The following is a 57,671-nucleotide window of genomic DNA, read 5'->3' as shown; positions in this document are numbered from 1 at the left end:
GGTGTGGATAACCACGTCGGCGCCCTGCGTGCGCAAAAACTGCGCAACGAGATACAAGCCACCGGCACGCCTGAAGTTTTCGAAGCTATCCACAGGCTTGCGAACAGCTGTTCCACATCGCGTGTGGATAAGCTCGCGCGTGCCATGCGGCGTTGGTCAAAAAGTGCGCAATACGATGCAAGACACCGGTACCACGGGTGTTTTCCCGACTATCCACAGGCTTGCGAACAGGTGTTCCACATCGCGTGTGGATAAAGCGGATCAGAACCCGTAGTTGAGGAAGCCACCATCCACCGCCAGCACCTGGCCCGTGATGTAGCTGGCTGCGGGCAGGCACAGAAACGCAATCGCGGCCGCCACTTCTTCTGGCTCACCAATGCGCCGCAGAGGCGTGCGATCGAGCACTTCGTCGAGATAGTCATCGTTGGCCAGCGCCGGATCCGTGCGCTGCGTGCGGATGTACCAGGGGGCCACGGCGTTGACGCGAATGCCGTCGGTGGCCCACTCCGCCGCGAGGTTACGCGTGAGCTGATGCAGGGCGGCCTTGGTCATTCCGTAAGGAGATCCAGTGCGCACGTGCGTGATGCCGGAGACGGAGCCGACGTTGACGATGGCGGCGTTGGCGTGTTGCACGAGATGCGGATGCGCGAGGCGACTCATTTCGAACGCCGAGAACAGGTTCAGCTCGAAGATGTTCCGGTACGCGTCCTCGCTGTAGTCCAGCGTCGGTGCCGGCTGGTTGCCGCCGGCGTTGTTGACCAGCAGCGAGAGCGGTGCACCAAGGTCGGCTACCCAGTCGAACACGGCCAGGCGGTCTTCCTGATCAGCAAGGTCGGCGCCGAAGGCAAGCACTTCGATGCCTTCGAAGTCGTCGCTCAGCTCGACGCGGATCTGCTCCAGGTAATCCTCGTCCCGCGCTACCAGCAGCAGATCGGCGCCAAGTCCGGCCAGTTCACGTGCCGCCGCGTAGCCAATGCCCTTGCTGGCGCCCGTCACCAGAGCGGTATGGCCTTGCAGCTGCCAGGCATCGATGCGGTTGTTCATGGTTCATCTCTGACGAGTGAGGCACGCGGAGGTTACCAAGCTCTTGCCCCCACCGCCTCCAGGCAGGACACTCGGACCCAACCTCCGTGGAAGGAACCCGCCCATGAAATGGCTGACGCTTCCGCTGTGCACGCTGGCTCTCGTCGCCTGCTCCGGCAAACCACCCGCCCCCCAGGCCGCCCAGGCAACCCCACGCGTCGCCACGCCGCTGGACCAGCTCAAGAAGGACGAGCAGAAGGCCAGGGACGTACAGAAGACCATTGACGACCAGGCTGCCGAACAGCGCAAGCAGGTCGACGCGGCGGAGCAGTAAGCCATGCAGGCCACCGAACCTTATGCGGTCCCTGCCCCGGTGCTGGAGCTCGACCAGGCCTGCGTCGCCGGCGAAGGCCGGCTGATCCTGGATCACGTCAGCCTGCGCATCGAGGAAGGCCAGCACACGGCCATCCTCGGTGCCAATGGCTCCGGCAAGTCGACGCTGGTGAAACTGGTCGCCCGTCAGCTTTATCCGCTGGCTCGCGACGATGGCGCCAACAGCGTGCGTGTCTTCGGCCGGGCGCGCTGGCACGTGTCGCAACTACGTTCCCTGCTCGGCATGGTGTCACCGGCGACGCAACTCGACTACACGACGGATACGCCGCTGGAAGTCTTCGATGCCGTGGTGTCGGGGTTCTTTGCCGCGCGGGGCCTTGGCCTCGACCACCAGGTCACCCATGCCATGCGCGAGCGAGCGCATGAAGCCCTGGAACTCATGGGCGCCGGCCGCCTGATCGGACGCAGCATGGCGAGCCTGTCGACCGGCGAGGCACGACGCGTGCTGATCGCGCGTGCGCTGGTGCATCGTCCCCGCGCCTTGCTGCTGGACGAACCGACGGCGGGCCTGGATATCGCCACGCGACGTCGCTTCCTCGAAACGCTTCGTCATCTCGCTCAACATGGCACGACGTTGTTACTCGTCACCCACCACATCGACGAGATCATTCCCGAAATCGATCACGTGGTGTTGCTGCGCGATGGCAAGGTCATGCGGCGCGGCACGAAAGCCGACGTGCTCAGCAGCGGCGTGATGAGCGAAGCATTCGACATGCCGCTTGAAGTGCGCCAGCGCGGCGAGTTCTTCGACGCCGCGCCGCTGTAAGCGCTCCCTCTCCCGACAGGGAGAGGGAGGTACCGCCGATTACGGCTGGCAGAAGCAGTAGGCGTAGATATTGGGCGTACTCGACTTCGCCGTACGCAACAACTTCAGTTCCGGCGCCATCGACGGCAACTGGGCCACCCAGCTGGGCAAGCGCACGCCGTGCGCCTGCAGCGACATCATGGCCGAGCTGTCGTTGAGCCCGACCAGGAACTGCTCGAATCCGCCCATCGGGGCTTCGACGTAACGCACCGGTGCATTCTTGCCGAGCTTGGCACGACGCGCCGCATCGGCGATTGCGTCGCCCAGACCACCCAATTCATCGACCAGGCCACGCTCGAGCGCCTGCTGGCCGGTCCACACGCGGCCCTGGGCCACGGTGTCGATCTGGTCGTAGTTCTTGTTGCGCGCCTTGGCCACGCTGCCGACGAAATCGCGATAACCCTTGTCGATGATCGACTGGATCAGCGTGCCCACCTTCGGATCCAGCGGACGGGTGATGTTGAAGGCGCCGGCCAGCGGGCTGGTGCCCACGCCGTCGGCCTTCACGCCCAGCTTGTCCAGCGCACCCGGCACGGTGAAATACATGCCGAAGATGCCGATGGAACCGGTGATGGTGTTCGGTTCGGCGTAGATGTGATCGGCATTCATCGAGATCCAGTAACCACCGCTCGCCGCGACGTTACCCATCGACACGACGACCGGGATGCCCGCATTGCGCGTGAGCTCGACTTCGCGGCGGATCTGCTCGGCGGCGTACACCTCGCCACCCGGGGAGTTCACGCGCAGCACGAGTGCCTTGGTGTGGTCGTCCTCGCGGGCCGCCCGAATCAGCGCGGCGGTGGACTCACCACCCACCGAGCCCTGTGGCTGCTTGCCACCGACGATTTCACCTTCGGCGACCACCACCGCGACACCGTTGGCGCTGGAGATTTCTTCGCCAACGCCTGCGCTGTAACGCTGGAATGCGACCTGGCGGAAGCCTTCGCCTTCCTTGCCAGCGGGCACGCCTTCCTTGCGCATCATCGTTTCCATCTCATCGCGCGTGGCCAGGCCATCGACGAGATGCTGTTCGAGCGCCAGCTGCGCGAGGTCACCCTTGGCGGTCACGACCGCTTCCGGCAAGCCGTCGATGTCGGCGCGGAACTTCGCCGGATCGAGCTTGCGCAGCTTGGCCACTTCATTGATGTAGTTGTCCCACAGCCCGCCCATCCAGAAACCGTCCGCTTCCTTGGATTCCGGCGAAGCGTGATCGAGGATGTAAGGCTCGGCGGCGCTCTTGAACTGGCCGACGCGGAACAGATGCACGTCGACGCCGAGCTTGTCGAGCAAGTCCTTGTAGAACAGTCGATAGCTCGCCAGGCCGGTGAGCATCACGCCGCCCTTGGGATCGATCAGCACGCGATCGGCATGTGCGGCCAGGTAGTACTGGCCCTGGTCCATGCTTGGCGCCCACACGATGACCGGCTTGCCCGCCGCACGGAAACGATCGAGCGCGCCACCCACTTCGCGCAACGCGGCAAAGCCACCGCCCTGCATGTTGCTCGGGTCGAGCAGGATGCGCGTGATGCGTGTGTCCTTGGCGGCCATGTCGATGGCGCCCACCAGGTCGCGCAACTGCACCTGACGCGGTTGCTCACCGGACAAGCCAGCCAGCGCGCGCTGCAGCGGCTCGATGCTGAACTGCTCGACGAGCTCGCCCTGCGGGCGGATCACCAGCACGCTGTCGCTCTGCACGATGCGCGCGGCGTGGCTGCCCATCGAGAAACCTGCCCAGATCAGCAGGATGAACAAGAGCAAGGTGAAGAAAACCAGGTTGATGATGATCAACCGAACGACATTGATGCCTCGGCCAAAAGCACAAAGAAAGGCCCAGAAACCGTTTTGGCGCTGCTGCGTCATGCAATCTTTTCCTCAGAGCCTGTGATCACCGTCCCCTGTATGCGGCGCACACCCGGGAATCCAGGACTATCCGGGCAGCATGCCCGGAAGAGCGCCTAGCGTAGCCGTTTGCCGTTGCACGGTCACGGAGATGGATCAGGCTGGGCGCAGGGCCCGGCCGATATCAATGGAGGGCCGTCACCCGGGTGTCGCCCTTGGCCTCGCGCCAGCGCTCGCTGCGGGAGCTGCGCCAGAAGCGGGCGAACAGCAACACGGCCGACACGCTGAGGCCGGCGACCAGTCCCATCCACATGCCCCGGGCGCCATAGCCCTGGTGGAAGGCCAGCCACGAGCCCACCGGCATGCCGACGATCCAGTAGGCGAACAGCGTGAGTGCCATCGGCACCCGCGTGTCCTTGAGCCCGCGCAAAGCACCGTTCGACGCCACCTGTATGCCGTCGGGGAACTGGAACACGCCCGCGAGGATGATCAGCTGCGAGGCCAGCGCGATCACCGCCGCATCGCGGGTGTAAAGGGTAGCGATGAAGTGCGGAAAGCTCAGCATGATGCCTGCCGACACCGCCTGGGTGATGAGAGTCAGCACGATGCCGCAGAAGCCGGCGTAGCGGACGCCTTGGGCGTCCCCGCGACCCACGGCGTTGCCCACGCGCACGGTGATCGCCATGGCCAGGCCCAGCGGGATCATGAAGAAGAACGAGGCGATGTTGAGCGCCACCTGGTGGCTGGCCACCACGTCTTCGCCCAGCGTACCCAGCGCCAGCGCGACGGCCACGAACAAGCCGCCTTCGGCCAGGAGGGTCACGGCCATCGGCAGGCCGATCCACAGCAGCTCGCCGATGCGGCGCCACTGCGGCCAGTCGAAGCGTTCGCCCAGATTGAGCCCGCGGTAGTAGTGATGTTTTGCGATGAACAGGGCGAAACCCAGCATTTCCAGCCACAGCACGATCGCGGTAGCCGTGCCCACGCCGCGTGCACCCTGGGGCGCGAGCCCCAGCTTGCCGAACATGAAGATGTAGCCCAGCGGCGCCAGCACCACGAGGCCGCCGAAGCTGAAACACATCGACGGCCAGGTCCGGGACAGGCCCTCGGACAGGCCACGCAGCGCGAAGTAGCAGGTCAGTGCCGGCGCGCCCCAGCTGATCGAGAAGAGGAATTCATCCACGTCATGACGCAGGCCCGGCGACACGCCGATCAAATCGATCAGCGACCCGGCGTGACGTACGCCAAACCACAGCAGGATGCCCATGCCGATGGCCAGCCACATGGCCTGGCGGAATACCGCGCCCACTTCGGCACGACGGCCCGCGCCATCGAGCTGCGACACCGACGGCGGCACGGCCATCATCATGCCGATGCCCGACACAATGGCCAGCGCCCAGATGCTCGCGCCCACGGCGACGGCTCCCAGGACATGGGCGCTGTAATGGCCGGCAAGCATGGCGTCGACCATGTTGGTGCCCACGGCGGCGAGCTGGGCAGCGATGAGGGGAAGCGCGAGACGGACGGTCGCGCCGATCTCGTGCGCCACGCGGGCGCGATCGGGACGGAAGGGGGACATAGAGGGACTCCTGGTCGCCATTGTAGCGCTTGCCTCGGTGCGGCGCTTGTGACGACAGGGGTCGTGCCCGGCGCGGTGGTAAGCGCCGGAGGATATTTCCCCGGTGAATCGCACTACTCACCCGTCACCCTGGCCGCTTAGAATCCCCCCCTTCACGGGGAGGGGTAGCGATGAAGGAAGTGGTCGCATTCGAGGGCGTGCACTGCGCCAATTGCAGCGCGCCGATGCAGGGTGAGTTCTGCCATCACTGCGGGCAGTCGATCCATACCGTGCTGCGCCCCATGCATCACATGATGGAAGACACCATGGACATGTTCCTGCATGTCGATGGTCGCGTGGTGCACACCCTGCCCCCGCTGATGACCAAGCCGGGCTTCCTTACCCTGGAATACTTTTCGGGCCGCCGTCAGCGCTATGTCGCGCCGTTCCGCCTGATGTTCGTGATCTGCCTGCTGGCGTTCTTCACGCTGCATATCGCGGTCAACCGCATCACGGACCGCATGGAGACCGCGGCCGAGGTGACCACCGGCGAATTCGCCAAGGACACCACGCCCGACGCCGTGCGAGCGCGCATGAGCCAGCTCGAAACCGGCCTGACCGACGCGTCGGCGGACAGTGACATCGGCAGCAAGGCCGCGCGCAAGCTGATCAAGTCGCAGCGCGCGCAGGCCAACAAGCGCCTCACGGAGCTGGGCGCGCCGTCGCTGGAAGGCAAAAAGAGCGACGAGGAGTCCTTCTACGTCGAACCGGTCCACATCTCGTGGCTGCCCGATGCGATCAACAACAGCCTGACCCGCACGGCCCGCCATGCCGCCGCCAACATGTCGGCCGCCATGTCCGATGGCGAAGCGGCACAGCAGGCGCGCGAGCGCATGGTCGCGGGCGCCTTCAGCGCGCTGCCCCAGACCATGTTCGTGATGATCCCGCTGTTCGCCCTGCTGCTGAAGATCGTTTACATCTTCAAGCGCCGGCTCTACATGGAACACCTGATCGTGGCACTGCACAGCCACGCCTTCCTGTTCGCCACCCTCCTGCTGGTGGCGCTCACCGGCATGCTCAGCACCTGGCTCAAGCCCCACGCGGCCTGGACCGGCTGGATCTTCGGCATCATCCAGTTCGCCCTGTGCACCTGGGCGCCGGCCTACCTGCTGATCATGCAGAAGCGGGTCTACCGCCAGGGCTGGTTCATGACCACGATGAAGTACCTTTTCGTGGGCTGGATGTACATCTGGCTGCTCACGTTCGCCCTGACCGCCGCCTCTCTCATGGCGATCGCGCATTGACGCCATTTTGTGATGGTCGTCACACCGAAATCGCGTAACCAGCCTGTTTCAAAGCGGTTTCAACGGCACCGTACGGTGGGTTTTGCACAGCATCAAAAAGCTGTCAAGCACTGGTATCCGAATGTGGCACTAAGATGAACACTCGCCGCATGAGCTATCTAAGTGATTGATTTATCGCTGCAATATTTGCTGGCTAAAACTTGAACAGCGCGTCAGGAAAGCCGTTATGGCGGGCCTGAAGGGCCTCCCTCCCCGGTACATCCACAGACTTATCCACAGGTTCTGTGGATAACCACAATTTTCCCCTCCCGATAACCACTTACCCCTCACTTCTCGCCGCCGGTTCACCAACCGCCGGCAAGCGGCCCGGGCGACGGGGTATCGGGTCTGTCATGCGGCCTGCGGGTCACCACTTCACGTCCGCCTGAAGACCGGACCGCAGCTACACTCCTTGACCCATGAGGTCCGCATGACAGTCGCCTACCGCGTCGCCCTACCCGTCCCCTTGCCCACGCTGTTCGACTACCTGCCGCCCGCCGAGGGCTCGGCGGCACCGGGCAGTCGCGTGCTGGTGCCGTTCGGCCGGGGCAAGGCGGTGGGCATCGTGGTGGAAACGGGTGTCGAGTCCTCCGTGGGAGCCAACAAGCTCAAGCGCGTGGCGCGCGTGATGGACGATGGCCCGTTGCTCGATGCCGAGCTGATGGCCACCCTTGCCTGGGCAGCCGACTACTGGCTCGGCGCGCCGGGCGAGGCCTACGCCAACGCCCTGCCGCTTGCGCTGCGCGAAGACAAACCGCTGCCCGATACGCGCGACGAAGCCTGGGGCCTCACGCCTGCCGGCCAGAGCGCGCTCGATGCGCGCAGCCGCAAAGGTGGCAGCCTTCGCCTGCTTGAAGCGCTGGCTGCCGGGCCGTTGGGCGCCAACGAACTGCACGACCGGCTGCCCGAGTGGCGCGATGCCGGGCGTCGCCTGGCAAGCGCCGGCCTGATCGAACGCGTGGCGCTCGAAGCCATGCGCGCACCCGCCGGGCAACCGCCCGCACTGAGCGAAGAACAGGTGCATGCGGTTGAGGAAATCAGCAAGTCGCTGGGCGCCTACCAGCCGTTCCTGCTCGACGGCGTCACGGGCAGCGGCAAGACCGAGGTCTATTTGGCGCTGATCGAGCGCGTCCTCGCCCAGGGCAAACAGGCTCTGTTGCTGGTGCCGGAAATCGGCCTCGCGCCCCAGACCGTGCGCCGCCTGCGTGATCGCCTGGGCGTTGCCGTGGAAGTACTGCATTCGAACCTTGCCGAAGGCGAGCGCGCACGCGCATGGCTGCGCGCGCGCAACGGCGAAGCCCGCGTGGTGCTGGGCACCCGCTCGGCAGTGTTCACCCCGCTGCCGCACGCGGGCATCGTCATCGTCGACGAAGAACACGACAGCGCCTACAAGCAACAGGAAGGCTTTCGCTATCACGCGCGCGACCTGGCCCTGTTGCGCGCGCGCCGACTTGGCGTGCCGGTCTTGCTGGGGTCGGCCACGCCGTCACTCGAATCGCTGGCGAATGTCGACGCGGGCCGCTATCGCTCGCTGCATCTGCGCGCGCGTCCTGGCTCGATTCGTGCGCCGATGGTGCAGATCGTCGACATGCGCATGCAACGCCTTGATCACGGCCTTTCGCCTGCGTTGCTCGGTGCTGTCGCCGACACCATCGCACGCGGCGAACAGGTGCTGGTGTTCCGCAATCGCCGCGGCTATGCGCCGGTGCTGTTGTGCCATCAGTGCGGCTGGCATGCGGAGTGCCCGCGCTGCGAGCATCCGATGACGCTCCATGCGGGTCGCCGCCAGCTGATCTGCCATCACTGCGACTTGCACGCGCGTGTACCGGAAGCCTGTCCGGCCTGCGGCGCGACGGATCTCAAACCCCAGGGCCAGGGCACGGAACGTCTCGAAGAAGCACTCACTGCGCGTTTCCCCGACGTCCCTGTCTTGCGCATCGATCGGGAAACGACACGACGACGCGATGCCTTCGAAGAGCTGCTTGGCCAGTTGCACGAAGGCGCGCCGGCGATCCTCGTTGGCACGCAGATGCTGGCAAAGGGACACGACCTGCCGAACCTCACGCTGGTCGCCATCGTCGGCGTCGACGAAGGACTGCACAGCGTGGATTTTCGCGCCAGCGAGCGCCTGGCGCAGTTGGTGGTCCAAGTCGCCGGTCGCGCCGGACGCGCGAGCAAACCAGGCCGCGTGCTGCTGCAGACACACCATCCCGAACACCCGCTCCTGCGACAACTCCTCGCGCAAGGCTACGGCGCGGCCGCCAGGGAATTGCTGATCGAACGCCGCAGCGTGCAGTTGCCGCCGTATCACCACCAGGTGCTGTTGCGCGCCGACTCGCACCAGCGCGAATTCGTGGACGCCTTCCTGCAGGAAGCCCAGGCCGCGCTCGCCCACACCGGCCTCACCCTGCTCGGCCCGATGCCCGCACCGATGCCGCTGCGCGCCGGACGCCATCGCGGCCAGTTGCTGATCGAATCGGACAGCCGCGCCGCCCTGCACGCGTCCTTGTTGCCCTGGCAGCGATCGCTGGCGTCGATGCCTTCGGCGAGGCGCGTACGCTGGTCGCTCGACGTGGATCCGGTCGACCTGTACTGAGCAGCGCCTTCGGCTACTCTTCACCCCTCATCGATGCACGCCATGTCCCAATGGTCGCGAGGTGCCCACGGATGAACTCCTTGACCGTTGCCGAGCTGCACGCACTCCTGCTGCACCACGACGTTTCCGATCAGAACGTGCCGCCTGGCTTCGACCCCGGCGACGAACGCGCGCGCGTCATCGCTTTCGCGGCAAAGCTGGGCGAAGCCACGCAAGACCAGACCCTGATCGAGGACCAGGGCTCACGCAGCCTGGGCCCTCTCTTCACGCGCATCGCCCTGCTCAGCCGCGACAGCCTGGACAAGATCGCCACCGTGCACGTTTCCGCGTTTGGACGGCTGGTAACCGTGGACAGCCAGTCGCCCGAACACCTCGTGCACATCATGCATGCCATCTGGGCTTCGCCCTTCACCTTCGTGCCACCGGTGATCCTGCGCCAGCCGTACGACGGCGCGCACAAGGCGTTCCAGCGGATGACCTGGCGGCAACGCTATTTCGAGACACGCTGAACTTCGATACGAGGCAGGCATGAGCGACACGGACAACCGACCGCATATCGTGATTCTCGGCGGCGGCTTTGGCGGACTGGCCGCCGCACGCGAACTGGACGATCCGTCGATGCGCGTCACGCTGATCGATCGTCGCAATCATCACCTGTTCCAGCCGTTGCTTTACCAGGTGGCCACGGCGGGTTTGTCCGCACCGTCCATCGCCGCGCCGCTACGCCAGATCCTGCGCAAGCAGGCCAATGCCACGGTGCTGATGGACGAGGCCATGGATATCGACCTGGCGCATCGACGCGTGCAATTGCGGCAAGGGCCCATCGATTACGACTACCTGGTCGTCGCCACCGGCGCCACGCACGCCTATTTCGGCCACGATGACTGGGCCGCCGATGCGCCCGGCCTCAAGACCCTCGATGACGCCTTCACGATTCGCCGCCGCGTGCTGACCGCCTTCGAGCGCGCCGAACGCGAAGACGATCCTGCCAAACGGCAAGCCTGGCTCAACTTCGTCGTGGTCGGCGGCGGCGCCACCGGCGTGGAACTGGCCGGCACGCTGGCCGAAATTGCGCGTCACACGCTGCCCCGCGAGTTCCGTCGCGCCGATCCGCGACGAGCCAATGTCGTGCTGGTCGAAGCTGGCCCGCGCCTGCTCCCCGCCTTCGCCGACGCTCTTTCGGCGAAGGCACGAAGGCAACTGGAAAAACTCGGCGTGCAGGTACGTACCGGCACGGCGGTGACGGCCATTGATGGCGGCGGTGTCCTGCTCGGCGAGGAACCCATGCAGGCGCGCACGGTGTTGTGGGCCGCAGGCGTCTCCGCCTCGTCGCTGGGCCGCACCCTCGATGCCGGACTGGATCGCGCCGGTCGCGTCCGCGTGGAACCGGACCTCAGTTTGCCGGCTCATCCGGAAGTCTTCGTGGTCGGCGACCTCGCCAGCCTGGTGCAGGCCGACGGCAAGCCGGTGCCGGGCGTCGCGCCGGCCGCCAAGCAGATGGGACGCCACGCCGCCACCCGCATTCGCGCCCTGCTCCGCGGCGAGACCGGCAAGGCCCCTTTCCGCTATCGCGACGACGGCTCGCTCGCCACCATCGGCCGCATGGCCGCCGTGGCCCAGTTCGGCAAGCTCAAGCTGTCCGGCGTACTGGCCTGGTGGGTCTGGCTGATCGCCCACGTCTATTTCCTGATCGGCTTCCGAAACCGTCTCGTGGTGTTGCTGGACTGGGCCTGGGCCTACTGGACGTACCAGCGTCATGCACGAATCGTTACAGGCGAGGATGTGAAGATAGGAAACCCCACCTTGCCCGAAGACGCTTCAGGATGAAGAATTGAAGGGTTCACCTCGCTGGAAATGACTGTGTCCACTCAACTCGAACAACTGCGCCAGTACACCACCGTCGTCGCCGATACCGGTGACATCGAAGCCATCGCCCGCTATCGCCCGGTGGATGCCACCACCAACCCGTCGCTGCTGCTGAAGGCCGTCGAGCACCCGGCCTACGCGCCGCTGATCGAAGAGTCGGTCGAGTGGGCAATGCAGGCGTCGAATTCGCGCGACCAGCAGATCATCGACGCTGGCGATCACCTCGCCGTGGCTGTCGGTCGCAAGATCATCGAGCTCGTGCCCGGCCGCGTGTCGACGGAAGTGGACGCTCGCCTGTCCTTCGACACGGACGCGACCATCGCCAAGGCCGAGCGCCTTGTCAGCCTGTACGAAGACGCCGGCATCCCGCGCAACCGCATCCTGATCAAGGTCGCCTCGACCTGGGAAGGCATCCGCGCCGCCGAACAGCTCGAGCGCCGGGGCATCCAGTGCAACCTCACGCTGCTGTTCTCGTTCGAACAGGCCGTGGCCTGCGCCGAAGCCGGCGTATTCCTGATCTCGCCCTTCGTCGGCCGCATCATGGACTGGTACGTCGCCAACACTTCGACCAAGAGCTTTGCGCCGGAAGACGATCCGGGCGTGCAGTCGGTGCGCCGCATCTACGACTGGTACAAGCTGCACGGCTTCGAAACCGTCGTCATGGGCGCCAGCTTCCGCAACACCGGACAGATCCTCGCCCTCGCCGGCTGTGATCGCCTCACCATCAGCCCGGACCTGCTCGAAAAGCTCGAAGCGAGCACCGACGCGGTACCGCGCGCGCTGGAAGACAAGGGCACGCGCCAGGCCAAGGTCGCACGTCTGACCGAAGCGGCCTTCCGCTGGGGCCACAACGAAGACGCGATGGCCACCGACAAGCTCGCCGATGGCATCCGCAAGTTCGCCGTTGATCAGCGCAAGCTGGAGACGATGCTGGGTGCGAAGCTCGGTTGAGCCTGCGGTCCCGCTTTTTTTGCGGGACCGTTCCAGCCCCAAAAGGCCCTGCCACAAGTCAGGGCCTTTTTTGTGCCCATGGCACTGCCTCCCGGGGATGGGATGTGTGTAGCGTAAGCGCGCCGCTGAAGGCCTCCATCTTCTCCACAGGGAGTGCAACGACGATGGATTGCGCGACATCCACGATCCGCCATCACGCGCACCGTCGCAGTCGGCGGCGCACGGTGAATATGTTTGCGATGGCACTGCTCAGCGTCGCTATCGTCACGACCGCCCATGGGGACGCTCCAACGGATGCGAACTGGGCCGTGACGCTTGGGCGGGGCGACTACGTCCTGCACGCCCACGGCAGCGCGCTGGATCGTGAGGGTGCCCGCGTCGAACTCACGGCGACGCCCGGTCACACCGCGCCCACCGGAGGCTCGATGGCCTCTGTCGAGGCCACGCCCTATCGCGGGCACACCATCAAACTCAGCGGTGCCATCAACGCAGCAAACGCCCCGGGCGGCGCCGGCCTCTGGCTGCGCGCCGACGGTCCGCAAGGCAGGCTGACCTTCGCCAATACCCAGGAATCACCGGTGACCGGCGTGACGCCGGAACGACGCGAGATCGTCATCATCGTGCCGCCTTCGGCCACCCGGATATTCTTCGGAACGCTGCTGTTCGGCGATGGCAGTGCCGTCGTCGATCATCTTTCGCTGGTTCGCGGCGAAGCGCTCAAGCCCGCGGATATCGTTTCAGGCAAGACCGAACTCGATGCCGCGATCAGCATCGTGCGCGAACATGCCTTGCATGCCTCATCCATCGACTGGGACACGATGGTCCCGCAACTACGCTCGCAAGTCGGCGCGGACGCCTGGTCCCAGGATGCCTATCCGATCATCATCCGATTGCTCGCGACGCTGGGCGACCATCACAGCCACATGGTATCAGCCGAGATGACGCGCGCCAGACGTTCGCCCGAGGGCAACGTGATAGTGCCCACGGTCGAGCAACGCCCCGAAGGCGTCGGCTATATCACCGTGCCCGGGTTCAGCAGCCAGGATCCGGGTCACATCGGGGCTTTCGTCAACGGTGGCACTGACGGCATCACACGCATCGCCGGCGACGCCAAGCACGGCTGGATCCTCGATCTCCGAAAGGATGGCGGTGGAAATATGTGGCCCATGCTGGCGGCCCTTCGACCTTTTCTCGGCAACAGCCCGCTCGGTTATTTCCGCAACGGCAGGGAACTGTCCCCTTCCTGGAAGTCACAACTCGACAAGATGCACCCGGCAGCGCAGGACATCGATCTGAGTGATGCGCCGCTTGCCGTGATCACCGGTCCTCACACTGCCAGCGCAGGCGAAGCGGTGGTGATTGCACTGAAGGGGCGTCCGCACACACGCTTTTTCGGTGCCCCGACCGCTGGCCTGCCAACCGGCAACGGCACCTTCGTCCTCCCCGACGGTGCAAGCATTGCACTGACCACGACTGTCGAACTCGATCGCGCCAAGGTGCAATACGACGGCCCTCTTGCGCCAGACGTCACGGTCACGCCATCGGAATCGCCGGAGCACGATGCCGCAATCGACGCGGCAGCCGCGTGGTTGCGCCAAGCCGTAGCGCCTTGATGGACGGTCTGGCAGGTCGGCGCTGTGCTGGAACGCGGCACGGGCATCTCCCCATCGGCTGAGTGAAAACTCCAGGGGTTTCGCAGCGGCCAGCTCCAGCAGCACCCCGGACCCCATTCTTGCCTGTGCTAGAGTCCCCGCCGCAAGATCCACAGGGGGCTGTGAACGTGCATCAATGGACGATTTCGGCAAGGCGCATCGCCCTGGCCGGCATGTTGTGTGTCGCTTCTTCGGCGTCAGCCCAATACGCGGGCAAGTCAGCCTACCCATTGGGTCAGGGGTCTGCTGGCCCGACCGCTGTCGACGATCAGTCGTTCCGGCTGGTCCTGGGTTTCCTCTCTCGCTTCCAGTACGTCAAGCAGCCTGCCGACGAGGCCTACGCGGCAAAGGTGCTACAGGTCTATCTTCGACAACTGGACCCGCAGCGACTGTTCTTCAGCCGTGAGGACGTTGCCGACTTAGAAGCGCAAAGCAGCCAGTTGCTGGCCTCCAATGAGCTGGCCATGCCGAAGAACATAGCGGCACGTCACGCGGAACTGGCGATGCAGCGCCTGGAACGGGCGATCGGCCTGCTCGAGCATGGTGTTGACGACGCGGCGGCGGAAACCCTGGACGTGCGCGAGTCGTATGACGCCCCGTTCCTTTCGTCGCAAGAACTGGACGAACGCTGGCGCAAGATCGTCAAGAGCGATTGGTTGCAGCTGCGCTCCGCCGGGAAACAGGACGATGACATTCGCAGGCTGCTCACCCAGCGCTATCGCCAGTTCGGTGTCCATGTTTCTACCACCGACAGCGAAGATGCTGTGCAGCGATTCATCAGCGCCTACGCCATGGCTGGCGGCCTGGGAAGCCGCTATATGTCTCCCCGCAACCTGGTCACCGGACTGCTGCCGAAACTCGGCCTGACTGTCGTCGCCGATGCTGGCGGGCCGGTGGTCAGGCATGTCATGGCGGTCGGATCCGACACCCGCCATGCGATTCGACAAGGCGACCGCATCGTGGCCCTGTCCGTCGACCAGGGAGACATGATTTATCTGGACGGATGGCAAAGCCATGACCTCGCGACGTTGCCGGAAGGAACATCCGTGCATGTCCAGCTGCGGCGCTACGGCGTCGGCGCAGGTGGCCCGCTGCGGGAGGCGACGCTGGCACCGGTCAAGGAGGTCCCCCAGGACGTGGCGTCGTTCCGCATGGTGCGGGCCGGGAAGCCGGCGTCCAGCGTGGCTGTGATTGGCCTGAGTACGTTCTATCAGGACTTCCGGGCCAGGCAGGGCGGCGATGCCAATTACCAAAGTGCGGCGCGGGACGTCGAACAATTGCTGATTCGTGCCCGGAAGGAAGGAGCGGCTGGCGTCATTGTCGACCTGCGCGGCAACGCAGGTGGGTCGGCCACGGAAGTCGCCGACGTCGCTGGGCTGTTTCTGGGGGATCAGCCGCTCTGGCGCAACAATACGGAAAAGGACGGCACGCAGATCGTCACGACCGAACGCAAGGCCGTCTGGACTGGCCCGCTGGCGGTGATCGTCAACGGAGCGAGCGCCGAGGCTCCCGAATTCTTCGCAGCGGCCATCCAGGATCATCGACAAGGATTGATCGTGGGCAAGCCTTCGGCTGGCGCGGGCAATACGGCAAACCTCATTTCCCTGCGGCGGCTTGGGTCCGCGCAGGGCGATCTGGCGCTGACCCTCGGTACCGTATACCGCGCAAATGGCGAGAACATTACCGGCCATGGCGTTGTCCCGGATATCGATCTGGCGATGCCCATCCAGCACGCGCTCAGACAGGGACCACCGCTGGTGTCATTCGATTCCATCGAGGCGATGAAAGTGACGCAGGCCAATGATCTGTCGAAGGCTCTACCGGCGCTTCAGCGCAAAGAGATTGAGCGCACGGCCAGCAGGACAGCGCGCACGGTTCCGATCGACAGCGATGCCTTGCTGGCCGCGTGGCCGATCGACCTCAATGCATCGACAACCTACGCCGAGGCGGACGATGAAGCCGCACAGCCGGACGATAGTGAACTGCTCAATCACGTCGCCGCCATCGTCATCGACGCGAAGCGCGAGCTGCATTGGTGAGCAGCCCGTCCAGGAACACCCATTGCCGGAGAAATGCATGCGATCGATAGCCGTGGCCGTGATGCTTGCCCTTGTGTCGGGATGCGCCATGGACGCGCCGATGCGCACGAGCGGACCCATGCTCACGTTCAGTCCGCCAGGCGAAGGACACGTGGCGCAAGGATACAATTCGCCCTATTCAATTCCCTGGCCACGGGGCAATGACGGATCCTTGCTGGCAGGCGAGACCGTCCTCATCGTGCTCATCAATGCCCAGGGCAATGTGGAAACGGTGAAGGTCGAAGCGACCTCCGGCTATCCCCTGCTGGACATGGCAGCCATCGAAGGCGTACGTCGCTGGCATTTCGAACCAGGTATCCGTCAGGGCGTAGCGGCCAAGGGTTACGCGCGCATCCCGGTCATGATGGATCCGAAGAACCAGTGGCGCATGAAGGAGCCCATGCCCGCGACGCTGATCAATCCGCCAGGAAAGAAAACGGCCTGGGGTCCGCTCGGCCAGCCGAGATCGACCAGTGAATAGCTCTCTGCCCGGAAGTAGTCACGTTCGCCTGCATCAACCGGAAGGTCAGAGGTGACACCCATGCATCGGATCAACGTTTGGCAGTGCCTGATCCTCGCAGTCGCATGCACGGCGTCCCTTTCCGCCGCCGACGCACTGTCCGGAGGTGGGTTGCCACCATGGCGTTTCGAGATGACTAAGGATGACGTCAGGTCCTTCGCGGAATTCGGACCCTATGAATCCTTCAGCAACGGCGACCTTGAAACTCATGCAGGTCTGTACGAAGGGCGCAAGGAAAATGTGCAGTTCTTTTTTGAGGACGGCAAGCTCGCCCGGATCGGCATCCTTCTCTACGAAGGCGACAGCCTCGATGCCGCGGCGGATACCTGGGTAAAGGCGTACGAGATGCTGGATGCCAGGTACGGAGACATCGATCTTCCCAAAATGCACTTCGAAGGATGGCCACGTGAAAAGCGCCTTCCCGTCCTCCTCAATGCGGCGGCCAGAAGCAGGGTCGAAGTGTTTGGCAGGGCCCGGATGGCACCGTTGAAGCAACCGTCCGACAAATTCGTCTACGCGAGCTTCAATAAGGCGGTCTTCCACGGAGCTACGGTGTATACGGTCGTGGTGTTCCTCGATCCGCCAAAACCCTGATGCATCCGGAGAGCCTTTCGCGCTGAATCAAGCCGTGCGCCATTACCGACAGCCCGGCGTATCGACAGCCATCCACTGCCACGTCGGCACCACTTCCCCACGTGGCAGATACGACACATCCCATACCTTGCCGCCGCGGCGAACCAGCAGTTTCATCTTCGCGTTCTGATCGGCCTGGATACCGTCCTGCGGCACGGGCTTGAGGATTTCATCGCCGTCCTTGAGCCCGGCCTTCGCCGCGGCGGAGCCGGGCACCAGCCCGCGGATGATGCGGCGAGGCTGCACCAACACGGTCGGATCGAAGCCAAGCACATAACGGCGCAGCGGCTTTTGCGTGCGCTGGAAGCACACGCCAAACGCATCTGAATCCAGCGCGATGACCTTGCCGGCCATCATGTCGTCGAACTGCTGTTTGCCCTTGTCGCCCAGCTCGCGCGTGACAACCTCGACCCACGCCGCCTGCGTCAGTTTTTCGCCTGCCGTCCTGCGCTTGAGGAAGGGCAACACCAGGTCATCAAGTGAGCGCTTGCCATGCGACGCCTTGACGATCTCGGCATTGAGCTGCGCGAAATAGAGTGCGCCACGGTCATAGGGCAGCACGCGAACGCGCGTATCCGCCCAGAAGCGCGCGGGAATCTGGTCATTCGGCGTCGTGTTGAGAAGATCGGTGTAATAGCGCGCGGCGGTGATGTTCAGATCGTCGAGATACGCCTCGCGGGTGATCTCTCCCGCACGCAGCGGCAGCAGGCGCTGGTAATACACCGCCAGCCCTTCGGAGAACCACGACGCAGCCAGCTCATCCTTCTCGTCCAGGCCACCGACGAAGGTGTGAACCATCTCGTGCGCCAGCGTGAGCTTGAACTCCTCGACTGGCGTACCGTCGTCGAACGTGCCGACGAAGGAGTTGCCGATCTCAACACCGCCGCCGGGATTGATCTTGTTGCGGCGAAGGAAAACGTTGTACGTGGCGCCCGGGCTGGCAAAGAACGTCAGGTAGGAACCGTAGAGCCGATGCGTCCACTGCATGAGCGCGCGCGCATCGAAAGGCGGCGTGCCCTGCCAGGCGGAAAAGAAGCCGTCGGTGGCAGGTTGGCCCGGTTCGTGGCCCACGTGGCCGCCCATCGTGAAGGTGGATTCCAGCTCATCCGGCGTTTTCGCCGTACTGGTCTGCGTGCCGACGCCCAGCGTAGACAGGCCGAGCGCATCGCCACCGAGCGCCGTGAAATCCCAGTTCAGCCGCAGCCGGTAGGGCTCGTCCGAGTCAGGCAACATGACGTAAGTACCCACCAGGCCAGAAAAGCCTCCGGACTCGCTGCGTAGCTCAAGGGGCGGCGCCGCGCCGAGAGGATTGAGCGCATTGGTGATGGGAATGCGATAGGTGACCGTGACAGGCCCGTGGACCGGGCGCGATGCCCGCCAATAGCGGTATTTCTTCACGCCATCCGGGTTGTAACCGGCGGTCAACGCCAGATCGCCATCGGCGTCTCTGGCGCGGAGATTCTCCACCGACATGGCGCTGGTCTTCACATTGTTGATGACGAGTGGAAGTCTCAGCAGGCCGCGCCTGCCTTCTTCCTGCGTCGTGATCAGCGTGACGTCGACGAAGGAAATGTTCTTGGCTGCGTCCACGCCGCCGGGCCGAAGGGTTACGGCGATGGCGCGCTCGGCTGCTTCCGCATGGCTCGCCACCATCATCGACAAAGCCATCACCAACGCCGTAAGTCCAAGCTTCAGGCCACCGGATTTGACTCCGCGCTTCGCCATGCTCATTCGCATCCTTCCTTAAAAAAAGTTGCCCCGACACCGGAGGTTCACGGCCGATGCCAGGGCGTGGGGTAAAGCGTACGCGATCAGAAGTTATAGGTAGCCGAGACGCCGACCGTCCGCGGCTGGATCAGCAGCAGGCCGTACGAACTCACACCGGTGGTGTTGTTCTGCGGCGTGGCGCTGAGGTAACCGCGTGCATCGGTGAGGTTCTTGACGTACAGGCTGACGTTCCAGGCATCGGACTGCACGCCGGCGTGGATCTCGCCCGTCGTATACGAACGCAGTGCGAAGCGCTGGGCCGCCGCGGACGAGGTGAAGTTGCTTTCGCGCTCGCCCACGTACGTCACGCCACCGCCGACGTTGCCGTCCAGGCCATTCACCAGCGGGAACACGTAATCGGCCGTGAGGTTGCCCGACCACTTGGGCGAATACGGCAGGCGATCACCGGATTTGCCGTAGGTGCCATCCGGCGTGTCCTTGGTGAGCACGGCTTCGGTATAGGCCGTGTTCGCGGCAAGGGTGAGGCCACGCACCGGGCGCCAGCTCAGGGCCAGTTCCGCGCCCTGGCTCTTCGCGCTGCCAGCGTTCACGAAATAGGTATTGCCCGAGTCCTGCGACACCTCGCTGAGCTGGATGTCGGTCCAGTCGATGTAGAACAGCGAGCCGGTCAGCGTGAGCGTGTGATCGGCGAAATCGCCCTTCAGGCCCCACTCGTAACTGGTCAGCGAGTCGGATTTGTACTGGCTCGGGAACTTGCCCTGGTCGTCGAGCAGCAGCGCGTTGGCACCGCCGGCACGGTAGCCGGTGGCCACGCGGAAGTACGTCATCACGTCGTTGCTGATGTGATAGCGCGGGCTGAAACTGTAGGTCCAGACCTTGTCGCTGGCACTTTCGCTGTCGCTGGAATCACCGCCATTGAGCGGGCCGGAGAATGCACTGGAGAAATGCTGTTTCACCGAACTGAAGCGGCCACCCAGCTGGACGTCGAAGGCGTCGGTAAAGCGGTAGGTCACGTTGCCGAAGGCGGCCATTTCCTTGAACGTGGACGGCGACGTGCCGTCGTACATCGAACCCAGGCCTTCATCCGCGCCGGTGACGCCGTTGACCGCCAGCACCTGCTGGAAGCCCGTCGTGTGCTCACGCGTGAAAAAGCCGCCGGCCAGCCAGCTGAGCGCGCGCCCGTCATCCGGCGACGCCAGGCGCAGTTCCTGCGAGAACTTGCCGGTGTCGCTGTTGTTGACGATCTTCACGCCGAGGCCCGGGATGCCATAAATCATGCCGGCGATACCGCCAAACGTGCCGGACACATCCTGCGGCCCCACCAGCGAGTACTGGTTGTAGCTGCTCACCGAGGTCAGGTCAGCCCAGCCGAGCTTGCCGTCCATTTCCACGGTGTACATGCGGACCTTGGTGTTCGACATGTCGGTGCCGGGCAGGCGCACATGGTCGTACGGGCCGAACACGGGCGTGTAGCTGTTCTGCTGCATGTCCACGCGCGCGCTGCTGTCAGTGTGCGAGTTCTGCGCCAGCGCCGACGCGCGGATGCTGAAAGCATCCGTCACGTTCCACAGATAGGAGATGCGGCCGCCCTTGCCGTCACCCGAGTTGACGTTGTGCTTGTGCTGCATCGGATCGTCGACATAGCCGGCGTCCTGACGATCGAACGCACTGACGCGCACGGCCATGTCGGCGCGCAGCGGGATATTGATCGACGCACGCACCGCATGGCCCATGTCGCCGTGCTCGGTGCTCGACACGTCCGCCTGCACGTGGCCGTGGAAGCTGTCCGGATCGGGCTGGGCCATGACGAACTTGATCAGGCCACCCATGCTACTGGCGCCGTAGAGCGTGCCCTGGGGGCCGCGCAGCACTTCGATGTGATCGATGTCAAACGGATCGATATCGGAAATCGAGTAATCGTTGGTGGAGGAGCCAAACGGCGCATCGTCGATGGAGACACCCACCGTCGGATTGTTTTCGCTACCGGCGGTGATGCCGCGAAGCACCAGCGTGGTGCGGCCGGAGCCACGATCGTTGACGCTCAGGCCAGGGACTTTGGCGTAATAATCGTTGAGCTGCGACATGCCGGTATTGAGCATGGTCGCCGCCTCCACCACCGTCATGGAGATCGGCACGTTGAGCTCCGATTCCGACTTCTTCTCGGCGGTGACCGTCACGCCCTGCAAGGTCTTGGCCTTCTGCGTGCTGGCATCGGCCGGCGTGGCATCCTGCGCGAAGACGGGCTGCGCCAGCGCCAGCAGTGCCAGCGCGGCGGTACCGGCCAGTGCCTTATGCATCGCGCGACTGAGCGGCGTCGCCTTCGGTTGATGGTTGATTCGCTTCATCATGGTTCTCCCCCACGAGCACAATTGGGTTGGACTGGGCCGCCGGTCATTCCGGTGGCTTCTTGTTTTCGAGCGACAGCAGTTCCCCATCCGGTACGGGCCCGGATACCGCGTTTTCAATCGGTGGCGTGTCGTCACTGCTGGCGGAAGGTCAGCTCAGCGCTTCGAGCAGCTTCTCCACATCGCCTTGCGTGTTGTAAATCGAGGGCGACACACGCATGCGCCCACCTTGCACCGATACATCGACGCGCGCCTTGTTCAGCCGCGCCGACGTATCCGCAGGATCCTTGGTGATGAACGTTGCGATCGATGACTTCGCGTCGGCTGGCGTCATCGAGGCATATCCCAGGCGCGGCAGCTCGCGCTGCAGCTTCGCAACCAGCGTCTGCGCGTGTTGCTGGATGCGATCCGGGCCGAGGTTGATGATCTGCGGCAGCGAGTACGACAACGCTGCCAGCGTGGCATTGGAATACGTGCCGATCTCGAAGTAGCCGGCGGCATCCTCGTGCTGCGACCATGACGCGGGGTATTCACCTGGCGCATCACCGGGGAACGCGTGGTAGTCGAAGCTGTCGAGCTGCCGGTAGCCGTAGACGATGCGACGCAGGCGCGGAATCAGGCGCTGGCTGACGTACAGGAAGCCGAGCCCGAAGTCGCCCATCAGCCACTTGTAGCTCGCGCTTCCCATGGCATCGACGCCGAGCGAACGCACGTCGACCGGCATCGTGCCCACGGCCTGCACCGCGTCGACGTACACCACCGCGCCATGCGCATGGGCCACGTCGCATAGCGCCTTGATGTCATGCTGGAAGCCATTGACGAACGACACCAGCGACACCGCCACCAGGCGCGTCTTGTCGTCGATGGCGCGCGCCATGTCCTTCAGGTCGATGCGCCAGTCGGCGGTCGGCCTCACGCAGCGCACTTCCATGCCCTGCTTCTGCAGCGCGCCATACATGTAGAGCGAGCCCTCGAAGTGCAGCGCATCGGTGACGATGTTGCCGCCCTTTTCCGGCAGGCCCAGGCTGCCCACGAGCATGGTCTCGCCTGCGGTGGTGCTGTTGACGTAGGCGATCTCTCGCACGTCAGCGTTGATCAGCTTGGCGAAGTTCGCGCGTACCGACGTCTGCAAATGATCGATCAGGTCCGGGGGCTGCCATACGCCACGTTCCTTGTACGCCATATAGGCGTCCACCTGTGCCCGCGCGCCGCGGCTCAACGGATGCCAGCGCGCATTGTTCAGGCAGGTTTCGTGGCGGACGACTTCGAAATCACCAGCCAGATCGGCGGGCGCGAAGCCGGGCCGTTTCGACGACGCCAGCAACGGCCCCGCCAGCGTCAGCGCAGGCGCCAGCGCGAGCCCTTTCAGCAGTTGTCGGCGGGAAATCGTCACGTCGGTATCTCGTCAGTCACTCAAAAGCTCGAGCTCGCCTTCCACTTCCACCGGGATGTTGAAGGGAAGCTGCGCCATGCCCACGGCCGATCGCACATGTGCGCCGCGCTCGGGGCCCCAAAGCGAAAGAATCAGGTCGGAAAAACCGTTGATCACTGCCGGCTGCTCGCAAAACGTCGGCGCCGAGTTGACCATGCCCAGCACCTTCACCCAGCGCCCGATGCGATCGAGGCTGCCCACTTCACGCTGGATGCTGCCCAGCACCGACAACGCCACCTGACGCGCCGCTTCGTAGCCATCGGCGACGCTCAAAGCATCGCCGAGCTTCCCACGCATCGGGTGGATGCCGCCATCGGCCGATTGCGGTCCGTGGCCGGAAAACAGCAGGCGGGTGCCATGTCGCTGCACCAGCGCAAACGGCAAGCGCACACCCTCCGGCGTCGGCATGGCCGGCGGCAGCGCCAGGCCCTGATCCGCAAGTCGCCGTTCGATCTCACCCATTCCCGTTCCCCGTTCAGACCCCCGCGCGCCTTGGCGCGCGGTTCATGGCTACAATTCAACTGTTTGTTGATTTGATCAACGGTTTGTTGAATATCAGTGACCGGGGTGGGGTGTCAAGCAAACCGTCGGCAGGGTCACCCGTCTGGTCGAACGCCCGCCCACCACGTAATGTGCCCCTGCGCCGCGGCGCGACAGACCCCGAAGGAATCCCAAGACGTATGGCAGCCAAGTCCTCCCGCTCCCGCGCCGTCCCGCCCCGCATGGAGGTGACGGCCAGCCTGCGAGCCGAGCGCGAGGCAATGTTCGCCGCGCTGTTCCCGATCGTCGATGTCGTCGGCAGTTTTGTCGGCGAGAACGTGGAAATCGTGCTGCACGACCTTACGCGCCCGGAGAGCTCGATCGTCAAGATTCTCAACGGCCACGTCTCCGGCCGCTCGGTGGGCGAATCGATTCTCAGCGGACCCGATGGCGACAAGGGTTTCGTCGAATTGCTGCGCTCCTTGCAGGAGGGCGACACGGATGCCCATTCGGTGGTCGCCGATTACCAGACCTTCACCCGCAGCGGAAAGGAGCTTCAATCCTCCACCGTGATCTTCCGCGACAGCGGCGGCACCAACTTCGCCAGCCTTTGCGTCAATGCCGACATGGCCGTGGTAGTGCAGGCGCACGCACTGCTGCAAAGCATGCTGGCACGCCCGAAGGAGACGGAAGCTTCGCGCGAGGCAGCGCCCGGCATCGATGCATTGATGAAGGAAATCATCGCCGAGGCCGTACACCGTTTCGGCAAGCCGGTATCCGCGATGGACAAGGACGAAAAGATCCATGCCGTCGAATCCATGATGCAGCGCGGACTGTTCATCGTAAAAGGCGGCGTCGAACGCGCCGCCAGTGCGCTGGGTGTCACGCGCTTTACGATCTACAACTACCTGGACGTGCTGCGCCAGCGCAGTGCCGATATTTCTTTGCTGCCGCAGCGGCTTCGAGGTAAGGGCGGCAAGTAGTCGGCGAGCGGTTCAACCGGATCCGCTAACCGAACTCCGGGCCGTGCCCCCACAACTCGCTCCAGGGCCTGCGCGCCGGACCACACACGAAAATGTCCGGATGGTCGAGCGATTCCTCGTTCATCACGCCCCAGGCATTAGCGGTATGGCCCGCCAGGCGGCAGCCTTCGAAGAGCTCTTCGGCACGTTCGCGCGAACTGCCAAGGACAATGTTCGTTGTCGGCGATGGCGTTGGATAGCCGCGAATCCACGCGGTATTGACGGCGGTGAACGGCATCGGCAAGCGGTAGCGCGGGCCGAGCAGAGCGATCGAACCGTATTCGCCATAGTTGCCAACGACGATGCCAAGATGGGCCTGCTGATCGACAGGCAACGCATCGCGAATCGCCGCCACGGTGGTTACCAACTCTTCCCAGCCGATCTCTTCGCGCAAGTCGGTGTTGTTCTTGAGCGCGTAATCGCGCAGCGGGCCGCTCGTGGCTATCGGCACGATACGCAGCGCTGCGAAGATGCCGATGGCGATGACACCGGCAAAACCCACGGACGTGATGACCTTCCGCGATACCGCACGCTGGCCGCGCAGCCATCGCTCGCACACCACCGCGCCCATCGACAGCAACATCGGGTAGACACCGCAGATGTAATAGAAGCGCCCCTGGGCCAGCACCATGAAGAGCAACGGCACGCCATACATCCAGGCCAGCATGCGATAGCGCGCATCCCTGGCATAGGCATACAAGCCCGCCAGCCATACCGGCGCGGCAAACAGATTGACGTTCAACAGGAACTGATCGCGCAGGAAACCATGCGCACGCCCCTGCCCCACGTCACGCGCATGAATGCCCTGGAGGAAATGGTAGGAAATGAAGTCGTGTCGTATGAGCCAGACAAGATTGGGCAAGAAGATAAGGAACGCGACGACACCACCGATCCAGAACCAGCGACTGGCCACGTGGCGGCGCGCATCCGTGGCAATGACGCCGACGAATACACCCACCAGGAAAAACGCCATCGAGTATTTCGTCTGCATGCCCAGCCCGGCGAGCACGCCGATGGCCAGCCACCAGCGCGGCTCCTCATCGCGCAGCATGCGGATCACGCACCACGCGATCAGCACCCACCAAAGCATGTCAAAGGACGAGTACTGAAACTCCGTCGCTTCGAACATCGGCACCGGCGACAGACCGACGGCAAGCGCGGCGAAGATTTGCGCCGTCCGACCGCCGCCCAGGTCGCGCGCCATCAGGCCGCTGGCCAGGATCACCAGCGACTGCGCGATCACGGAAAACATCCGCAGCCCGATGAGCGACAGGCCGAACATCTTCAGTCCCAGCAGCTCCAGCGCAGCTGTCAGCGGTGGATAAGGCACGAAGCCCCAGTCCAGGTCCTGCGCATCGCTCAGGAACTGCCACTCGTCGCGATGGAAACCGTATTGCCCGTTGGTGAGCATGTGGGCGATACCAAAGAGCGTGGCGATCACCACGATCGGGATGACGCTGCCACGCGGGTCAGGCATGGCATGACGGACTGAAGCACCGGTCGAATGCACGTTACGTCCTTGCGTTGGCCAACAGGTTTTACCCGGCACGATCGCGGGTGATCGTGTGGGACTTGCGCGTTTCCGCCAGGATGGCCAATGTCGCCATCGCCCCTTGCGTGACGACGCATGGTTCACGCCTCCCGGGCCCACCCATAGTGCATCCCCATTCACCGGAGGAAAAGATGCCCGCTCTCATCACGCGATGCCTGATGGCCATGCCGGCGCTGCTGCCTTTCGCTGCGATCGCCTGCGATAACAAGACCGACGATCCCGCAGCCGTCGTGCAGGCCCAGGTCGAGGCGTACAACGCCCACGACATCGACACGTTTGCGTCGTGTTACGCCCCGGATGTGACGATCACTGACCTCAGTGGCAAGCGCCCTGTCGTCACGGGAACGGAGGCGCTGAAGAAGGCCTACGCCTTTCTCGCGACGATGCCGAAGGCTTTCCACGTGGACATCGTCCAGCGTGTCGTCAACGGCCCGGTCGTCGTCGACCAGGAACAGGTGCTGGGCTTGCCGGCGGACAAGGGCAAGCCGAGAGCGCTTGCGGTGTACGAAGTGCGTAACGGCAAGATCCTGCATGCGTGGTTCCCGCCGCGCGAGTGAGTGACCCCGCCCATCGCGCATGCGAAGCATCCTGCGAGGGGCCCACACCGCACCGCCTTTCACCCCGCGTTATCGGCCGGTGCCTATGATCCGAAGTGGTTCCCAGGGCGTGGAGGGCCATGGCTCCCCGCGCCACTGCGCATGCTCGATGCACGCATCATCGGAGGATCCACGATCATGACCGGCACGCCTTCCGACTCCGCGCTCACGGCCCTGCTTCCACGCCTGGAGACGCTGTATACGGACATCCACGCGCACCCCGAGCTGTCCATGCAGGAGCATCGCACGGCGGCACGTGCCGCCGACCACCTGCGCGCTGCCGGTTACGAGGTCACCACGGGGATAGGCACGACCGGCGTCGTCGGCCTGCTGCGCAACGGCGACGGACCGACGGTGATGCTGCGCGCCGACATGGACGCCCTCCCCGTCGAGGAAGCGACTGGCGTGGCGTATGCAAGCAAGGTCACCGCCGTCGATCGCGAGGGCAAGACCGTGCCCGTCATGCACGCCTGCGGCCACGACATGCATGTCACGTGGCTGGTTGGCGCCACCACCGTGCTGGTGCAGGCGCGAGACAGCTGGCGCGGCACCGTGATGGCGGTCTTTCAGCCCGCCGAAGAAACCGCCGAAGGTGCCAGGGCGATGATCGCGGATGGACTGTTCGAGCGCTTCCCCAAACCGGATGTCGTCCTCGGGCAGCATGTCATGGTCGGTCCGGCCGGGGCGGTGGCCGGCCGCACAGGCGTGATCACCTCGGCGGCCGACAGCCTGCAGATTCGGCTGTTTGGGCGTGGCGCGCATGGCTCCATGCCACAGGCGAGCATTGATCCGGTGATCATGGCCGCGGCCACGGTGCTGCGCCTGCAAACCATCGTCGCGCGGGAACTGGCGCCCACCGAAGCGGCGGTGCTTACCGTGGGGGCACTGCAGGCCGGCACCAAGGAAAACGTCATTCCCGACGAAGCGATCATCAAGCTCAACGTGCGCACCTTTGATGAAAGCGTGCGACAGCGGGTGCTCGCGGCCATCACGCGCATCGTCAACGCCGAAGCGATGGCCTCGGGCGCGCCGAAGCTGCCCGAGATCACGCCCCTGGATCGCTACGACCTGGTCACCAACGATGCCGACGCCACGGCACGCGTGCACCAGGCGTTCCTCGCGCATTTCCCGGCCGAACGCGTGCGGCAGACCGGGCCGACCTCGGCCAGCGAGGACTTCGGTTCCTTCGGTGCCGCGTGGGGCGTACCCTCGGTGTTCTGGTTCGTGGGCGGCACCGATCCCGATGCGTACGCCAGGGCCAAAGCCGCCAACCGACTCAACGAGATCCCGACCAACCACAATCCACGCTTCCTGCCGGTTCTGCACCCTACGCTGCAAACCGGCGTGGAAACCCTGCTGGTGGCCGCACGCGCATGGCTGGCACCGGCCTGATCGACCGACAACCGGAGCGCGCAAACCGATGGTGCATTACCTGGTACTCCTGCTTGATCTCGGCGGCACCTTCGTCTTCGCCATCAGCGGCGCGATGGTAGGCATCCGGCGCCGGCTCGACGTCTTCGGCGTGCTGGTGCTGTCTTTCGCCGCAGGCAACGCCGGCGGCATCACGCGCGACCTGCTGATCGGTGCCGTGCCACCGGCCGCCATCGCCGACTGGCGCTACGTGGTGGTTTCCGTGGTTGCGGGTTTGATCACATTCCTCTGGTACCCGATCACCAATCGCTTTGGCCGCGAGGTGTTGTGGTTCGACGCCATCGGCCTGTCGTTTTTCGCGGTAGCCGGCGCCGAAAAGGCGCTGGCCCATGGCATCCATCCGATGATGGCTGCGCTGCTGGGCATGCTTACCGGCATTGGCGGCGGCATCCTGCGCGACGTGCTGGTATCGGGCATCCCCACGGTCCTGCGCGCCGACATCTACGCACTGGCAGCGCTGGCCGGCGCGAGCGTCGTCGTCAGCGCGCACTACCTGGGCATTCCGCCCACGGTCGCCGCTGTCGTCGGCGGTGTGTTGTGCTTCGTGCTTCGCTTCATGGCGATACGGCGCGGATGGCATTTGCCGACGGCATGGTCGGCGCAGGATGTGCCGTCGCCCGATCCTGCGCGACCCGAAAACGAAAACGGCTGAGGCCAGGGCCTCGCGCACGGATCATGCGCGGGGCCCCTCCATGGACCCCGCCAACCGATAAGCTCAGGTCAGCACCACGTCCAGCACACCCGCGCCACCCCAGCCGTCGCCGACCTTCACGCCAGCCGTCCAGCTTGCCTCGCCCGTCTGGAAGCCGTGATGTCGCCACATCCAGAGCTCGCCTGCCGCGTTGCGTGCGTAGATGAAGCCGTTGCCGGCGACCCACAAGCGCTGGTAACCCTGCCAGCCCGTACCGACCTTCAGCGGCCCGTGCCAGATCGGGTAACCCTGGTCGTGCCCGTAGTGCCGGTACCAGAGCAGCGTGCCGTCGGGCTTGATGCCATAGATGCAGCCGTCGGGCCCCGCCGCCAGCGCGGTGAAACCGTCCCAGCCGACGCCGACCTTGAAGGGACCTTGCCATTGGAAGGTGCCGTCACGGCGGCCGATGTGGCGATACCACTGCAGCGAACCATCGGCCTGCACGAGATAAACCACGCCACCATCGCCCACGAAAACCTGGCGCGCCGACGCCCAGCCGGTGCCCACTTCCCTGGGCCCGTTCCACGCCACCGATCCCTGGTTGCGGCCGTCGTGGTAATACCAGATCAGCTTGCCGTCCGGGCGGATCGCGTAGATCACGCCATCGCCGCCGCCGATCACTGACTTGAAACCGTTCCATCCCGAACCGACGAGTTTCTCGGCATCCCATGCGTAAGCAAGGTGGTAGCGTCCGGTGTGCCGATACCAATGCAGGCTGCCGTCGGAACGGATTACATAGAAATTCCTGGACATGCGCGCTTCGACCGGCCAGTCGCGGCCACCCCATGAGGTGACGCCACTCATGACACCGTCCTCGCGCGTGTGATGAAGCAACTGGAAGCGCTGGTCGCGGTTGTCGCCAAGGAAATCGACGTGGGCATCGACTTCGTAGGCGATCGGCGTCGGGTCGATCCATGCCCTGCGCGTACCGCCATCGGCCGCCTGCGTGTACGACGGATCCACGCCCACGCGCATCTGACCTTGCCAGCCGTCGTGCTCGGTATCCCACAAACCGATCGTTTCCGATCGATCGAAAACCGCGCCGGCGCCCACCGCGGTTCCGCGCGACATCACCACGCCGAACCAGCTGTTGTTCCACGAGCAACGACCCGCGGCCCGATACGGATCGCGCGAATGCAGGTAAAGCTCGAAAGGCTGGTCGCCAATGCGGCAGTGCATGCCGCGTCCGCCATCGACGAATCCACCGACCACGGGTTTCACCGTGCCATCGAAGCCATACCACGTGCCCAATGCAATGGGCGCGTTCGGCGGCGGTACGCCCTTGTCGGATTGCACATCGAGGAAGCGGCGGATCACCAGCCGGCCCCGCCAGCCATCGTGATCGGTTTCCCAGCGCCCCATCCACATCGCCGCCCACTGTGTCTGCACCGGCTTGACGGACTTGATGTAGTAGGCCTGCGACGTCACCAGCGAGAACCGCGGGTCGCCTGTGTATTTCATCGTTTCGAAGCCGGGCAGGCTTTGCGAATTCTTGATCAGCAGCACGCCCAGGTCATCGTCGTAACCGTAGGCCAGCATGACGTGGCCGGGCACGTTGATCACCACGTCATAGCCGGCCGCCAGCGTCTTCTTCAGGTCATCGAGCGAGTAGTTTTCCAGCAGGCCGAAATCGGCCACGCCGTACTGCGCGAACCAGCGCGCCATCAGCGGAATGTTGCGCAGGTCGAACTCGAACCAGTCATCCTGCTCCAGCGTACCGGCGCCCGCATTTTTCAAGGCGCCGTTGGTGCCGGGAATACTGTCGGCCAGGATCTGGAGCGCCGGCTGGTCGATGTACGGCGCGTTTTCGTAGCGCGGAAGATTCCAGTACTTGAGGTGATGCACGACATCGGAACTGCCCTGGAAACCGATCAGCGAATGAATGCCCGGCCCCGCCCGCTGGTTCTCGTGCGCCTTCGACATGTGGAACAGATAGTGCTCGGAGAGCTTGACGCGAATGCCCTGCCGGGCGTACGCCGCCTCAAGCGCCGCGGTCCCGGCGAAGGCCCAGCACGTGCCGCGACTGCCCTGGCTTTGCACCAGGTCGGTCTGCCAGGCGCGATGATCGACGCGCCGCGGCAAGGCGCCAGGCACGCGTATCGGCGGCCCCACCACGTCCGGGCGCCAGATATGGGTATCCAGGTAAGCCGTGAAGCTGTGCAGCGGTTCGATCAGGGGCTGCGCCGGCGTCGCGGGCGTCAGCAACGCGGCCTCGCGCGCAAACGACATCGCATCGACGGAATCGTCGGCGCGTGCGATGCCCGTGAGCGATGCATCCCTCGCGATGGGTACCGTCGCCGCGACGATGGATGCCGGCAAGACGGCACGCTGTGGATCACCCGCCAGTGCCGCGAGGGGTGGATGCATGGCGGCCGCCAGCGCGGCGCCGCGATTCGATACGACGGGGTTGTCGTTGGACATCAGCTGTCTCCTGGTTGAGGTCAGACGCTGGATCAGGTGCGTGCGTGCGAAAGCAGGATCATTGGCATGGCGCAGCCGGTGCGCCATCGTGTGGTTCCCCTAGGGAGGCGGAGGTTACGCTGCCCCGTCGCAGTGACAATCCGCCCGAAGCCGTAGGTGATTGCCTACAACGATCATCTGTGTGCCGGCGAATGAGTGACGCATATCGACGACGCCAGCGGATGTTCGGTAGCCTTCGCCATCCGCGTCGCATCCCGCGTCGCTACGTCCCTTGAGGGAATCCCATGCATTGCTTTTCGGCCCGCGCAGCACGAATGAAATGGACGCTTGTCCTGGCAGCGGCTTGCGTCGTTGCAGCCGGCCAGTCGTGCGCAGCGGAGCCACCTGCCGACGTCACCGTCACGCGGGGAGAGACGATCGATGTCGGTGGCACGAAGAACATCCTGATCCGCCCCGCGCAGCCCAAGGGCAGCATCATCCTGCTGACGGGTGGCGACGGCCGCCTGAACGTCATGCCCGGAGCCCGCTTCAACGCCGGCGCCGACAACGTCCTGATCCGCAATCGCGACGCCTTCGCGGCGCAGGGTTACAACGTCCTGCTGGTCGATCTGGGCACGAACCTCGCGGCCGCCGTCGATACCATGGCCGCGCTCAAGCATCCCGTCATCGTGGTCGGAACCAGCAAGGGCACGCAGCGCGCGGCGGAAGGTCTGGCCCAAGGTGCAAAACCTGACAAGCTGGTGCTTTCGTCGGGCTTCCTGAGCGCGGCATCGGGTGAAGGCGATAGCGTGATGTCACTGCTTGGATCGCCGCAACGCCTCCCGCCAACCCTGGTCATCCATCACCGCGACGACCATTGCCGCTGGACCAATCCGGCCGGCGTGGCACCCTTTGCGACTTGGGGTGGCCGACAGGTGCAGGTTGCCTGGTTGAGCGGCGGGCAAGACGATGCGGAAAATCCGTGTCGCTTCAGCGCGCATCACGGCTTCGCCGGCCAGGATGAGGCATTTGTGTCGCGCGTGCTGGCCTTCGTCAGGCAATAGTGGCGAGAAGCGCATGGCGAAGGCGCTCTTCGCCATGCGCAACCGCTCCGCTGAAGCTCCCGACTCGCGCGCAACGCTGACCCACCCACGTCTGAACTTTCCATAGGCACAGGGGCTAGTCGATGAAAATGCAGGGAGTGTTGCTATCAGCCGTTGCACTCGGTGTCGCTGCGTGCCCGGCCTGGGCCAAAGACCTGAGCAAGTCGTATGTCATGGGCGTAGGCACGAACACCTGTGACCACTGGACGGAGGCGAGGAAAACCGAAGCATCGGGACGCGTTTACCAGGCATGGATGGAGGGTTTTCTCTCGGCCGCAACGATCACCTCTGAACACGATTACCGCGAGATCCATTCGGCCGACGTGACGTCCTACATGGACGACTACTGCACAAGGAACCCGCAGGCGACCATCACCCTCGCGGCCATCAAGATGCTTGGCGGACTGCATCTGGACCATCCCGCCGCGGCGTCGACAAGTGCTGCCACCGCAAGCACGATACACATGACGCGAGTCGCCGACTTCGAAGCACGAACGGCGGAGCTTCCCTGATACCTGCCGCCTTTGCTGCACCGCCTCGAACCGGGCGCGGGCTGCCCGTCGTGGGCACCACCATCATGCGCTGAACCGACCGCACGAAAGGCCCCGATCGAACCCGCAAGTTCTTGCGCCAGAAGCATGAATGATCGTGACTTCCGGTTGATGGACGTCGCAAGAATCTCCGTGTTAGATTTTTGAGAAGGGGGAACACCATGTCGAATCGCTCTGTCGCCGGTCCGGTGGCAGTGAGACGGCGCGCGCCGTTCGATCGCGCGTGCAACGCTCATTCGAAGGCCACGGACGCCACACGCCAGCCGGTCCTGCCTCTGCGCGAGGCTTCACCTGCGTGGGACGCGCCACCGCGGCCGTAGCGAACGTCAGTCGCCCGATGTCCTGTTCGCTTGATGTGACCACCGCGCGCCATGCCGCGCGTGTGCGCCAGCGAGCAATGTCGCAGTGCATGTCTTCGTCAAACCGAAGACACCAGGTTTCCGCGTGCCGACACCGTCGGCGCGCGTGAGTGCAAAAAGGGGCGAAAGCCCCCAGGGAAGGACGTTTCAATGTACCGGCAACACGGTGTTGCCTTTGAGTTTCTCAATCCGATAGGGACAATCATGCGTAACCTGCTTCTTTCCGCATCGCTGGGCGCACTGCTGCTCGCAGCTCCGCTGGCCAGCCATGCCACCAACAACGGCGACCTCTTCATCAACGGCAGCGTCGGCACGACGCATTCGGACGTGAAGGACCTGAACCACAAGGACGACACCGGCTACGGCGTCAATTTCGGTTACCGCTGGAACGACACCTGGGGCCTGGAAACGGGCTATGTGGACCTGGGCAAGCCCTACGCCAGCATGAACATCTTCAACCAGACCCTGAAGGCCAAGCTGCATGTGACGGGCTGGACGCTGGGCGCCAACGGCAAGTTCAACTTCGGCAACCATTGGTTCGTCAGCGCCCGCGGCGGCGTGTTTTTCTCCAACACCAAGCTGACCACGAATTTCGCCGATGGCAGCCTGTCCGCCCACGACACCAACATTTATGCAGGCCTCGGTGGCGGCTACAACTTCAACAAGCACCTCAGCATCGGCCTGAACTTCGACCGTTACCTGGCCAAGGCCAAGAACATCCTCGACGGCACCAACCATCCGTACATGGTGTCCGGCACGCTGGAATACCGTTTCGGTATCTAAGCGTCTGGCGGTTCGCTGACGTTGAAAGCGGTGCCGGGCTGTTCTGGCCGGCATCGCATTCGTTACGCGGCGGCACGCCTTGCGGTCAATGGCCGACAACATCAACAGGGATAGTGGTGACGCCATGAATATCATCTTCCGAATCGCCTTGCCGGCCCTGGCCCTGCTTTGCGCGGCATGTTCACCCGTCCGCGTCACTCCCTTCGAAGGTCACGACGTCAAACCAGACGACAGCTTCGGATTAGTCAGCGGCATCTTTTCGAGGAAGAAGTCCAGCGACGTTGCCTTCGTCGTGCGCAACGCGACGACTGGCTCGGAGTACATCCTGTCATTCGGCGAAGACACACGCATGCCACAGGACATCACGAATGAGATGGTCGCCATCCGCGTGCCTCCCGGCCGCTACGCCGTCACCGAATGGGTGACGTTCGCGACGATCACCAAGGACAAGCTCACCCGCAAAGCCGTTACCAATCCTTATGTCTTCAAGGAGTTCGACGTCGGCGCCGGGACGGTGGTTTTCCTTGGCAAGTATGCTGTCGAGGGCAGCTCAGGCATGTCCGATGCCTTTACGTCTTACCTCGCCTGGGAAATCCATCCACTGCCAATCACGTCCGAAGAAGCGCGGCAGCGATTTGTCCAGACCTATCCGGCCTTCGTCGAAAGCGCGTTTTCCTGTCTCGTCTGCGCCGACACCGTCAACCGGCCGAAGCGTGTGGATCCGACTTATGGCCTTCCTGCCCACTCGCCGAAGGCATTTGGCGGCTGACAAGAACCGGCTTCCACGTTACGGGCTGTGATGGCCATCAGCCTGAATGCCTGGCTGATGCAGGCTTATGAAGTGAACCGCCTTTCGGGCATATGCCTCGCCTCGACCGCACGGGTCATGGTGCTCCTGGGGCAGGCAGGAGCACTGGCGCCTGCACGCCGTGCATCAGCCGTGCCTCCGATCGTTGCCACCCGGGCGCATTGATGGCGCATGGGGACACGCCGTTTGACGTTACGGTCTTCACTAACCAGCTTCTTCTCCTCACGCGATACAGCGGCGAACCGACAGACGACGCCGGCCCCAGGTGGGGTGCACTGGCGGCGGGGGCACGTCATCGGCAACCTTGCTTCGTACCACGGGGTTCGCATCCGCCATGGAGCGGCCACTGGCAACGCTTGACCGGCCATCAATCACCAGGAAGGAGTTCATGTCGATGTCGTCCCAGCTCAGCAACACCATTACCGATGCCGTAACGCAAACGAATACGCGTCCTGAAAGGGATGCACCCACCATCGCGCTCGCCAGCCTCTATCAGGCCACGGCACATGGCCTGGGCGTGGCGGTGGAGAATGCCGTCAGCGTCCAGCAGCAGAATTACATCCTGATGCAAGCCGCCACGACGCAGGCGGTCATGCTCTTGCTCTCGACGAATGGCGCTGACCGCCCGCCGACGGAAGTACCGGCCCCGACCCATGGCGCGCAGCAGGCCAAGGCCATCGCAGCCTCGCTGGAGGCCGTGACCAACGCTCAGCTTGAAGCGTTCGCGAGTAAAGCTGGCCATGAAAACGTTGGCCCCTGGTGCCAGACAGCGCGTGAATTGATGAGTACCGCGGCGCAAGGGTTGCGGGAGTTACAGGAAGCGTCGCGAGAGGCCGACTTCGCCATGGTCAAGCAAGCCGCCATCGCCTCGGTGCTGATCCACATGATCAACGCACCCGATCAGCTGGAGGCGTACCAGAAAATGCTGAAGGTGATCGCTGAGCTCTGATCCGTCTGACATGTCGCCGGTGGAGCGTGTTTCCACCGGCGATGTGCCAAGCGCATCATCCCGCGTCAGGTTCGGTTGATGGACACGCCACCCTCGACCGGCATGGCAATACCCGTCACGAATGATGCGGCGTCCGAGGCCAGGAACAATGCGGCCTGAGCGATCTCTTCCGGTTGGGCATAGCGCTTCAGCGCGTAGAGGTTGCGGATGAATTCACGCGAGGCCTCGTCGGGCGCCCACTGACGCGCCAGCGGCGTATCGGTGGCTCCCGGCAAGATCGCGTTGACGCGAACGCCGCGCCCACCGAATTCGACCGCGAGTGATTGCACCAGTCCAATCAGACCGGCCTTGCTGGCCGCATAAGCGGCGGTGCCGGGGAATCCGGCGGTGTGTCCCACGAACGATCCAGTGAACAAAAGCACACCGCGACGCTCCGCCAAGGCGGGCAACTGATGCCTGGCACCAAGGAACGCACCGGTCAGATTCGTATCGATCGCCTCATGCCAACCTTCGAGCGTGACATCCGGCGTGGCGCCGATCTGCCCGTTCGCACCCGCGTTATTGAAGGCAATGTCCAGCCCCCCGAAGCTTGATCGAGCGAGATCGACCAGGGCCTTCGCGTACCGCTCGTCGCGAACGTCGCCAGCCATGGCCACGGCCTGCCCACCTTCCTCACCGATCTGCGCGACGACGTCATCCAGCGCCGCCGCATTGCGTGCCGCCAGCACGACCCGTGCCCCTTCACGCGCGAAGAGCACCGCCGTCGCACGCCCGATGCCTGAACTGGCGCCGGTCACCAGCGCCACTTTCTCTCGCAATAAACCCATGGTGTATTTCCGGTCATGTCGCCTGGCGACGTTGCGGCAAGGGTGCTTGCGTCGCTTCATGCATCGCTATCCGGATCTTGCTGTCCAACGTGCACCGTCGTGCTGGTCCGCGCCTGGCCTGCACGCCGTCGCCGCGTCACGTCGATTTCACATCGCCATGAAGTGCTTTCACTCCTAATCAGGGATCATCTGGCCGCCATGAGAGCCTTTCATGTCCCCTTCCCCGCGCTGCAGCCTTGGGGTTTCCGGTTTAGATACGGTGTTGCATGGTGGATTGCCTTGCGGGCACCTCTTTCTCCTTGAAGGACAACCCGGCGCAGGTAAGACCACCCTGTCGCTTCAGTTCCTGATGCAAGGGATGAAGGAAGGCGAGCGCTGCCTCTATGTGACCCTGTCGGAAACCGCCGAGGAGCTGCGCGAGGTTGCCGCATCGCATGGCTGGGATCTCACAGGCATCGATTTGTTCGAGCTCTCCTCGGTCGAGGAAGTGCTGGGTGAAGGACAAACGCAGTCCGTTTTCCACTCGTGGGAAGTGGAGCTGGGCCAGACGATTCGCCTGGTGAAGCAGGAGGTCGAGCGTCTCAAGCCTCGTCGCGTTGTATTCGACAGCCTCTCCGAGCTTCGCCTTCTGGCCCAGGATCCGCTTCGCTATCGCCGGCAAGTGCTGTCGCTCAAACAGTTCTTCACTCCGCTCAACGCCACGGTGCTCTTCGTCGACGACCTGACCGGCGAAGGTCGCGACCGCGATACGCAGCTGCACAGCATCTGCCACGGCGTGATTTCGCTGGAGCGCTTTGCGCTCGAATACGGTTCCGCGCGTCGCCGGCTTGTGGTGCAGAAAATCCGCGGCGCCACCTTCATCGCCGGTTACCACGATTTCAACATCCGCACGGGTGGAATCGAAGTCTATCCACGACTCGTCGCCGCGCGTCACCACATCGACTTCGTACACCGCGCCATGTTGAGCGGCGTCGGACAACTCGACGCCCTGATGGGCGGCGGCTTCATTCGCGGCAGCAGCACCCTGCTCACCGGACCCGCCGGCACCGGCAAGACAACGCTGGCGCTGCAGTACATCGCCGCCGCCTGCGCGCGCGGCGAACGTTGCCATGTTTACGAGTTTGACGAACGCATCGATACCTTGCTGACGCGCGCCTCGAATATGGGCGTGGATCTGCCAGGGCTCATGGCGGAAGGCCTGTTGCAGATCACCCAGGTCGATCCGGCCGAAATGTCACCGGGCGAGTTCGCATGGAACGTCTTCTGTGCCGTGCAGGAGCAAGGCTGCTCGATGGTCGTCATCGACAGTTTGAACGGTTACCTCTCGGCCATGCCCGAGGAGAAGCATCTCCTGCTGCAGATGCACGAGCTTCTGTCGTTCCTCAATCAATCGGGCGTCACGACGTTTCTGATCAATCCGATGTACGGCCTGGTCGGCTCCATGGATACGGGGCCGCTCAATGTGTCCTACATCGCCGACGCCGTCATCCTGTTCCGTTTCTTCGAAGCGGAGGGAAGAATCCGCAAGGCCATTTCGGTGATCAAGAATCGCAATGGAAAGCACGAAGACACGATCCGTGAACTCTTCATCGACGGCAGGGGGCTGCGCGTGGGCGAGCCACTCACCGGATTCAGGGGTGTGCTTACCGGCACGCCGGAATTCGTGGGCGGCCATCAGCCGCTGCTGGAAGATCGGGATGCCTAAGCTCGATCAACGCGGCAAATGCGTGCATATCGTGGCGCCATGGCAACGCGACGCGCAGAGCCTCGCCGATTCGCTCACTCACCAGGGCTATCGCGCCGTCGTCCACCCGGACCTCGTCGAACTGGGCGAACAACTGGGCGAAGACACGGGCATTGTCGTCCTGACGCAGGAGGCGCTTGAGAGCGGCACCCAGGGCCTGCAGCATGCGCTCGCCCATCAACCCACCTGGTCCGACATTCCCTTTATCGTGCTCCATTCCACGCGCCAGGGCGTCGATTCCCATACCTCTCCCTTGCCGCATACGGTACTCAATCGCATCGAACTCGAGCGTCCGGTCGGTGCCGCGTCCTTTCTCAGTGCCGTGGCCACGGCCATGCGATCCAGGCAAAAGCAGTTCGAGATCAAGGACCGGATGGAGGACCTTGCCGTGAGCCGGCGCGCGCTGGCTGCCAGTGAAGCCGAATTGCGCCGGATCGCTGACTCGTTGCCGGTCCTGATTGCCTTTGTCGACCGCGAATTCCGCTATCGCTTCGCCAATCACGCTTACGAAACGTGGTTTGGTTTCGACCCTGCAGCGATGATGGGGCGAACGGTGGAAGAAGTCTTTGGACACGAGCACTGGAACTCGCGCAAGCCCTGCCTGATGCGGGCCATGGCCGGTGAAGCGGTGCGGAACGAGGTTCCTTTGAACTGCGTCGATGGCAAACGCCACGAGGCCGAGATTCGCTACATCCCCCGCTATCAGGAGGATGGACAGATCGACGGCGTACACCTGTTTGCCTCCGATATCACCGAGCGCAAGGAGGCCATGGAAGTCATCGGCCAGGCGGCAGCGCGTCTTGAGCAGAAGGTGGCCGAGCGCACGGCCGAACTGCGGATGGAAATGCAGGCACGCACCGAGAGCGAGACCGCGCTTCGACAGGCGCAGAAGATGGAGGCCGTGGGCCAGCTCACCGGCGGCATCGCGCACGATTTCAACAACATGCTCACCAGCATCATCGGCGCGCTCGACATCGTGACCATCCGCATAAGCGACGAGCGCACGGCAAAGATCGTCAAGGCCGCGAGCGACGCAGCCGGTCGCGCCGCGTCGCTGACGCAACGGCTCCTGGCGTTCTCCCGCCGCCAGTCGCTCGACCCGAAGCCCACGGATGTGAATGCGCTGATTCAGTCGATGCACATGCTCCTCAGCAAGACGCTGGGCGAGCGCGTACGTATTGCCGTCGACCTGGAACCGGCACTCGACCACGCCCTGGTCGACGTGAATCAACTTGAGAGCGCGATCCTCAATCTTTGCATCAACGCGCGCGATGCCATGCCCGACGGCGGTCAGCTCCGGCTACGCACGCGCCGTGCGGCCGCGCCCGTCCTGCGCGATGAAAGCGACGTCGCCGGGCAGGATGCCATCGTGGTGGAGGTCTCCGACACGGGTGTCGGCATGACGGCGGATGTCAAAGAGCGCGTGTTCGAACCGTTCTTCACCACCAAGCCGCTGGGCCAGGGTACCGGCCTGGGCCTGTCCATGATCTATGGCTTCGTGAAGCAGTCCAGGGGCACCATCGATCTCCAGTCGACCCCGGGCAAGGGCACGACCATTTCGCTCTATCTGCCGAAGTCGCCCGGTGCCGACGCCCGCGACGTTCCGGACAATCAGGCCATCGCGCCCCGGGGCGACGGGCAATTGGTGCTGGTCGTCGAGGATGATGACCAGGTAAGGCTCCTGGTCAGTTTCCTGCTCGAGGAACTGGGCTACGTGGTGGTGACGGCAAGCGATGCCACCGTTGCCATGCCCCATATCTCGGCCCTGGATCATGTCGACCTGCTGATCACCGATGTCGGCCTGCCCGGCATGAACGGGCGGCAGCTCGCGGAGCTTTTTCGCGAAAGGCATCCCGCCGTGCCCGTGCTTTTCATGACCGGATATGCCGAGAACGCCGCCGTCAGGTCCGAGTTTCTCGGCCACCGGATGAGCATGATCACCAAGCCGTTTGCGCTGGATGCCTTTGGGCAGGCGGTCAAGGATGCACTGGTCGAGTCGGCGTGATGGTGGACGCGCCCGTGGGGAGGTTCACTCGGGGCACTTCTTCTGATTCGTTTCGAGCGTGGCGGCGAAGGCAGTCGCGCCCTGCTTCACCAGCGGCAAGACCGTCGATGCGAGCGCATCGGGAAGGAAGTCACTGATCCACAGGAAGCAACAGTGGTTGGCATCGATACCGACGATCTGCATCGATGCGGCGTGATGCTCAAACATGTCACCAAGGACGGTATACGCCACGCGTTGATGCGCTTCGTTGACCGCGACCTTGCGCTCGCGAACCTGTAGCCCGTTGGCGAAGGTCAGCACGCGGATATCAGCTTCCATCCTTCCTGCGATAAGTACCGGATGGAATAGCTCATGCGCCTTGTCAAACTGGCGAAGCAGGGCCCATGCCGTGGAAGCAGGCACAGCCACGGATTGTTCCCAAATGATCGTTGCCATCGATGTGTTCTCTTGTCCTGTGTGGCCCGTCCATTTCCGGGGTATCTTGGGTGGCGACGCCACACCACGCGCCTTGATGCGACAAGGCGACAAGGGACGTTACCATTCGGGTCCCGAGCCCCACTTGGGAAAAATTGACGGATTCGGATCAATGACCCTGATCGCCACGACACTCGCCAGTGGACCCGGCTGGACGGCCAGCGAAGTCGTTTGCTCGGCGGGACCGACGGACCGCTCCTTCGAAGAGCAGCACACACACGTTGCCGTGGCGGTGGTGCTCAGCGGAACGTTTCAGTACCGCTCGTCGCGGGGCACCGCGATGCTGGTTCCGGGCGCCGTGCTTCTGGGTAACCCCGGCGATGGCTTTGAATGCAGCCACCAGCACAGCATCGGCGACCGGTGCCTCGCGTTCCATTTCGATCCGGCTTTTCATGAAAACCTGATCGCCGGCGTGCGCAACGTGACGCGAAGCCGCTTTGAATGCGCTTCCCTCGCACCCAGGCAAACGGATCCGGCCTTGCTGGCTTGTGCAGATCATGGTGTCGAAGCACCGCAACGCCTCGAGGAACTGGCGCATGAGCTGGTAGCGTGCGTTGCGCTGGCGGGCACAGGCCACCGCGGAGCGTCGTTCCGAACAGGGCGCATGGCGCGGCGAGGCGCGGCCCGGGTCCACGATCTGGTGCACTGGATGGAAGCTTCGCCGCAGGTTTCGCCCTCGCTCACGGAACTGGCGCAACGCGCGTCACTAAGCCCCTGTCACTTGCTCAGGGAATTCAAACGCATCACTGGCACGACGCCCTATCAGTTCTCGCTGGCGCTGCGCATGCGGCAGGCCGCGCGATTATTGCGCCAGGGCAACAGCAGCGTGCTCGACGTAGCGCTTGATGCCGGATTCAACGATGCGTCGGATTTCAATCGTCGCTTCCGGCAAATGTTCGGGATGACGCCATCAAATTATCGTCGAGCAAGTGACGCCCGGACGGCCGCCTTGCCCTACTGAGCGTCGACTCTGTGACCTGTAGCTTCGGTCCTCGTCCCGCGGCTTATGAAAGTGCTGCCGTCGTACACACCCCTGAAGCTTGGGCCATCGAGTACTCCACGCAGTTCGCCGCCGCTATCGCACAACCGAGGATTCAGGTTGATGACAAGCACGCGCCCGAAGACTCGATAGGCCGCCGCATCCTTGGGATTGGCTCCCTCGCCGACAGGCACCAGCTCCAAAGGGGCGCCGCTGGCGCAGTCGCTGATCGGTTCTTTGGTCACCTTGTAGGTGAACGAATAGATCTTGCCCGACTCCTCGAAACTGAAGGTCCAGATCGATCCTTCTGCCCATTCGGACGGCGCAGGCTCGGCACTCAGGGCCGCGTACTCGGACTTCGACGGTTCCAGCGGCATCGTGGAACACGCCGATATCAACGCTACAGCCACGCACATCCGCACGACTTTCCAGACGCTCCGATCCATGTTTCCCCTCCCAGACTCCCCAGTCCCGCGCCGATTCTGCGTCATCCCGCGGCGAATGACCATGGCCCGGTTCATCGGAGGGAAGTCGGCAGACGACGCATCGCACCATCCATGACGAAAGCGATCTCCCTTTGGCAAGATGGCTTTGCAGGCTCTCCCGGCAAACCGGTTTCCCTGCGCAGCACGGCCTGCAATGATGGCGATCTGAGCGCGTACCCGTGGCGCCGCTGCTGCCCATGGCCAGCCTGTCGGCCAGGCACTCGAACGACACGCTTGAAACGCCACGCCAGGTTGAAGGGAACTGATCCATGAGCCAAAGCCCGGAACTTCTGCGCCGCCTGTTGCGCGCCAAGGACCGCATGGACGGCGCCTCGCATGAATCGTGGCCAGTTAGCCGGCTCGCGCAGATCAGCGCAGTATCGCCAGCGCACTTCGCGCGTTCGTTCAAGGAAGCATTTGGCGTTCCGCCTCATCGCTATCTGCTTAGTCGCCGCATCGAGCGCGCGGTCGCGCTGCTGCGGGAAACAGACCGTCCCATTACTGAGATCGCGCTTGAGACCGGATGGGAAAGCGTGGGCACGTTCGGGCGCATCTTTCGGGATATCACCGGCGAAAGCCCCGGGGTCGTCCGTGACCGCGCGATAGCGGACGGCACGGCGCCCGCACCGGTGCCGGCATGCATTGTCCGCGCGGCCGAGCGACCGGACCTGAAGACCGCAGTTTTGGAGAAGCGCCGGGCCAGGGCCATCGCTAGCCTGAGCGACACTTAACGGAGAGGTTCCATGACGATCGAAGTGAACGTGAGCAGCATCTATGTACGCGACCAGGACGAAGCCCTGGATTTCTACGTCAACAAGCTGGGCTTCCAGGTCCATACGGATGCGCGCAATGGCGACTATCGCTGGCTGACGGTGCAGGCGAGCGGGCAGACATCGTTCCAGCTGGGACTGCTCAAGCCCGGCTCGCCGCTGCATGACGCTGCCACCGCAGCCACGCTGCAGCAGATGGTGGCCAAAGGCGCCATGCCGGCCCTGGTGCTTGCCGTGGACGATTGCCGCGCCATGTACGAGACGCTCGCCGCCCGCGGCGTGGAGTTCACCCAGGAGCCCGTGGACCGTTACGGCGCGGTGGACGCCGGCTTTCGCGATCCGTCCGGTAACGGGTGGAAGATGATCGAATCCCGCAAGTCGCGCGGAGGCCGCACGGCATGAGCGCAGGATCGCTGGCTCGACCCATTCACCGCTGGACGTCGATCGTTTTCACCGTGACAGTCATCGGGAACTTTGTATGGAGAGGCCTTGGTCAGGGAGAACCGCCAGCATGGCTGACCTACTCGCCGCTGCCACCGCTGTTCCTGCAGCTGTTCACGGGGCTCTATATGTTCGCGCTTCCGTACTTCAGGCCAAAGCGCGCGGCCTGATCCATCGGCGAGCGTTGCCGGTTCGCCTGTCTTGATCAGGTCACGGTGTTTTGGGTTAGATGGCAAGCTCGCACTGACCCGGATTTCAGATGTCGTATCACTCCATGGATGGAAAGACCGAGGCACCGACCAGCCCGCGCCGCGCTCGCGCGTTGAATCTGCGCAAGGCGGCCTGTCGTGCCATGTCTGCGCTCATCGTGCTCCCATGCCTGGGTAGCACGATGGCCTTCGCCCAGGCCAGTGAACCTCTCGAACCGCAGGAAATGACCGACCGATTCGGGGTGATCGACGCCATCGAGCGAGGCGATGCCGTCGCCCTTTCCCAGCTGATGGAAACTTCCACCAAACCGGCGATTCGTGCCTTCGCGGAAGCGGGTCTGTATCGCGTCAAGATGGACCCCGGTCGGTCCAACGAAGCGGCTGCGACGTGTATCTCGCTGAGCCGGCGCGCGAACGATCACGTGCAGGAGCTTGCCTGCACGATGATCCAGGTGGGCAACTTCCTGCTGGAGGAGCGGCCCGTAGCCTGGGCAACCGGCGTCCGGCACATTCGCCAGTCGTTCTATCCGGATCTGCGCCGGCAGTATGGTCCGTTGTTCGCCTTGCGCCAGCTGGAGAACGGCGTGGATCTCGACGCGATCGCCCATCTTGCCGAAGCAGCCCCTCCATCGGCGACCAAAGAAGGCGATGCCACCGATCTGCCCTTCCACAAGATTCGCAAAGGCGAACTCAATCCGGTATCGACGCTCGGCCTCACCGCCGTCGATCTTCTTTCGGGGCCAACCGCGTTCGACGCGATCCCGGACACGGCCGGCTTCATGACGCTCCTCAACGAGCCAACAGCCCGAGCCCTCGGCATCTTGCCGGGGCCAAGCTGGCTGTCCCCCGCCCGTGACCGATCGGTCAGGTCATCGCTGGGCGTGCTGCCTACGCTGGTGATTGGCCATGACACGCTGTCCAGGGTGCCCGTTGCCGTTGTATCGGCAGCCACACCCAATATCCTCGGACTGTCGACCCTGCGGCGCCTGGGCTACATCAGCTTGTCCATGCGGCACATGAGCGTTGGCGGACGCCAGCACCGCGCATGCTCCCGGCCCCTGACCATGCGCTCCGATCTCATAGGCACCAACGCGAAGGTGATGATTCCGATCAAGGTCGACGGGAAACCCGTCAACGCCGTCTTCGATTCCGGGTTCGACGGTGAGCTGGAGCAATACGGCATTGTCGACCCGGCGGACTTGGCCGGCACGAAGAAAACCGTGAAAGTGGCCACGGCCATGGGCCAGGTGGATACGAAGTATGTCGAGCGCGCCAAGCGCGTGGACAACGGCGTGTCGGAGCGCGAGATCGTCGTCAGGACCCGGCCTTCGGACGGTGCCGTGCGCTACGTCGCGGGCATGGCCATCCTCAAGGGTGCGGTCATGGACCTGGATTTCGTCAGCGGCACCGCGTGTGTACGTGCCGACGCAACGGTAACGCCGTAAGCCGGCGCATCTTCAAAGAGCGCCACAAGTGCAGCGACGGCCATCCTCAAGCGCATGTTTCCCGCGTTGAATCTTCGCCTCATCGAAGGAGCCAGGTTCGCCTTACTTCCTGCCGCACGGCAAGCAGTGAACCTGGCCCTTCCGGCTCAGAACGAAACCACCAGACTCACGCGAGCCGCCTGGTCCCGCGCGTCACTGGCGAACTGCCCCAGATAGCTGGCATCGATGCGCGCATGTTGGCTCAGCGGGAAGCTGATGCCGGCGTCGATGACCGCCGCGTGCTGCGCCACCGGTACGCCAGCCACGCCGAAGACGTTGCCACCTTCGACGAACTGCATGCGAGACGTCGGCGCGCGGTCACCCCAGGCCATTTGCCAGCCAAGACCGGCGTGCACGGACACGCCGGTGGTGCTTTGCCAGGTGTCGCGCAGGCCCAGCGTGCCGTAGCTGACCGCGCTGCTGTCGCCAGGCGCACGCAAGGCAGCGACGCCACCGTGCTCGCGCGCGCCATCCGTATCGAGCTGGACATGGGCGAGATTGAGGAAGGGCGCCAGCGTCTGGCGCTCACCGACGGCGAGGTCGACGCTACCTTCCGCATACGCCTGCCAGCTGCTGGCGTGGTAGCTCGCGCCAAGGCGGCTGGTTGTTTCGCCTATCATCGGCGTGCGATTGCTGTCGACGTCATGCCACCCATACGACGCTGCACCGCGCACGGACAGACGGCCAAACCGGGCGTCACCGTAGAGTCCGGCCCAGGTCGTGGTCGCGTGCGCATCGGAGTGGCGATCGGCGATCTTCGCGCTGCTCTGCCCGTGGCCCACCAACGCGCCCAGACGCGCGTCATTTCCCACCGTCAGATCGCCGCCAAGCAGCACGCCACCGCCATTGGCCGTGGCACGCGCGGCATTGCCGTCGCCCTCTTTGTCACCCCAGTGTCCCCAGACACTGGTCCACGCCGTCACGCCATCGGCGTTCGTGGCATGTGAACCCTGCCCGCCGTCATCCGTACCCAGCAGGCGACGATTGACCGCATCGCGTACGTAGCGGCTGTCGTCGATCAAAGCCGTGCGCGTGCTGGCGAATATCTCGCCGGACAACTGGTCGAAACTGGCGCGCGCCGTGGCCGCATCCTGGGTGAGCAGTTGCTGGAACAGCGGCGAGTCGATGCCAAGCGATTCCGCGGCGCTGCCGGCCTGCTTCTGGTTGGCCGTCGTGGCGACCTGGGCAAACTGAATGTCGTTGCGCATCAATTGCAGCGTGATCGCGTTGCTGCCATAGCTGAGCGTCGGCGTGAGGAAGGCGAGCTGGCTGCTCACCGTGTCGAACTTGCCCGTGATGCCGCCGGTGGCCGTAAGGATGGTGTAGTTCGTGCTCGGCGCCCAGCCATTCGCCGGTCCGATCGCCAGGGCGCTGCCACCGAGCAGCGTGGCATGGCCGTTCACCACGATGCGATCCGACGTGCCATCCGGATTCACGTCGACCTGATAGGCGGAACCCTTCTGGAACGTGGCATCGCCATTGATGGTGAGCGTGCCGATGGAATTGCCCGGCGTCACCGTGCCCGCGAGATTGAGGCCGCCAATGCTGCCGATGCCGCCCAGCGTGGCGCCGTTCGCCACGGTGACGACGCCACCGAGGAAGGCATCGCCATGGTTGTCATCGCCAATCACCAGCTTGCCGGCCTGGACCTGCGTACGACCGGTGTTGCTGCTGTGTCCGTTGAATACCAGCGTGCCGTTGCCCGATTTGCTCACCGCACCCGCACCACTTAGCACGCCCGCGTATACCCCGTCGACCGCCTGATCGAACACCAGCGCACCATCCACGCGGATAGCGCCCTGCAGGCTCGCAGCGTCGCCCACCAGCGTGCCGCTGCTGATCGTCGTGCCGCCCGAATAGCTGTTTGCCCCCGTAAGCGTCAGCATGCCGTTGCCGGTCTTCTGCAGCGAGCCACCTCCGCTGATCGCGCCTGCATACGCGCCATCGCCCGCTTGCTGCATCACCAGCTGCGCATCGTTCGTCACGTCGCCATGCAACGTGTCGCTGTTGGCCAGCAGGGTGCCCGCGCGAATCGTGGTGCCGCCGGTATAGCTTGCACCGTTGAGCAGGCTCAGGCTGCCGCCGCCATCCTTGACCAGGCCGCCGGTGCCATCGAGCGAATAGTCGAGCGATACAGCGAGCCCGCCCAGGATATCGAGACCACCACCGTGGCTGCCGAGCGTCACTTGTCGCGAGAATGCACTTAGCGCGGCACCGGTGATCTGCAGCGTGCCGCCGTCGAGCAGCACGGCGTTGCTGGCCACGCCCAGGTTGTCGTTGCTGGATACCGACACGCGCCCACCCAGCACTGACACGTCGCCGACAAAAGTGTTCGAACCATTGAGGACCAGCGTGCCGTAGTCCGTCTTCGTGAGGCCAGCGGAACCGGTGAGCACATTGTCGATCGTCGCCGTCATGTCGGTGCCGCTCGTGCCCCCGTTGCCCACGCGAATCGTGGCGGTACCACCCAGCGCCAGAGCATCACCATTCATCACGTAGCCGTCGGTGGCGAACTGCATGCCCGTGGCGCCTACCTGCCCGGCCCCGCTGTCGACCGTGACCACGCCGGCGTCACCGCCGAACACGGCGTAGCCCGGCGCAGGCTGCATGATGCCGACGATGGAGCCATCCTCACTGGCCCAGACGGGCGATGCCATCGACCAGGTACCGCTGCCACCACCCAGGCGCGTGCTGCTTGCGAGCCCGTTGGCGTTCCACATCTGCAACGCCACGCCCGTGCTGTTGATGAGGTTGATCGCGGATTGGCTGGTGTCGCTCACCAGCTTGACGGTCTGCCCGGCTGGCGTCATGCCCAGCGTGAATGGCAGGCTTCCTGAAGCAAGACTGTTGTACTTGATCAGCGTGTACAGGCCCGCGCCGAATCCGCCGGCATCGTTGATGTTGATTGTGCCACCGGCATTGGCAAGCGCGCCGCCCACCACGAGCTGGTCACCTGTGCCTGGCGTTGCCAGCGTGGCACCGGGGCGACCGAGTTCGAAGTCCAGCTGCGAACCTGCCTGTAGCGCGACGTTGCCATTGACGGTGAGCGTGCCGACGGAGTTGCCGGGCGCCACATGGCCGCCAGCGTTCACGTTGAGGCTGCCCGTCAGCGTGCCGTGGCCACCGATCGTCGCGCCGCTGTCCACGCTGACCGCGCCACCGAGTTTGGCGTTGCTGCCGGCACTGCCGCCGACGATCAGCGAGCCGCCCTGCACGGTCGTCGCACCGAGAAAGACGCCGCTGTTGCCCTCGAGTGTCAGTGCGCCGACGCCGGATTTCGTGACACTGCCCGGCCCGGTGAGCATGCCGCTGTACGTGCTGTCGGTCGTGCGGGTAAAGGCTAGTGCGCCAGCCACGACCACGGGGCCGGACAGCGTGCCCGTGGCGGTGCCCTTGCCGATATCCAGCGTCACATTGGGGTCCAGCGAGATCTGGCCCGACGCAACGGTGCCCGTCACGCCGTAGGTGACGTGAGTGCTGGGCGCGCCATAGAGCCAGATCGACTGGGCCACGTAGAGGTCGTGATCGATCGCGACATCGTTGGCGCTGGAAGCGCGCAGATTGACCGCGCGAATGTCGCCATCGATCGCGATGCGCTGGCCCGTCAGGGTGAAGGTATCCAGGGCCGTCACGGCGCCCACCGTGCCCACCGTCAGCTGCCTGCCCTGGAGGGACAGATTCCGACTGCCATCGACGTTTCCGAGATGGACATCAGAACTTGTGCTTTGGATGACGACATTGCTGGCAAGAGTGGTGGCCCCGGTGACGTTGACCGCGCCGGTGGTGTAGATGCTTCCGCCGAACCGGCCGTCTCCGTTGACCTGCAGATAGGTAAGCGCTGCACTCGCACCGATCGTGGAGCCGGTGATCAGTTTGCCGTTGATGGTCAGACCGTAGCTGTTGGACACGTCGTAGCCCAGATACACCTGCGCACCGGAAAGCGTCGTATCGCGGCCGAACGTGACGTTGCCGTAGTACGACTGATCGCCCGACGTGGAAACATCGCCAGCCAGCGAGGTGTTGCCCGAGCTGGTGAGGCTGGTCAGGCGAGTCGTGCTGCCCACGGCGTCCTGGAAGGAGATCGTGTTGCCGCTTACGGTCAGCGAATGTGCGCCATCCACCGGACCGCCGAACGCAAGATTGCCAAGGGTGCTGCTCAGGTCGGCGTCGCTACGAAGCGTCACCGCATTGGCGTAACTCTGGTAGCCAAGGGTGTGGATGTTGCCATTGAGGGTGATCAGGCCAGTCATCGAGCTCACCTGAAGCGACGAGCCATTGATCGTGCCCAGGTTCAGCGCGGAGGCCGTCGTCAATGTAATGCCGTCACGCGCCGTCGCCGATACATTGCCGCCAAAGGAATTGCTGCCATTGGTTATGGTGATCCCGCCGTTGTTCGCATGGAGCGAAACGTCGCCAGCCGACAGCCACCCGCCGGACGCCTGGACCAGATTGCCCGTGGTCGAGGTGATCGCGAGCGTATTCCTCGCCTGCACGTCCTGCAGGAAGACACCGGTGCCCGACAGTGCAACGTCACCGCCGGTGATGGAGCCACTGACCATCAACGCGCCTGTCTTCGCGGTCAGCGTCACCGCACCGGTATCGGCCAGGACCGGGGTCATGACGGACAGCGTGCCCTGCGACGTCAGGGTCACCGCACTGCCCTTCGCGTCGAGGCTGACCACGCTCAGATTACTGCCCGAGCTGACGTTGATGTTCTTGCCGATCAGCGTCAGGTCGCCATTGAGCTGGTTACCGGCATTGACCGCAACGATGGCATGACTACCCGCGTCGATGCTCAGCGCCGTCTGCATCTCGATGGCGCCACCCAGCGTCACGTCGCCTTGCGTGGTGATGGCGTTGTCGGAACCGGGACCCTTCACCAGGATATTGCGTGCGGTGTTCCACGCGCCGCTGACCGCGAGCTGGCCGCCGTTGATGAGCGTGAGCATCGCGCTGGCGTCGCCCAGGTTGCCGTCGTTGGCGATGGTCAACGTGGTGGGCCCGTCGACGACGGTGCCGCCGCTATAGGTGTTGGCACCGGTCAGTGCGATACCGCTCCCGGACACACGCAGCGCACCGCCGCCGCTGATGATGCCGGTGTAGGACTGCTGCTGGCCGGAAACCAGGCTGAGCGTGCTGCCAGCACCCAGCGCCATGTTGTTGGTGAACGCACCGCTTTGCAGGTTCACGAACGTGGCACTGCTGCCGGCGCCCAGCGTGAGATTGCCGTCCAGGCTTGCTCCACCTGCGAGCACCAGCTGATTGCCGGCGCCAGCGATATAGACCGCACTGGCGCGCTTCGCACCATCGCCCGACCAGCCGCCCGCCACCGTGCCGTAAACGGACACGTTGCTACCGCCGGTCATCAGCAGGCCGACACCGCCCCCGCCCGCGTTGCCGTCCAACGTTGCCGAGCCTGTGCCGGATTGGCCACCGCGGCCGCCGATGCCGCCCGTGATGGCGCCAAACATGTTCACCGGGCCATTCCCCAGCACCACCATGCCCGCGCCACCCGCGCCACCGCCACCACCGGCAACCCCGGCGTAAGCGTCACCGCCCTTGCCACCGGCGCCACCCGTGATGACGACGGCGCTCCCTACATTGACCGCCGTGCTGGTGTCGGCGGAGAGCAACAAGCCGGTTCCACCGCCGCCGCCACCGCCTGCGCCCGCACCGGCGGCGTCGGCATGGCCACCCGCGCCACCCGAGCCACCGGTGTACATATCGGTCAGCGATCCGCCGACAAGTGACGATGCGACGGCACGACCCACGTCGCCACCACCGCCACCGCCGCCGCCACCCGCCGTGCCGTCGGGTGAGCCGGTGCCGCCCGCACCGCCGCCGCCACCGCCCGTTCCCGTCAGATAGAAGGCGCCACCTTGTCCGGCACGGACGCCCGCATCACCTGATGCGCCACCCGTGCCGCCGCCACTGCCGCCGCCGCCGCCCGATACACCCCACTGGCTGTACACGGACAGACCTGACGTCCCCTGGGGATTCTGCGTATAGGTCGGCGTGCCCGCAGTGATCGAACCCGTGCCACCGGCATAGGCAAGACCGGTGGCCGAACCGCCGGCGCCTGCACTTCCCAGCGTGCCATGCGCGCCGGAACCACCGGGCGCCCCGACGTAGGATGTCACCGCGTGACCTGCGCCCGCCCAGGCCAGCGCGAACACCGTCATGCAGGCGATCGCCAACGCGCGCTGGCGCGGCCGCGCAGCACCGGTCGACGTCATGCCAGAGCTACGCGACGACGCAAGCTCAGAGGCCACCTGGACCGCGCGAAGATGACGGTTCCAGACAAGACGGTAGACGCGATTCATGGATTTTCCCCTGTATAAAAACAACGCCCCCGGGCAAGGAGCGTTTTGCTTGGTGCTTGACGTTATGTAGTGCGCAAAGCGAGAGCGGATCTGGTCACGCGCCGGACGGCGGCGTCCGGCGACTCGCGTCGCAATGTCGCCAACCGTGCGGCTGTCTCAGCCGGTCAGCGGCGCATCTTCGTCAACGGCGCGATGTTCGTGAAGTACCGCGCGCACCACAGCGCCTGAAAACCCCTGTTGCAAGCTATCTGAGCTGCTGGGCAAGCCCGATGAGCAAGCCTTGGGGACCGCGGATGTAGCAAAGCAGGTACATGTCTTCCTACCGCACCAGCTCGCCGACCCGTTGCGCGCCCATTTTGCGCACGCGCTCACGCGTCGCATCCAGATCATCCACGGCAAACATCACGCGCAAATAGCCAAGCGCATGCATCGGGGCATGCCGATGATCGGCCACCACCGCCGGCGCGAGAAACCGGGATAGCTCAAGCCGGCTGTGACCATCGGGCGTGCGCATCATGGCGATCTCGACGCGCTGGTTCTCCCGTCCCGTGACGCGCCCGGCCCTCGATCTCCAGACCAAGCTCGCGGACGAAACCGATCGTCGCGTCGAGGTCCTCGTCGACGATGCCTATGTTGTCCATGCGCTGGATGGCCATGTCATGGCCCCGATGGCACACCGTACTCCGCGCGTTGCCGGGTATCGCAGGCCTTCAGCGGCATGACCGGACGACATCGCGACTGCCGGGCCACGCCGTGGACCCCTGCTATCGCGTGGGACCCCGTGCTTCATCCATGGCGCTACGCCGGGACAGCTCGGCCAGCGCGTCGGTCGACCAGCCACCACCCAGCGCGCGCACCAACTGCACGCTCGCGCGCAATTGCCGTGTGTCGAGGTCGAGCAGGCTGCGCTGGGCGTCGAGTGCGGTGGTCTGCGCGGCTACGACATCGAGGTAACCCACGGCGCCCTGGCGGTATCGGTCCATCGCCAGGTCCAGCGAGTGCTGCGCGGCGTCGGCCGCATCCTGCTGGTCGCCGCGGGCGGTGCCGTAGTGATTGAGCTGAGCGAGATTGTCTTCGACCTGCTGGAACGCGGTGAGCACAATGCCGCGGTAGTGCGCGCCGGCTTCGTCGGTGGCGGCCCTGGCGGCAGCGACGCCCGCCTTGCGGCGGCCGCCGTCGAACACGCTCCAGAGGAACGTCGGGCCGACCGCCCAGAACTGATTCGGGGCGGTGAGCAGGCCGCCGTACTCCGCACTCTGGAAACCACCCAGTGCACTGAGGCCCAGCGACGGAAAGTACGCGGCACGGGCGACGCCGATGCGTGCATTCGCAGCCGCGGTACGGCGTTCGGCGGCGGCGATATCCGGACGACGTTGCAGCAGGACGGACGGGACGGTCACCGGTACGGTCGGCAGCGGGATCGCGTCCGTGACCGGATCGATATGGAAGCTCGACGCGGATTCGCCCACGAGGACGGCGATCGCGTGCTCCGTCATGGCACGCTGCGCGGCCGTCTGGGACCACTGCGATTTGGTCGATGACAACTGCGTCTGCGCACGCGAAACATCGAGGCCGGAGGCGATACCGCCACCATGACGCGTCTGCGTCAGCTCGAGCGCCTTCTGGTAGGCGTGGATGCTTTCGTCGAGCAACTTGATCTGTTGGTCCAGACCGCGCAGCACGATGTAGTTGTCGGCGAGCTGGGCTTGCAGGCTCAGGCGTGCCGATGCCAGGTCGGCGGCAGCGGCAAGGGCATCATCCCGGCCCGCCTCCACGGTGTTGCGCACGCGGCCCCACAGGTCGACTTCGTAGTCGATCTCGACGCCGACGGTGTAGCTCTCGTAGATGGCCGGCGAGGTCGCGCCACGCAGCGGCTTGGTATCGGACTGCCGATCGCGCTGGCCGTTCGCGCTGGCGCCCACCTGCGGGAACATGCCAGCGCGTGCCTGTGCACTGAAAGCCTGCGCCTGTTGATAGTGCGCCAGCGCGGCGGCGAGGTCGGCGTTATTGGCCAGCAGCTTTTGCTGCAAGTCATCCAGTCGCGCGTCGCCATACAACTGCCACCAGCCATCGCGCGACAGCTGATCGGCCGGCTGGGCCATGACCCAGCTCTTGCCCATGGCGTCGCCATGTTCCTGGTACTGATCGGCGACCGGCACCTCCGGCACCTTGTACGCGGGCGCCAGCGAGCAACCGCTCAACCCCGCGGCGATGGACAGGGCGAGGACGAACTCAAGCCTTCTTTTCATTGCTGCGACCTTGCGCCTTGGCGACTTCCGGCTGCTTGGCGATCTGTACCTTGTCGCCGTTGGCGAGGCCATCGGGCGGGCTTTCGATCACGCGATCGCCGGCCGACAGACCCGAGCCCAGTTCGACGGTCTTGCCGTAGTCGCGCAGGATCGTGACGGGCTTGAACAGCACTTTGTCGTCGGCGATCAGCGTCGCGACGCGAAGCCCACTGTCGTCGAAAACCAGCGCGCTGGCCGGCACGCGCAACGCCGTGGCGCTGGCGGGACGATCGAGGCGTACGCTGGCGTAGCCGCCGGGCATCAGCTTGCCATCGGCGTTGTCGACGGCAAGCTGGATCAGCGTCGTACCCGACTCTGCCGAAACGGCGCCGGCGGAGGCTTCGACCCTGGCCTTGAAGGTCTGGCCCGGATGTTCCGGCACGGTGAGCTGGGCGATATCGCCCGGCTTGATCGACGGAGCGTAGTTCTGTGGCACGCGCACATACACGCGCAGCTTGCGCATGTCGGACACGACGAACAGCTCCTGCCCGGCCGCGCTGCCGACGTTGATCAGCGCGCCAACGTCGGTTTCGCGCGCGGTGACGACGCCGTCGAAGGGCGAAGTGATGCGGGTGAAACCTTTCAGCGCCTCGACGCGATCCACGTTGGCCTGGGCCGCTTTCACGATGGCCTGCTTGGCGGCGAAGTCACCCGTCTTCTCATCCACTTCCTGGCGCGAGACGGAGTCGGAGGCGAGCATCGACTGCCAGCGCTTGGCGGTGGTGCCCGCGAGCGTCGCGTTCGCCTGGGCGGTGGCGAGATCGGCCTTGGCCTGCAGCAGCTGCTGGTCGAGGTCCGGCGTTTCGATCTCGGCGAGCAGCTGACCGGCTTTCACCGGCGTGCCGATGTCGACTTTCCACGACTTCAGGTAACCGCTGACACGCGCATAGATCGGTGCGCGCGAATACGCCTCAAGGCGACCGGGAAGGTCCAGCGAGGAGCCGTTTTCGCTGGGAGCCGCAGGCACGATGCTGACCGTCGGCTCCGTCTGGGCGTCGGTCCATTTCCGCAGATCACGGGCGTCGTTGGCGCGCGTGGCGACGCCGCTGACGACAACCACGATGACGACGACGGCGCCGATCCAGCCGGCGCGGCGCAGGCCGCGACGCGAGATGGTGGTTTGGGTGTTATCAGGCAACATGGACAGGCTCTCCGGGCACAGCTGCCGGCTCGGCGGCACTGCCGTGCCGCCCGTGGATGATGCGAAAGACCACCGGCACGAAGAACAACGTGGCGATGGTGGCAAAGACAAGACCGCCGATGACGGCGCGACCCAGCGGCGCGTTCTGCTCGCCGCCTTCGCCCAGGCCCAGGGCCATCGGCGCCATGCCGATGATCATGGCCAGTGCGGTCATCAGAACCGGGCGGAAGCGTACGAAGCCCGCTTCCAGCGACGCCGCTTCGGCGTCCCCGTGTTCGGCAAAGCGTTCGCGACAGAAGCTCACGACCAGAATGGAGTTGGCCGTGGCCACGCCCATGCACATGATCGCGCCCGTCAGCGCAGGCACCGACAAGGTGGTGTGCGTGGCGAACAGCATCCACACGATGCCGGCCAGCGCGGCGGGCAGCGCCGTGATGATCACGAAGGGATCGCTCCACGACTGGAAGTTCACCACGATCAGCAGGTAGATCAGCACGACCGCGCCGAGCAAACCGAAGATCAGGCCCGAGAAGGCGCTGTTCATCGTCTGCACCTGGCCAAGCAAGGCCGTGGACGAACCCTTGGGCAGATCCTTGGCGTGGGCAGCCAGCACCTTCTGGATGTCGGCGGCAACGGCGCCAAGATCACGCCCTTGCGTGGTGGCGAAGATCTCTACCATCGGCTGGATGTTGTACTGGCTCACCACGGCATTGCCGGCGCCACGCTTGAGCGTGGCCAGGCCGCCGAGAATCTGCGAACTGCCACCGCCGCTCGACGTCACCGGGATGTTCTCCAGCGAGGCAAGCGAATCGAGCTTGTACTGCGGCGTCTGCATCACGATGGGATACGAGATGCCATTGGCCGGGTTGAGCCAGAACGTCGGCGCCACCTGGCTGGAGCCGGCAAGGTTCACCACCAGGCTGTTGGTGACATCGCGTTCGGTCACGCCAAGCAATTGCGCGCGCGTGCGATCCACGTCGACGGAGAACATCGGATTCGCCTGCGACTGCTGGATGCGTGCATCGGCGACGCCGGGAATGCGGCGAATATCACGCAGCAGCTGCGCGGCATAGGCAAAGTTCTTCGGAAGATTGTTGCCGCGGATCTGCAGATCGATGGGTGCAGGTGAACCGAAGTTGAGGATCTGGCTGATGATGTCGGCGGGCGGGAAGGAGAACGTCACGCCGGGGAACTCGCGAGGCAAGCGCTCGCGCATTTCCTGCACGTATTCGGCCGTCGGTCGATGACCTTCCTTCAGCGCCAGCTGAATGTCGCCATCCCAGGAGCCGGTGGTGCCGGTGTTGTTGTAAGCGGTGTTGATGCCGCTGATCGGCTGGCCGATGTTGTCGACGACGGTGCCCAGTTCCTCCGGCGGAATGATGCGGCGAATGGATGCCTGCACCTGCGCGAAGAGATTGGCGCTTTCCTCCACGCGCGTGCCGACCGGAGCACGCACGTGCATCAGGATCTGACCGGCGTCGACCGACGGGAAGAAGTTGCGGCCGAGGAACGGCACCAGCGCGAACGTAGCGAGCACGAAGACCATGAAGCCGGTGACAAACACCTTGCGGTGTTCCAGGGCCATGCTGAGCAGTTCGTGGTACAGCGCGCGCACGCGTTCGAAGCGCACTTCGAAACCGCGCTGGAAACGGACCAGCGGGTTCGTCGACGGCGGCAGCGCCTCGTCGGTCCCGTGCAGGTCGGTGTGCGGCGCGTGCGGCTTGAGCAGGTACTTGGCCATCGTCGGCACCAGGGTGCGCGACAGGATGAACGAGGCAATCATCGCGAACATCACTGCTTCGGCCATGGGCACGAAGAGGAAGCGCGCGACGCCTTCAAGGAAGAACATCGGCACGAACACGATGCAGATGCAAAGCAGCGACACGAAGGCCGGCGTGACGATCTGCTGTGCACCGTCAAGGATCGCGGGCTCTACGTCCTTGCCCTGCTCCAGATGCCAGTTGATGTTTTCGATGGTCACCGTGGCATCGTCCACCAGGATGCCCACGGCGAGCGCAAGGCCGCCGAGCGTCATGATGTTGAGTGTTTCGCCGATGGCCGACAGCGCGGCGATCGAGGCGAGGATCGCCAGCGGAATCGAAGTGGCGATGATCACCGTTGAACGCCAGCTGCCGAGGAACAGCAGGATCATCACGCTGGTCAGCGCGGCGGCGATGATGCCTTCCTTCGCCACGCCGCTGATGGCTGCGCGCACGAAGATGGACTGGTCACCGATAGGTGCGATCTGAAGGGTTTCGGGCAGTGAATCCCTGGCGCCAGCGAGCTTCTGTTTCACGCCTTCGATAATCGCGAGCGTTGACGCCGAGCCGTTCTTCATCACCGTCATCAGCACCGAGCGACCCCCATCGACGTGCACGATGTTGGTCTGCGGCGGGTTGCCGTCGCGCACGTGGGCGACGTCACGGATGTAGACCGTGGTGCCGTTGACGGTGCGGATCGGCAGGTCGCCCAGCGCATCGATGTCGGATGGGGCGTTATTGAGCTGCAGCGTGTATTCGTAGGTGCCGATCTTCTGCGTGCCCACCGGCACGATCAGGTTCTGCGCGGCCAGTGCATTGGCGATGTCCTGGCCCGACAGGCCACGCGCCTGCAGTGCGGCGGGATCGATGTCGATCTGCACCTGGCGCGACTTGCCGCCGAAGGGATACGGCACCGAGGCACCTGCCACGGAGGTGAGCACCGGGCGTACCGCGTTGATGCCCAGATCGCCCAGGTTCTGCTCGCTCAGGCCCTTGCCCGACAGCGCCAGCTGGATGATCGGCACCGTGGAGGCGTTGTAGTTGAGGATCAGCGGTGGCGTGATGCCGGGAGGCAACTGCTTCAGCAGTGTCTGTGCGACGGCGGTCACCTGCGCGTTCGCGGTGCGGATGTCGACGGTTGGCTGGAAGAAGATCTTGATCACGCCGAAGCCGGCGATCGATTGCGCTTCGATGTGTTCGACGTCGTTCACCGTCGTGGTGAGCACGCGCTCGAAGGGTGACGAAATGCGGCCG

Annotated in this window: 46 protein-coding genes (1 of these 46 only partly in view); 29 read left to right on the top strand and 17 right to left on the bottom strand. The window is 64.4% G+C overall.

What is annotated here, in order from left to right:
• Positions 1-261: 261 nt before the first annotated feature.
• Positions 262-1,044: an SDR family oxidoreductase gene (locus EYV96_RS17160; protein ID WP_131152787.1), complete on the bottom strand. Its 783-nt coding sequence runs from the start codon at positions 1,042-1,044 to the stop codon at positions 262-264.
• A 103-nt stretch (positions 1,045-1,147) separates the two neighbouring features.
• Here EYV96_RS17160 and EYV96_RS17155 point away from each other — a divergent pair, with 103 nt between their 5' ends.
• Positions 1,148-1,357, top strand: coding sequence for a hypothetical protein (locus EYV96_RS17155; RefSeq protein WP_131152786.1), 210 nt, complete (start codon positions 1,148-1,150; stop codon positions 1,355-1,357).
• A 3-nt stretch (positions 1,358-1,360) separates the two neighbouring features.
• Entirely contained in the window at positions 1,361-2,182 is an 822-nt protein-coding gene (locus EYV96_RS17150) for an ABC transporter ATP-binding protein (protein WP_131152785.1), read from the top strand.
• Positions 2,183-2,221: 39 nt separating this feature from the next.
• On the opposite strand, the gene sppA is transcribed toward EYV96_RS17150, so the two are convergent.
• Together sppA and EYV96_RS17140 are read right to left on the bottom strand one after the other, a co-directional pair.
• Entirely contained in the window at positions 2,222-4,081 is a 1,860-nt protein-coding gene (gene sppA / locus EYV96_RS17145) for a signal peptide peptidase SppA (RefSeq protein WP_131152784.1), read from the bottom strand.
• Positions 4,082-4,244: 163 nt separating this feature from the next.
• Complete coding sequence (locus EYV96_RS17140) at positions 4,245-5,639, bottom strand: MATE family efflux transporter (RefSeq protein ID WP_131152783.1); 1,395 nt, start codon at positions 5,637-5,639, stop codon at positions 4,245-4,247.
• A gap of 170 nt (positions 5,640-5,809) precedes the next feature.
• Between EYV96_RS17140 and EYV96_RS17135 the strand changes: the two genes are divergently transcribed.
• The 9 genes from EYV96_RS17135 (at position 5,810) to EYV96_RS17095 (ending at position 17,218) form a co-directional block, all read left to right on the top strand.
• Complete coding sequence (locus EYV96_RS17135) at positions 5,810-6,922, top strand: DUF3667 domain-containing protein (protein WP_131152782.1); 1,113 nt, start codon at positions 5,810-5,812, stop codon at positions 6,920-6,922.
• 469 nt (positions 6,923-7,391) lie between these two features.
• On the top strand, positions 7,392-9,557 hold the full coding sequence (locus tag EYV96_RS17130; protein WP_131152781.1) for a primosomal protein N': 2,166 nt from the start codon (positions 7,392-7,394) through the stop codon (positions 9,555-9,557).
• Between the two features lie 71 nt (positions 9,558-9,628).
• The gene (locus EYV96_RS17125) at positions 9,629-10,066 is read left to right on the top strand and encodes a hypothetical protein (protein ID WP_131152780.1); all 438 of its coding nucleotides are present in this window, start codon (positions 9,629-9,631) and stop codon (positions 10,064-10,066) included.
• Positions 10,067-10,085: 19 nt separating this feature from the next.
• Positions 10,086-11,384 carry an NAD(P)/FAD-dependent oxidoreductase gene (locus EYV96_RS17120; protein ID WP_131152779.1) on the top strand — a complete coding sequence of 433 codons (1,299 nt, stop codon included), beginning with the start codon at positions 10,086-10,088 and terminating at the stop codon, positions 11,382-11,384.
• A 27-nt stretch (positions 11,385-11,411) separates the two neighbouring features.
• The gene (gene tal, locus EYV96_RS17115) at positions 11,412-12,374 is read left to right on the top strand and encodes a transaldolase (protein WP_343134528.1); all 963 of its coding nucleotides are present in this window, start codon (positions 11,412-11,414) and stop codon (positions 12,372-12,374) included.
• Positions 12,375-12,613: 239 nt separating this feature from the next.
• On the top strand, positions 12,614-13,987 hold the full coding sequence (locus EYV96_RS17110; RefSeq protein WP_165488722.1) for a S41 family peptidase: 1,374 nt from the start codon (positions 12,614-12,616) through the stop codon (positions 13,985-13,987).
• Between the two features lie 167 nt (positions 13,988-14,154).
• A complete protein-coding gene (locus EYV96_RS17105) occupies positions 14,155-16,065 on the top strand; it encodes a S41 family peptidase (RefSeq protein ID WP_131152776.1) in 1,911 nt (636 codons plus the stop codon).
• A gap of 37 nt (positions 16,066-16,102) precedes the next feature.
• Positions 16,103-16,585 (top strand): energy transducer TonB, encoded by a 483-nt coding sequence (locus tag EYV96_RS18825; RefSeq protein WP_165488721.1) that lies wholly within the window; start codon positions 16,103-16,105, stop codon positions 16,583-16,585.
• 60 nt (positions 16,586-16,645) lie between these two features.
• On the top strand, positions 16,646-17,218 hold the full coding sequence (locus EYV96_RS17095; RefSeq protein ID WP_131152774.1) for a hypothetical protein: 573 nt from the start codon (positions 16,646-16,648) through the stop codon (positions 17,216-17,218).
• A 42-nt stretch (positions 17,219-17,260) separates the two neighbouring features.
• Here EYV96_RS17095 and EYV96_RS17090 read toward each other — a convergent pair whose 3' ends face one another.
• The 4 genes from EYV96_RS17090 to EYV96_RS17075 all read right to left on the bottom strand — a co-directional run bounded on the left by EYV96_RS17090 (position 17,261) and on the right by EYV96_RS17075 (position 23,224).
• Entirely contained in the window at positions 17,261-18,982 is a 1,722-nt protein-coding gene (locus tag EYV96_RS17090) for a M61 family metallopeptidase (protein ID WP_165488720.1), read from the bottom strand.
• Positions 18,983-19,068: 86 nt separating this feature from the next.
• A complete protein-coding gene (locus EYV96_RS17085; RefSeq protein ID WP_165488719.1) occupies positions 19,069-21,333 on the bottom strand; it encodes a TonB-dependent receptor in 2,265 nt (754 codons plus the stop codon).
• Positions 21,334-21,481: 148 nt separating this feature from the next.
• On the bottom strand, positions 21,482-22,723 hold the full coding sequence (locus EYV96_RS17080; RefSeq protein ID WP_131152771.1) for an aminotransferase class V-fold PLP-dependent enzyme: 1,242 nt from the start codon (positions 22,721-22,723) through the stop codon (positions 21,482-21,484).
• Positions 22,724-22,735: 12 nt separating this feature from the next.
• Positions 22,736-23,224: a RidA family protein gene (locus EYV96_RS17075; RefSeq protein ID WP_131152770.1), complete on the bottom strand. Its 489-nt coding sequence runs from the start codon at positions 23,222-23,224 to the stop codon at positions 22,736-22,738.
• A 44-nt stretch (positions 23,225-23,268) separates the two neighbouring features.
• Here EYV96_RS17075 and EYV96_RS17070 point away from each other — a divergent pair, with 44 nt between their 5' ends.
• Positions 23,269-24,225 carry a helix-turn-helix transcriptional regulator gene (locus EYV96_RS17070; protein WP_131152769.1) on the top strand — a complete coding sequence of 319 codons (957 nt, stop codon included), beginning with the start codon at positions 23,269-23,271 and terminating at the stop codon, positions 24,223-24,225.
• A gap of 25 nt (positions 24,226-24,250) precedes the next feature.
• Here the strand turns inward: EYV96_RS17070 and EYV96_RS17065 are convergent, their stop codons facing one another.
• Positions 24,251-25,741: a glycosyltransferase family 39 protein gene (locus tag EYV96_RS17065; protein ID WP_131152768.1), complete on the bottom strand. Its 1,491-nt coding sequence runs from the start codon at positions 25,739-25,741 to the stop codon at positions 24,251-24,253.
• A 206-nt stretch (positions 25,742-25,947) separates the two neighbouring features.
• On the opposite strand from EYV96_RS17065, the gene EYV96_RS17060 reads away from it, so the two are divergent.
• From EYV96_RS17060 to EYV96_RS17050, 3 genes are all read left to right on the top strand, one after another.
• Positions 25,948-26,373, top strand: a complete 426-nt coding sequence (locus tag EYV96_RS17060) for a nuclear transport factor 2 family protein (protein WP_205746199.1) — start codon at positions 25,948-25,950, stop codon at positions 26,371-26,373.
• 177 nt (positions 26,374-26,550) lie between these two features.
• Entirely contained in the window at positions 26,551-27,804 is a 1,254-nt protein-coding gene (locus tag EYV96_RS17055) for a M20 family metallopeptidase (protein WP_131152767.1), read from the top strand.
• 28 nt (positions 27,805-27,832) lie between these two features.
• The gene (locus tag EYV96_RS17050; protein ID WP_205746198.1) at positions 27,833-28,495 is read left to right on the top strand and encodes a trimeric intracellular cation channel family protein; all 663 of its coding nucleotides are present in this window, start codon (positions 27,833-27,835) and stop codon (positions 28,493-28,495) included.
• 63 nt (positions 28,496-28,558) lie between these two features.
• Here the strand turns inward: EYV96_RS17050 and EYV96_RS17045 are convergent, their stop codons facing one another.
• A complete protein-coding gene (locus EYV96_RS17045) occupies positions 28,559-30,955 on the bottom strand; it encodes a tachylectin-related carbohydrate-binding protein (protein ID WP_165488718.1) in 2,397 nt (798 codons plus the stop codon).
• Positions 30,956-31,269: 314 nt separating this feature from the next.
• Between EYV96_RS17045 and EYV96_RS17040 the strand changes: the two genes are divergently transcribed.
• From EYV96_RS17040 to EYV96_RS17020, 5 genes are all read left to right on the top strand, one after another.
• Positions 31,270-31,998, top strand: coding sequence for an alpha/beta fold hydrolase (locus EYV96_RS17040; RefSeq protein ID WP_205746197.1), 729 nt, complete (start codon positions 31,270-31,272; stop codon positions 31,996-31,998).
• A 122-nt stretch (positions 31,999-32,120) separates the two neighbouring features.
• On the top strand, positions 32,121-32,549 hold the full coding sequence (locus tag EYV96_RS17035) for a hypothetical protein (protein ID WP_131152764.1): 429 nt from the start codon (positions 32,121-32,123) through the stop codon (positions 32,547-32,549).
• Positions 32,550-33,151: 602 nt separating this feature from the next.
• Positions 33,152-33,730, top strand: a complete 579-nt coding sequence (locus tag EYV96_RS17030) for an outer membrane beta-barrel protein (RefSeq protein ID WP_165488717.1) — start codon at positions 33,152-33,154, stop codon at positions 33,728-33,730.
• 88 nt (positions 33,731-33,818) lie between these two features.
• Complete coding sequence (locus EYV96_RS17025) at positions 33,819-34,499, top strand: hypothetical protein (RefSeq protein WP_131152762.1); 681 nt, start codon at positions 33,819-33,821, stop codon at positions 34,497-34,499.
• A 427-nt stretch (positions 34,500-34,926) separates the two neighbouring features.
• Positions 34,927-35,487, top strand: a complete 561-nt coding sequence (locus EYV96_RS17020; protein WP_205746196.1) for a RebB family R body protein — start codon at positions 34,927-34,929, stop codon at positions 35,485-35,487.
• A 65-nt stretch (positions 35,488-35,552) separates the two neighbouring features.
• Here EYV96_RS17020 and EYV96_RS17015 read toward each other — a convergent pair whose 3' ends face one another.
• Positions 35,553-36,314 carry an SDR family oxidoreductase gene (locus tag EYV96_RS17015; RefSeq protein WP_131152864.1) on the bottom strand — a complete coding sequence of 254 codons (762 nt, stop codon included), beginning with the start codon at positions 36,312-36,314 and terminating at the stop codon, positions 35,553-35,555.
• 211 nt (positions 36,315-36,525) lie between these two features.
• Here EYV96_RS17015 and EYV96_RS17010 point away from each other — a divergent pair, with 211 nt between their 5' ends.
• Both EYV96_RS17010 and EYV96_RS17005 read left to right on the top strand, forming a co-directional pair.
• The gene (locus EYV96_RS17010; RefSeq protein WP_131152761.1) at positions 36,526-38,019 is read left to right on the top strand and encodes an ATPase domain-containing protein; all 1,494 of its coding nucleotides are present in this window, start codon (positions 36,526-36,528) and stop codon (positions 38,017-38,019) included.
• Complete coding sequence (locus EYV96_RS17005; protein WP_131152760.1) at positions 38,012-40,063, top strand: PAS domain-containing sensor histidine kinase; 2,052 nt, start codon at positions 38,012-38,014, stop codon at positions 40,061-40,063. Before EYV96_RS17010 ends, EYV96_RS17005 begins: the two co-directional genes overlap by 8 nt.
• 24 nt (positions 40,064-40,087) lie before the next feature.
• Here the strand turns inward: EYV96_RS17005 and EYV96_RS17000 are convergent, their stop codons facing one another.
• Positions 40,088-40,498: an SRPBCC family protein gene (locus tag EYV96_RS17000; protein ID WP_131152759.1), complete on the bottom strand. Its 411-nt coding sequence runs from the start codon at positions 40,496-40,498 to the stop codon at positions 40,088-40,090.
• 151 nt (positions 40,499-40,649) lie between these two features.
• Between EYV96_RS17000 and EYV96_RS16995 the strand changes: the two genes are divergently transcribed.
• A complete protein-coding gene (locus EYV96_RS16995) occupies positions 40,650-41,498 on the top strand; it encodes a helix-turn-helix transcriptional regulator (protein WP_165488715.1) in 849 nt (282 codons plus the stop codon).
• Here EYV96_RS16995 and EYV96_RS16990 read toward each other — a convergent pair.
• Positions 41,492-41,962, bottom strand: a complete 471-nt coding sequence (locus EYV96_RS16990) for a hypothetical protein (protein WP_131152757.1) — start codon at positions 41,960-41,962, stop codon at positions 41,492-41,494. The two genes, EYV96_RS16995 and EYV96_RS16990, sit on opposite strands and share 7 nt — an antisense overlap.
• A gap of 308 nt (positions 41,963-42,270) precedes the next feature.
• Here EYV96_RS16990 and EYV96_RS16985 point away from each other — a divergent pair, with 308 nt between their 5' ends.
• From EYV96_RS16985 to EYV96_RS16970, 4 genes are all read left to right on the top strand, one after another.
• A complete protein-coding gene (locus EYV96_RS16985; RefSeq protein ID WP_131152756.1) occupies positions 42,271-42,732 on the top strand; it encodes a helix-turn-helix transcriptional regulator in 462 nt (153 codons plus the stop codon).
• Positions 42,733-42,744: 12 nt separating this feature from the next.
• On the top strand, positions 42,745-43,173 hold the full coding sequence (locus tag EYV96_RS16980) for a VOC family protein (protein ID WP_131152755.1): 429 nt from the start codon (positions 42,745-42,747) through the stop codon (positions 43,171-43,173).
• A complete protein-coding gene (locus EYV96_RS18995; RefSeq protein WP_131152754.1) occupies positions 43,170-43,382 on the top strand; it encodes a hypothetical protein in 213 nt (70 codons plus the stop codon). The genes EYV96_RS16980 and EYV96_RS18995 overlap by 4 nt, the downstream gene beginning before the upstream one ends.
• Before the next feature lie 89 nt (positions 43,383-43,471).
• Complete coding sequence (locus tag EYV96_RS16970) at positions 43,472-44,866, top strand: pepsin/retropepsin-like aspartic protease family protein (protein ID WP_131152753.1); 1,395 nt, start codon at positions 43,472-43,474, stop codon at positions 44,864-44,866.
• 146 nt (positions 44,867-45,012) lie between these two features.
• Here EYV96_RS16970 and EYV96_RS19045 read toward each other — a convergent pair whose 3' ends face one another.
• The gene (locus EYV96_RS19045; protein WP_131152752.1) at positions 45,013-51,228 is read right to left on the bottom strand and encodes an autotransporter outer membrane beta-barrel domain-containing protein; all 6,216 of its coding nucleotides are present in this window, start codon (positions 51,226-51,228) and stop codon (positions 45,013-45,015) included.
• Between the two features lie 69 nt (positions 51,229-51,297).
• On the opposite strand from EYV96_RS19045, the gene EYV96_RS18820 reads away from it, so the two are divergent.
• Positions 51,298-51,456, top strand: coding sequence for a hypothetical protein (locus EYV96_RS18820; protein WP_165488714.1), 159 nt, complete (start codon positions 51,298-51,300; stop codon positions 51,454-51,456).
• A 91-nt stretch (positions 51,457-51,547) separates the two neighbouring features.
• Here the strand turns inward: EYV96_RS18820 and EYV96_RS18870 are convergent, their stop codons facing one another.
• Positions 51,548-51,745: a VOC family protein gene (locus EYV96_RS18870; protein WP_205746195.1), complete on the bottom strand. Its 198-nt coding sequence runs from the start codon at positions 51,743-51,745 to the stop codon at positions 51,548-51,550.
• Here EYV96_RS18870 and EYV96_RS18865 point away from each other — a divergent pair.
• On the top strand, positions 51,744-51,950 hold the full coding sequence (locus tag EYV96_RS18865; RefSeq protein WP_205746194.1) for a hypothetical protein: 207 nt from the start codon (positions 51,744-51,746) through the stop codon (positions 51,948-51,950). The genes EYV96_RS18870 and EYV96_RS18865 overlap by 2 nt on opposite strands.
• 42 nt (positions 51,951-51,992) lie before the next feature.
• Here EYV96_RS18865 and EYV96_RS16955 read toward each other — a convergent pair whose 3' ends face one another.
• The 3 genes in view from EYV96_RS16955 to EYV96_RS16945 are tightly spaced (each overlapping or abutting the next) and all read right to left on the bottom strand, a layout consistent with a single transcriptional unit that may run on beyond the window.
• Positions 51,993-53,477, bottom strand: a complete 1,485-nt coding sequence (locus EYV96_RS16955) for an efflux transporter outer membrane subunit (protein WP_131152751.1) — start codon at positions 53,475-53,477, stop codon at positions 51,993-51,995.
• Complete coding sequence (locus EYV96_RS16950) at positions 53,461-54,657, bottom strand: efflux RND transporter periplasmic adaptor subunit (RefSeq protein WP_131152750.1); 1,197 nt, start codon at positions 54,655-54,657, stop codon at positions 53,461-53,463. The genes EYV96_RS16955 and EYV96_RS16950 overlap by 17 nt, the downstream gene beginning before the upstream one ends.
• On the bottom strand, positions 54,647-57,671 hold the 3' portion of the coding sequence (locus tag EYV96_RS16945) for an efflux RND transporter permease subunit (RefSeq protein WP_131152749.1). 182 nt of this gene lie beyond the right edge of the window; the window shows 3,025 of its 3,207 coding nt (coding positions 183-3,207); the start codon falls outside the window, past its right edge; the stop codon is at positions 54,647-54,649. Before EYV96_RS16945 ends, EYV96_RS16950 begins: the two co-directional genes overlap by 11 nt.

Origin of the sequence: Dyella terrae (assembly GCF_004322705.1) — a bacterium.
In the GTDB taxonomy this organism is placed as follows: domain Bacteria; phylum Pseudomonadota; class Gammaproteobacteria; order Xanthomonadales; family Rhodanobacteraceae; genus Dyella_D; species Dyella_D terrae.
The sequence above is the reverse complement of the archived record's forward strand: the minus strand, read 5'-3'. Positions and strand labels throughout refer to the sequence as shown.

Coding starts and splice junctions, on each gene's coding strand:
- EYV96_RS17160 (WP_131152787.1), bottom strand. CDS start 1,044: ATGAACAACCGCATCGATGCCTGGCAGCTGCAAGGCCATACCGCTCTG.
- EYV96_RS17155 (WP_131152786.1), top strand. CDS start 1,148: ATGAAATGGCTGACGCTTCCGCTGTGCACGCTGGCTCTCGTCGCCTGC.
- EYV96_RS17150 (WP_131152785.1), top strand. CDS start 1,361: ATGCAGGCCACCGAACCTTATGCGGTCCCTGCCCCGGTGCTGGAGCTC.
- sppA (WP_131152784.1), bottom strand. CDS start 4,081: ATGACGCAGCAGCGCCAAAACGGTTTCTGGGCCTTTCTTTGTGCTTTT.
- EYV96_RS17140 (WP_131152783.1), bottom strand. CDS start 5,639: ATGTCCCCCTTCCGTCCCGATCGCGCCCGCGTGGCGCACGAGATCGGC.
- EYV96_RS17135 (WP_131152782.1), top strand. CDS start 5,810: ATGAAGGAAGTGGTCGCATTCGAGGGCGTGCACTGCGCCAATTGCAGC.
- EYV96_RS17130 (WP_131152781.1), top strand. CDS start 7,392: ATGACAGTCGCCTACCGCGTCGCCCTACCCGTCCCCTTGCCCACGCTG.
- EYV96_RS17125 (WP_131152780.1), top strand. CDS start 9,629: ATGAACTCCTTGACCGTTGCCGAGCTGCACGCACTCCTGCTGCACCAC.
- EYV96_RS17120 (WP_131152779.1), top strand. CDS start 10,086: ATGAGCGACACGGACAACCGACCGCATATCGTGATTCTCGGCGGCGGC.
- tal (WP_343134528.1), top strand. CDS start 11,412: ATGACTGTGTCCACTCAACTCGAACAACTGCGCCAGTACACCACCGTC.
- EYV96_RS17110 (WP_165488722.1), top strand. CDS start 12,614: ATGGCACTGCTCAGCGTCGCTATCGTCACGACCGCCCATGGGGACGCT.
- EYV96_RS18825 (WP_165488721.1), top strand. CDS start 16,103: ATGCGATCGATAGCCGTGGCCGTGATGCTTGCCCTTGTGTCGGGATGC.
- EYV96_RS17095 (WP_131152774.1), top strand. CDS start 16,646: ATGCATCGGATCAACGTTTGGCAGTGCCTGATCCTCGCAGTCGCATGC.
- EYV96_RS17090 (WP_165488720.1), bottom strand. CDS start 18,982: ATGGCGAAGCGCGGAGTCAAATCCGGTGGCCTGAAGCTTGGACTTACG.
- EYV96_RS17085 (WP_165488719.1), bottom strand. CDS start 21,333: ATGATGAAGCGAATCAACCATCAACCGAAGGCGACGCCGCTCAGTCGC.
- EYV96_RS17075 (WP_131152770.1), bottom strand. CDS start 23,224: ATGGGTGAGATCGAACGGCGACTTGCGGATCAGGGCCTGGCGCTGCCG.
- EYV96_RS17070 (WP_131152769.1), top strand. CDS start 23,269: ATGGCTACAATTCAACTGTTTGTTGATTTGATCAACGGTTTGTTGAAT.
- EYV96_RS17065 (WP_131152768.1), bottom strand. CDS start 25,741: ATGCCTGACCCGCGTGGCAGCGTCATCCCGATCGTGGTGATCGCCACG.
- EYV96_RS17060 (WP_205746199.1), top strand. CDS start 25,948: ATGCCCGCTCTCATCACGCGATGCCTGATGGCCATGCCGGCGCTGCTG.
- EYV96_RS17055 (WP_131152767.1), top strand. CDS start 26,551: ATGACCGGCACGCCTTCCGACTCCGCGCTCACGGCCCTGCTTCCACGC.
- EYV96_RS17050 (WP_205746198.1), top strand. CDS start 27,833: ATGGTGCATTACCTGGTACTCCTGCTTGATCTCGGCGGCACCTTCGTC.
- EYV96_RS17045 (WP_165488718.1), bottom strand. CDS start 30,955: ATGTCCAACGACAACCCCGTCGTATCGAATCGCGGCGCCGCGCTGGCG.
- EYV96_RS17040 (WP_205746197.1), top strand. CDS start 31,270: ATGAAATGGACGCTTGTCCTGGCAGCGGCTTGCGTCGTTGCAGCCGGC.
- EYV96_RS17035 (WP_131152764.1), top strand. CDS start 32,121: ATGAAAATGCAGGGAGTGTTGCTATCAGCCGTTGCACTCGGTGTCGCT.
- EYV96_RS17030 (WP_165488717.1), top strand. CDS start 33,152: ATGCGTAACCTGCTTCTTTCCGCATCGCTGGGCGCACTGCTGCTCGCA.
- EYV96_RS17025 (WP_131152762.1), top strand. CDS start 33,819: ATGGCCGACAACATCAACAGGGATAGTGGTGACGCCATGAATATCATC.
- EYV96_RS17020 (WP_205746196.1), top strand. CDS start 34,927: ATGTCGATGTCGTCCCAGCTCAGCAACACCATTACCGATGCCGTAACG.
- EYV96_RS17015 (WP_131152864.1), bottom strand. CDS start 36,314: ATGGGTTTATTGCGAGAGAAAGTGGCGCTGGTGACCGGCGCCAGTTCA.
- EYV96_RS17010 (WP_131152761.1), top strand. CDS start 36,526: ATGTCCCCTTCCCCGCGCTGCAGCCTTGGGGTTTCCGGTTTAGATACG.
- EYV96_RS17005 (WP_131152760.1), top strand. CDS start 38,012: ATGCCTAAGCTCGATCAACGCGGCAAATGCGTGCATATCGTGGCGCCA.
- EYV96_RS17000 (WP_131152759.1), bottom strand. CDS start 40,498: ATGGCAACGATCATTTGGGAACAATCCGTGGCTGTGCCTGCTTCCACG.
- EYV96_RS16995 (WP_165488715.1), top strand. CDS start 40,650: ATGACCCTGATCGCCACGACACTCGCCAGTGGACCCGGCTGGACGGCC.
- EYV96_RS16990 (WP_131152757.1), bottom strand. CDS start 41,962: ATGGATCGGAGCGTCTGGAAAGTCGTGCGGATGTGCGTGGCTGTAGCG.
- EYV96_RS16985 (WP_131152756.1), top strand. CDS start 42,271: ATGAGCCAAAGCCCGGAACTTCTGCGCCGCCTGTTGCGCGCCAAGGAC.
- EYV96_RS16980 (WP_131152755.1), top strand. CDS start 42,745: ATGACGATCGAAGTGAACGTGAGCAGCATCTATGTACGCGACCAGGAC.
- EYV96_RS18995 (WP_131152754.1), top strand. CDS start 43,170: ATGAGCGCAGGATCGCTGGCTCGACCCATTCACCGCTGGACGTCGATC.
- EYV96_RS16970 (WP_131152753.1), top strand. CDS start 43,472: ATGTCGTATCACTCCATGGATGGAAAGACCGAGGCACCGACCAGCCCG.
- EYV96_RS19045 (WP_131152752.1), bottom strand. CDS start 51,228: ATGAATCGCGTCTACCGTCTTGTCTGGAACCGTCATCTTCGCGCGGTC.
- EYV96_RS18865 (WP_205746194.1), top strand. CDS start 51,744: ATGGCGATCTCGACGCGCTGGTTCTCCCGTCCCGTGACGCGCCCGGCC.
- EYV96_RS18870 (WP_205746195.1), bottom strand. CDS start 51,745: ATGATGCGCACGCCCGATGGTCACAGCCGGCTTGAGCTATCCCGGTTT.
- EYV96_RS16955 (WP_131152751.1), bottom strand. CDS start 53,477: ATGAAAAGAAGGCTTGAGTTCGTCCTCGCCCTGTCCATCGCCGCGGGG.
- EYV96_RS16950 (WP_131152750.1), bottom strand. CDS start 54,657: ATGTTGCCTGATAACACCCAAACCACCATCTCGCGTCGCGGCCTGCGC.